This is a genomic window from Cnuibacter physcomitrellae (assembly GCF_014640535.1).
In the GTDB taxonomy this organism is placed as follows: Bacteria; Actinomycetota; Actinomycetes; order Actinomycetales; family Microbacteriaceae; genus Cnuibacter; species Cnuibacter physcomitrellae.
Map to the genome: position 1 here is coordinate 393912 of NZ_BMHD01000002.1, position 55916 is coordinate 449827.

The following is a 55916-nucleotide window of genomic DNA, read 5'->3' on the forward strand; positions in this document are numbered from 1 at the left end:
GAGAGACACTCTCCGACGACCTCGTCCTGTCGGCCAACGACGAGGGCCTCGGCCGCTGGGGCGTCTACCAGGACGACGAGGGCTTCCACCCCGTCCCCGTCGTGATCGAGAGCGTCCTCTACGGTCCCCTGAAGCGGCGCCCCGAGCCCCTGGCGGAGGCGCCGGCCGATGCCCCCGTCGTGTGCCGGGTCGAGACGGCGGCGACCGAGGGGCCGGGCACCTACCGCTCCCCCGGATGCGCCGTCGCGGAGCCCGGCTGGTACACCTGGACGGCAGCGATCGACCCTGCGCGGACACCACCCGAGCACGGAGGAGACAGGCTCGGCGGCTGGTCGTCCTCCTGGGGCGAGGCGGCCGAGACCACGCTCGTGCTCGGTGCTCCGACCATCTCCACGGTCGCGAGCCGAGCCTCCCTCGATCAGCCGGCGTGCGTCCACGACACGCTGTCCGTGTCGGGGCTGCCCGTCGGCGCGCCGGCGTTCACCGTGACGGCCACCCTGATCGGGCCCGACGAGGCCGCCCCGACCCCCGGGTCGGTCCACGAGGAATGGCGTCAGCTGCAGAGCCCCGGCGCCGGGGAGGTCACGATCACGGGTGACGGCGAGTACAGCACCGACTGCGTCGAGGTGAGCGAGCCCGGGTACTACCACTTCGTGATCTCCTCGCCGGGCTCGACCGTGGACGGCGCCTCCATCCCCGCCTTCGAGGATGCCGCGGTCCACGCCTCGGAGTCGTTCGTCCTGCAGTCCCCGCCGCCCTCGAGCGTCCCGAGCAGTCCGGCCGCACGACTGGCGAGCACCGGTCAGGAGGCCGGTCCCGGCCTGCTGGCGGGCGTCGTGATCACCGCGCTGGGCGCGGGTGCATGGGCAGCGCTGCGCCTCAGCCGACCTTCTCGATCGGCGCGATCTTGATGAGGAGCTTCTTGCGGCCGGCCGACTCGAACGTCACATGAGCGACACGCTTCGCCCCCTCACCCGTGACCTGATCGACCCGGCCCTCGCCGAAGTCGGTGTGGCGGATGCGGTCGCCGGGCACCAGCTCGAGGTCGCCGTTGTCGCGCACCTGGCCGGTGACCCGGTTCGCCCACTCGGTCTTCGGCTTGGGCGGGAGGTAGACGGGACCGTCGTTCCAGCGCGACGATCCGGGCCGCGCGGCGTTCAGGGCCCGCGGCTGGGTGCCGCCGCGCGAGGTGGCGCCGCCCGGCGACTGGACCCAGTCGACCAGGTCGCCCGGGATCTCCTGCAGGTAGCGGCTCGGCATCGCCACCGAGGTCTCGCCGAACTGGGCCCTGGTCATCGCCAGCGTCAGGAAGAGCCGCTTGCGGGCACGCGTGATGCCCACATAGAACAGTCGCCGCTCCTCCGCCGGCCCTCCCGGCTCGTTCGCCGACATGCGGTGCGGGATGAGGTCCTCCTCGACGCCCGTGATGAACACGGCGTCGAACTCGAGGCCCTTGGCCGTGTGGAGCGTCATCATCGACACCGTTCCGCTGGCGTCGTCGAGCTCGTCGACGGCCGCGACCAGCGACACCTCGGTGAGGAAGTCGACCAGCGTGCCGCCCGGGTTGTTCACCGCGAACTCCTTGGTCACCGCCAGGAGCTCCTCGACGTTCTCCGCCCGCGCCTCGTCCTGCGGGTCGCGACTGGCGCGCAGCGTGGTCACGTACCCGCTGCGCTCGATGAGCAGCGTCAGCACCTCGCTCACCCGCCCCGGGCCGCCGGGGCGATCGGGATCGGCCAGCTCCGCGGCCTCGTCGAGCAGCGTGGCGAGGTCGACGATGGCCTTGGTGACCTTCGGACCCAGGCCGAGCTCCGGCGCCCGGCGCATGGCCTCGCGGTACGAGATCTGCTCGCGCTCGGCGAAGCCGGCGAGCTGGGTCTCAGTGGCGGGCCCGATGCCGCGCTTGGGCGTGTTGAGGATGCGCCGCAGCGCGAGGGCGTCGAAGGGGTTGGCCACGCTCGTGAGATAGGCCATCGCATCCTTGATCTCGGCCCGCTCGTAGAACTTGGTGCCCCCGAGCACCCGGTACGGCACGGCCGAGCGGATGAAGATCTCCTCCAGCGCTCGGGTCTGCGAGTTCGTGCGGTAGAACACCGCCATCTCGTTGTACGCGATGCCCTCGTCGTGCAGCTTCGCGATCTCGTCGGCGACGAACTGCGCCTCGTCGTGGCCCGAGTACCCGGTGTAGCCGACGATCTTCGCGCCGTCGCCCACCGCGGTCCAGAGGTTCTTGTCCTTGCGGTCGAAGTTGTTCGAGATCACCGCGTTGGCCGCCGACAGGATGTTCTGGGTCGACCGGTAGTTCTGCTCGAGGAGGACGACCTCCGCTCCCGGGAAGTCGCGCTCGAACTCGACGATGTTGCGGATGTCGGCGCCGCGGAACGCGTAGATCGACTGGTCGGAGTCACCCACGACGGTGAGCGAGGCGCCACCGTTGCCCGGAGACGACACCCCCTCCAGCTCGTTCGAGCGCGGCGGACGTGTCAGCTCGCGGATCAGCGAGTACTGGGCGTGGTTCGTGTCCTGGTACTCGTCGACGAGGATGTGCCGGAACCGTGTGCGGTAGCGGTCGGCGACCTCCGGGAACGCCCGGAAGAGGTAGACCGTCTGACTGATCAGGTCGTCGAAGTCGAAGGCGTTCGCCGCCTGAAGGGCATGCGCGTACTCCTGGTAGAGCTGCGAGAACACGGCGTCCTGCGGATCGGAGTAGTTCGCCTGACGGGCGTAGGTCTCGGCGTCGGTCAGCTCGTTCTTGAGCTTGGAGATGCGGGCGGCGACCTGGGGCACGGTGTAGCCGTAGGTGTCGGCCTGGAGGTCCTTGATCAGCCGCTTGATGAGCGCGCGGCTGTCGGCCGAGTCGTAGATGGTGAACGCGCGGGTGAAGCCGAAGCTTTCGGCCTCACGGCGGAGGATGCGGACGCACGCGGAGTGGAACGTCGAGATCCACATGCCCTCCGCGATGCCGCCGAGCAGGTGCGACACGCGCTCGCGCATCTCGGCGGCCGCCTTGTTCGTGAACGTGATCGCGAGGATCTGGCTCGGCCACGCCTCCCGGTTGCGGATGAGGCTCGCGATGCGGTGCGTGAGCACCCTGGTCTTGCCACTGCCGGCACCCGCCACGATGAGCAGGGCGTCGCCCCGGTACTCGACCGCGGCCCGCTGCGGGGGGTTCAGCCCGTCGAGGAGCGGATCGGGAGCGCCCTCCGCGGCCCGCGGGCCCGCGGCGGGGTCGACGATGACCGGCACGATGCTCGGCCCGGTCGCCGAGTCGGCTGCGTCGGTTCGGATGCGGTCGGAGGGGGGTGTCATGTCGGCGACAAGCCTAAGCGCTGGTGCCGACACTCAGGCCAGGGCGGACCGCCTCGCGGCGAGCGCCAGATCGGGGTGGTCGGCGAACACGCCGTCCACGCCCGTCGCGAAGACGTCGGCGAACTCCGCCTGCCAGTCCCCGAGCCCGCCCGCCCGCCCGGTCCGGTGGCGTTCCTCCAGGAAGGCGTTCTCGGGCCGCAGCGTCCAGGTGTAGACCAGGAGCCCGCGGTCATGTGCCGCGCCGACGAGATCGGCACCGCGAGCGCCGTCGCCCACGAGCAGCTCCTTGTCAACGCTGATGCCCGCGAACTCCGAGGAGAGCCGGTCGAGCCCGGCATCGGTGAGCAGCTCGGCGGTGTCCGACGGGATCGGACCACGCCCCGCGGCATGGGCCGAGGCCAGGTCGAAGGGCACGCCGCTGCTCTCCAGGAGCAGCACCCGGCGCGTCTGCGGCATCCGCTCGGCCACCCGACGGAGTGCGGTCGGCTCGAACGACTCGATCACCAGCCGATCTCCCCCCTCGGCCCACCCCGCCTCCGCGAGCTCGTCCGTGATCGCGGCGACGACGTCGAGCCCGAGCCCCTCGAAGTGCGCCGCGTGCTTGATCTCGACCACGGCTCCCGGCCGACTCCCGTCGGGCCTCGCGCGGTCGCAGACCCCGAGGACGTCGCGCAGCCGTAGGACGGTCCCCTCGCCGTCGTGCGCGGCGCTGTCCGGCCGCAGGGCGGGGTGCGGCTCCCTCGTCCGGAGCGTCGAGAGCTCCTCCCAGGTGAAGTCCTCGGTGAACCAGCCTGTGAGCATCCGCCCGTCCACCGAGCGCGAGCGCCGTCGGTCGGCGAACTCCGGCCGGCTCGCGACGTCCGTCGTCGCGGAGATCTCGTTCTCGTGCCGCACGACGGGCACGCCGTCCTTCGAGAGCACGACGTCGGGCTCGACCGCATCCGCGCCCTGCTCCGCGGCGAGCAGGTACGCGGCGAGCGAGTGCTCGGGACGATGGCCCGAGGCGCCCCGATGGGCGATCACGGCAGCGGACACGAGCGACACACTAATCGACACTGGTTGCCGGGCATTAACTTCCAGTGGATGCCAATGAACCGCCCGGTAGATTTGTGGGGTCACCGTTCGTTCCCAGCAGATTGAGACTGAGATGGCACTCGACAACCCCGCGTTCTCGCGGAACCCCGTCTTCAACGGCAAGGGGAAGCCGGCGCAGGCGCCGACGATCTCCGCCGACGGGCTCCAGGAGATGTACGACCGCCCGGCGGCGACGACCGCCGAGACCGGCCGCATGAGCTACGAGGACACGATCGTGAAGACGGTCCTGTGCTTCGTGCTGCTCCTGGCGGGTGCTGTCGTCACCTTCGCTGCGATCTCCTTCGGCGCGGTGGGCCTGGGCCTCGGCCTCACCATCGTCGGCGCGCTCGGCGCGTTCGCCCTGGGCCTCGTCAACTCGTTCAAGCGCGAGCCGTCCGCCGCGCTGATCCTGCTCTACTCGGCCCTCGAGGGTCTCGCGATCGGCGGCATCTCCGGTCTGTTCGAGCTCCGCTGGTCGGGCATCGTCGTGCAGGCGGTGCTGGGCACCCTCGCCGTCTTCGGTGTCGTGCTCGCCCTGTTCGCGAGCGGCAAGGTCCGGGCGTCCAAGCGGGCGACGAAGGTGTTCCTCGTGGCCCTGATCGGCTACGCGGTCTTCTCGCTGGTCAACCTCGTCCTGATGTGGACCAATGTCGTCCCCGACGCCTTCGGCCTCCGCAGCGTCGACGTCTTCGGCATCCCGCTCGGCCTCATCATCGGCGTCTTCGCCGTCGTGCTGTGCGCCTACTCGCTGGTCCTCGACTTCGACTTCATCAAGCGCGGCGTCGAGTCGGGCGCCCCGCGCAAGTTCGGCTGGACCGGCGCGTTCGGCCTGGTGATGACGCTGGTGTGGCTGTACCTCGAGATCCTGCGCATCATCGCGATCTTCAGGAACTGACCCGATCAGCTCTCCTCGAGACCACGTCGACGGGGCCATCCGACAGGGTGGCCCCGTCTCGTCGTCTGCGCCCAGGAGACGTCGGCTCCTCGGCCTCGACGTCGCACGCGGCCTGGCGCTGTTCGGCATGGTCTACGCCCACGTCGTCCCCGACAACGGGGTCGAGTCGATCTTCGACGGTCGTTCGGCCATGCTCTTCGCCACCGTGTCCGGCGTCTCCCTCGGCCTCCTGTCCGGCGGCGCCCGCCGCCCGCCGCGCTCGGCTTTACCCCGGCTCGCGCGGAGGATCGCCGTCCGAGGCGGTGTGCTCATCGCGCTCGGACTGTGGTTCGCGTCGCTCGCCACGCCGATCGCGACGATCTTCGACGTCTACGGACTGCTCTTCCTCCTCGCCATCCCGCTGCTCACGCTCTCGCGCCGGCACCTGGCGCTGCTCGTCGTCGTGGCCGCCCTGAGCGGGCCCGCCCTCACGGGCTGGTTCGCTGAGACCGCCGCCGAGCCGGCGAGCCTCCTCCACGCCATGACGAGCGGGGAATGGGGCGGTCACCTCGGCCGCTGGCTCACCGGGCACTTCCCCGTCGCGACATGGTCGGCTCTCGTCATCGCCGGGCTGCTCCTGGCCCGGTGCGATCTGAGCGCCCGCAGCACGCAGGCCGCCGCGATCGTGCTGGGTGGCGGTTCCTCCCTGCTGGCCTACTCGGTGACGGCATCGACCGCCGAGACGTCGGCCGCGCACTCCAACTCGACCTGGGAGGTGCTCGGCTCGGGCGGGCTCGCGATCGCGATCATCGGAGCCCTGTGCCTCGCCCTCGACCTCGCCGAGGAGAACGGATGGACCGCGGTCGCCCGCCTGTCGTCTCCGCTCGCCGCCATCGGCTCGATGCCGCTCACCCTCTACTGCGCCCACTTCGCGGTCATCGCGGTCATCACCGCTCCGCTGCCTCTCGGCAGCGATCCCGAGCAGTGGCAGAGCGTGTCCCTCCTGATCGCGATGACCGCGCTCGGCGTGGCGTTCGCCCTGCTCTGGCGTCGCTGGTTCCGCCAGGGTCCGCTGGAATGGGCGATGAGCGCCCTCGCCTCTCCCCGATCCTCCCTCCGGGCCCGCAGGATGGACGCATGACCACCACGCGGGCCCTCGCCGCTCTGGACCGCCGCATCCGCGGTCTGGACGCGGCGCGCGGTCTCGCGCTCGTCGGCATGCTGTACGCGCACGCGATGCCCGACGGGCGGACCGAGACGGTGTTCGACGGACGGTCGTCCATCCTCTTCGCCACCATCGCGGGCGTCTCCCTCGGGCTGATGTCCGGCGGGGAGCGTCGCCTACCGCCGGGCCGCCGCGGTCGCGTCGCGGTGTCGATCACGATCCGCGCCCTGCTCCTGATCGCCCTCGGCGTGGGGCTGGCCCTGCTCGACACCCCGCTCGCGATCATCCTCGACACGTACGGCTTCCTGTTCCTGGTGATGCTCCCGCTGCTGTTCCTGCCTTGGTCGGTAGCCGCCCTCGTCGGCGTGCTCGCCGTGATCCTCGGCCCGCTCGCCGTGGACGCGCTGATGCGGCTCCACGACGACCCCTCGTCGACCTTCGGGGCCGCCACGAGGGACTGGGCGTACTTCCCCTACGAGTGGCTGGCCGGGCACTACCCCGCGCTCGTCTGGATCGCCTACCTGGTGATCGGGCTCCTCATCGCCCGAGCAGGGGTGCGCCGCACCCGGACGCAGATCGTGCTCGTGGCCGCCGGCGGCGCCACCGCGATCCTGGTCTACGCCGGCGCCGCCGTCCTCGGCGACCCGGTGCGCGAGCACACGAACACCACGGCCGAGGCGCTGGCGGGCGGAGCGCTCGCGGCTGCCGTGATCGGGCTGCTCGTCTGGCTGCTCGACTCCGCCCCGGCCGGGATGCGCACGGTGCTCGGCTGGGTCACGTACCCGCTGCGCGCGGCCGGGTCGATGCCGGTCACCCTCTACACCGCGCAGGTCGTGGCGATCGCGCTCGTCATCGCGAGCGGCATCGCTCCTGCCGGCTTCCTCGCCTGGCAGAGCGTGCCCCTGTTCGTCACCCTGCTGCTGGCCTCGCTGGCGTTCGCGTCGCTCTGGCACATCCTGTTCGAGCAGGGGCCGCTCGAGTGGATCATCGCGCGGCTGTCGCGTCAGCGCCCCTGGCGACGCGAGCGCCCGACGCCCACCCCGGCCGAGCCGGAGTGAGCGTCACTCCCACTCGATGGTGCCCGGGGGCTTGGAGGTCACGTCGAGCACGACGCGGTTGACGTCGGCGACCTCGTTCGTGATCCGGTTCGAGATGCGTGCCAGCAGGTCGTAGGGAAGCCTGGTCCAGTCGGCCGTCATGGCGTCCTCGCTGGAGACCGGTCGGAGCACGATCGGGTGCCCGTAGGTCCGGCCGTCGCCCTGCACGCCCACCGAGCGCACATCGGCGAGGAGCACGACCGGGCACTGCCAGATGTCCTGGTCGAGCCCCGCGCCGGTGAGCTCCTGGCGCACGATGAGGTCGGCCTGGCGCAGGATGGCGAGTCGTTCCGCCGTGACGGCGCCCACGATCCGGATGCCGAGACCGGGACCCGGGAACGGCTGACGCGAGACGATCACCTCGGGGACTCCCAGCTCACGCCCGATGGCGCGGACCTCATCCTTGAACAGGGTGCGCAGCGGCTCGACCAGCTCGAACTCGACGTCGTCGGGCAGACCGCCGACGTTGTGGTGGCTCTTGATGTTGGCCGTCCCTGCTCCCCCGCCCGACTCCACGACGTCGGGGTACAGGGTGCCCTGCACGAGGAACCGGATCGGGTCGCCCTCGGCAGCGGCCTCGGCGACCAGCTCCGCCTGCGCGCGCTCGAAGGTGCGGATGAACTCCCGCCCGATGATCTTGCGCTTCTGCTCGGGGTCGGTCACGCCGTCGAGAGCCGAGAGGAACTGCTCGCGGGCGTCGACGGTGATGAGCCGCACGCCGATCGAGTCGACGTAGTCGTTCTCGACCTGCTCGCGCTCGCCCTCGCGGAGCAGCCCGTGGTCGACGAGCACGCAGACGAGCTGATCGCCGACCGCCTTGTGCACGAGCGCCGCGGCGACGGCCGAGTCGACGCCGCCTGAGAGGGCGCAGAGCACCCGGCCCGTGCCGACCTGCGCGCGGATGGCGGCGACCTGGTCGGCGATGACGTTGCCCGGGTTCCAGTCGGCGGGGATGCCCGCCGCCCGGTGGAGGAAGTTCTCGATGACGCCCTGACCGTAGGTGGTGTGCTTGACCTCGGGGTGCCACTGCACGCCGTAGAGGCCCCGCGTCGGTGACGCGAAGGCCGCGACCGGGGTGGACGCCGTGGAGGCGAGGACGTCGAAGCCCTCGGGGGCCGCCGTCACGGAGTCGCCGTGGCTCATCCACACGGTCTGCGCGTCGGGCTGGTCGCCGAGGAGCTCGCCCCCGCCCTCCCCGTCGACGCTCATGTCGGTGGCGCCGTACTCGCGGGCGCCGGTCTTCTCCACGGTGCCACCCAGCGCCTGCGCCATCACCTGGAACCCGTAGCAGATGCCCATCACGGGCACGCCCAGCTCGAGGATGCCCGAGTCGAGCGCCGGAGCACCCTCTTCGTACACGCTCGACGGACCGCCGGAGAGCACGATGCCCACCGGGTTCTTCGCGGCGACCTCGGCGGCGGAGATGTCGTGCGGCACGATCTCGGAGTACACGTTCGCCTCGCGCACGCGACGCGCGATGAGCTGGGCGTACTGCGCGCCGAAGTCGACGACGAGGACGGGACGGGTGAGCTGGTCGTGTGCGAGCTCGGCGTCGCCCGACGGGGTGTTCTCGCTAATGAGCGGCCTCCACTGACTGCTGATCGGCTGCGGCCTGGGCCTCGCGTTCGGCGAGGTAGGCGGTGACCTCGCGGGCGATGCGCGCCTCGAGGAAGAAGGACAGGAACGGGATGACGCCACCGAGGGCGATCAGCACGAACCGTGTGAACGGCCAGCGCATCAGGCTCCAGAGGTGGATGTCGCTGGCGAGGTAGACCACGTAGAACCAGCCGTGCACGATCAGCACGCCCGTCGAGAGGTTCACCGCGGTGACCGTGCCGACGGGTACCAGGGCGAGGAAGCCCTGCGCGCCGCCCAGCTCGAGCTCGAGCCCGATGGGGGTGTACTTGAGGATCATCTCGGTGCACAGCAGGAGCAGCAGGACACCGGTGATGATCGACGCGACCCGGTAGAACGTGACAGCCCGGCGGATGCGCGGGAAGTCCTTGAGCTTGGGTTGGACCGCCATGCCCCTAGCCTACCGTCGCGTCGCTGGGGTTCTCCTCGGCCTCCTCGAGCTCCCGCTGCCAGGCGTCGCGGACCAGCCGGTACCAGAGGAAGACGGCGAACCCGGCGAAGACGACCCACTCCGCCGCGTAGAAGATGTTCAGCCAGTTGAGCTGGACCGAGCGGTCCGGCGGAGGGGACGAGATGACCTGGAGCCCGTCGGGAGCGGCCTCCGACACGATGTAGCCGCCGTAGGCCTTGGCGGTCGCGTCGAACTGCGGCCACGCGTTGATGAGCGCGGCGACGGACATCGTCCGCTCGAACGGCCGGGAGCCATCGGAGGTGCGCTCCGAGTCGGCGGTCGGATCCTCCGGCTGCATGTAGCGCCCCTCGACGCCGATCGTCGACGCGGGGACCGCCGCCAGCTCCTCCGCCACCTGCTCGGCGACGGCCTGGTCGTCGGTCCAGCCGAGGGCGACGGCGACGTACGTGTCGGCCGGGTAGTCGACCGCGAACTGCCCGACCACCCAGTAGCCCTTCCGACCGTCGTCGACACGATCGGCGAGCACGCTGTACCCGTCGTCGACGAACCGGCCGGTGGTCGACACGATCTGCCCCACCTGCTCACCCGTCAGCGGCTCCTGCGGCTGTGCCAGGTCGAGGAGCGGCCTGGCCGTCTCGGTGGCGCGCTGATCGTCGACCTCGCCGTTCGACACCGCTCGTGCGAGCTGCCACTGGCTGAGCCCGCCGAAGATGGCCGCCACGGCCAGGGCGAGCAGCAGCACGCCGATCCAGCGCGGTCTGCGCATCACGCTGAAGAGTGTCAATACTCGCTGTCCCTCGCGGGTCGGGTGTCGGTCTCGGCGGAAGCCTCTGGCTCGGCGTCGAAGGGACGGTCGGGTCCGGAGGGCACGGTCGCCGCGGTCGGGCGCGTGGTGGTGTCGACCTCGTCGGCGTCTCCCGCCGTCGCTGCCTCCATGAGCGCGATCGCCTCGTCGGCCATCGGGTCGCGCTTGGGCTGCGGCTTCGGGCGGGTCCGGAGGATCGCCCGACCGATCCGCTCCGAGTTCACGGCGAGGATCGGACCCATGACCGCCATGATAAGCACGTACAACCCGGCGAACGGCTGGATGCGCTCGTCGAGGCCCGCGGCCAGCGCGAGCGTCGCCAGGATCAGCCCGAACTCACCGCGGTTCTGGAGGATGACGGTGGTGTTGATGCCGGCCTGCGGACCCAGCCCGTTGAGCCAGGCCACGAACTGGCCGGCGCCGATGTTGAGCACCACGGTCATCAGCACCGCCAGCAGGACCGGTCCGAGGACGCTCGGGAACTGAGCGGGGTCGAGCCCGAGACCGAAGTTCAGGAAGAAGAACGCCCCGAACACGTCCCGGAGCGGGATGGCGATCTGCTCGATCCGGTTGCGGAACCGGGTCGCGCCCAGGACGAGGCCGATCATGAAGGCGCCGATCGCATCCGTCACCCCCAGGATGTCGCCGAGACCGCCGAAGAACACGGCGAGCCCGAAGAAGAGGATGGTGAACAGCTCCACGTCGCGCGTGCGCATGACACGCGAGACGAGCCTGCCGCCCCACCGGGCGACGGCGAACATCGCGGCGAGGAACAGGAAGGCGATCGCGAGCTTGCCGATGACCGGCCAGATCTCGGTCTCACCGCTCAGGATGACCGAGACGATCGCGAGGTAGATCGCGATGAAGAGGTCCTCGATGACGGTCACGCCCAGGATCATCGGCGTCTCGCGGTTGGCCAGTCGGTTGAGCTCGATGAGCAGCTTGGTGACGATGGCGCTGGAACTGGTGGCGGTGATGCCCGCGATGACCAGCGCCTCGCGCGTGCCCCAGCCGACCAGGAAGCCGAACCCGATGCCCGCCGCCATGTTGATGGCGACGTAGGTGCCGCCGGAGAGCAGCAGCTTCCCGGCGTTGCCGAAGAACTCGTCCTGATCGAACTCCAGCCCGAGGTTGAACAGGAGCATGATCAGCCCGAAGACGGCCACCAGCTCGATGTACTCGCCGTGACCGAAGCTCAACGGGAACCAGGTCGTGTACGGGCTCGCGAGGAGCCCGACCACCATGTAGATGGGGATGGCGGGGAGCCCGATCAGCTTCCCCAGGCGACCGAGGACGTAGGCGATGACGAAGAGGGCGCCGAGGACGAGAAGATCAGGGCCTAGGTGCATTCGCGGCCCCGCCTAGCTGCCGGGTGGGCCGTCGAGGGCGCCGGCCTTGACCTTGGCCTCGCCGGTGCGGAAGAAGGAGAAGGCCTTCGCGACCTTCTCGGGCGACCCGGCGACGACCAGGGTGTCGCCCGGGAACACCCGGAAGTCCGGCGCCGGCGCCGGGTTGGTGGAGTCGCCGCGGACCACCGCGACCACGGTGAGACCGGCGATGCCGCGCTCAGCGGGGCTGCCTAGCGGCTGTCCGGCGATGTAGTCCTCGTAGTCGACCGTGAACCAGTCGATCGAGAGGCCGGGGATCTGGTCGAGAGCGGTGAGCGACTCGGTGATCTGCGTGCCGCCCAGCAGTTCGGCGAGGGTGTGCGCCTCGTCCTCGCTGAGGCGCAGCGACACCTTGTTGTTGTCGGGGCCGTCCTCCTCGTCGGAGAACGTGATCAGATCGCTGTGCCCGGAGCGGTGGGCGATGACCCCCACCTTGCCCCCATCCGAGGTGATGAAGGTGTGCAGCACACCCACCCCGGGAAGCTTGACCCGCCGAACATCGACCACAGCAGCACACTCCTCACGCGCTCACCCTCGATTCTACCGGCGCAGCGGGAGGCCCCCGCCGCCTCCGGTGCCGGTTCGCGCTGAGCGCACCGCGCGCGCACCGTCCGCCGACGGTCAGTCGGTGGTGACGATGTCGGGCGCCTCGAGCCGCACCCGGTCGGCGGAGGCGTCGTCCGGCTGCTCCTGGCTCGCACGCTCGGCCGCGACGCGCTCGAGGTACGTCGTGACCTCGCGGTCGACGCGCGCCTCGTCCCAGCCCAGGGCCTCGGCCATCAGGCGCGCCGCCACCGGAGCGGCCGAGACGCCGCGGTCCCACGACTCGATCGAGATGCGCGTGCGGCGGGCCAGCAGGTCGTCGAGGTGCAGGGCGCCCTCGTGGGTGGCGGCGTAGAGCGCCTCCACCTGCAGGTAGTCGTCGGCGCCGGGGAGGGGCTCCGCCAGCTCGAGACGCGTCGAGAGCAGGTCGAGCACCTCGTCGGTGAGCGAGCCGTACCGGTTCAGGAGGTGCTCGACCTGTCCGATCTCGAGACCGGACTCCTGGGCCATGCGAGCGCGGCGGTTCCAGGCCGCCCGATAGCCCTCCCCGCCCACCAGGGCGACGTCCTGCGTGACGCTCGGCGAGATGCGCCCATCCATGGCCTGCACGGCCTCGTCGACCGCATCCTTCGCCATCACGCGGTACGTCGTCCACTTCCCGCCCGCGATCACGACGAGCCCCGGCAGAGCGTGCGCGACGAGGTGCTCGCGCGAGAGCTTCGACGTCTGGTCGGACTCCCCCGCGAGGAGCGGACGGAGTCCCGCGTAGACGCCCTCGACGTCCTCCCGGGTGAGCGGCACCGACAGCACGCTGTTGACGTGCTCGAGCAGGTAGTCGATGTCTGCCGCGGTGGCCGCGGGATGCGCCTTGTCGAGGTTCCAGTCGGTGTCCGTGGTGCCGATCAGCCAGTGCCTGCCCCACGGGATGACGAAGAGCACGCTCTTCTCGGTGCGGAGGATCATGCCGGACTTGCCGTGGAACCGGTCGCGCGGCACCACGAGGTGGATGCCCTTCGAGGCGCGGACGTGGAACTTCCCCCGCGTCCCGGCGAGGGACTGCGTGTCGTCCGTCCAGACGCCGGTGGCGTTCACGACCTGCTTGGCGTGGATGTCGAAGCGCTCGTCGGTCTCCAGGTCGTGCACCGTGACGCCCACCACCCGCTCGCCCTGACGCAGGAACTCCACGACGTTCAGCCGGCTCGCGACGTGGGCGCCGTAGGCCGCGGCCGTCCGGACGAGGGTGGCGACGTACTTCGCGTCGTCGACCTGCGCGTCGTAGTAGGTGAGGCCGCCGATCAGCGCATCCGGTGCCAGGCTCGGCATGAGCTCGCGCACCTGCTTCTTCGACAGGTGCCGGTGGTGCGGGACCCCGGGAGGCCGGCCGCCCGAGTAGGAGAAGATGTCGTAGAGCATCATCCCGGCGCCGATGTAGAAGCGCTCGATGACCCTCTTCTTCAGCGGGTACAGGAAGCGCACCGGCTTGACCAGGTGCGGGGCGATCCGCTGCAGCAGGAGTCCGCGCTCGATCAGCGCCTCCCGGACGAGACGGAAGTCGAGCTGCTCCAGGTAGCGGATTCCGCCGTGGACCAGCTTCGATGATCGGCTCGAGGTGCCGCTCGCCCAGTCGCGGGCCTCGACCATGCCCGTGGTGAGCCCGCGCGTGACCGAGTCGAGGGCGGCTCCCGCCCCCACGATCCCGCCACCGACGACGAGGATGTCGAGCTCGGTGGACTTCAGCGCCTCGATCGCCGCCCTGCGCTCGTCCGGTCCCAGCTTCGCGGTCGGAGTCCCTGTGGCGGCCATCGTCGTCTCCCTCGCGGTCGAGCGGTCGGTACGCTCGCTAACCTAATCGACTCGGTAGGGAGCGACAACGACCTCGATGCGCTGGAACTCCTTGAGGTCGGAGTACCCGGTCGTCGCCATCGAACGCCGCAGGGCGCCCATGAGGTTCGCGGTGCCGTCGGCCACGGGCGAGGGCCCGTAGAGGATCTGCTCGAGCGAGGCGACCTGTCCCACCTCCACCCGGCTCCCGCGCGGGAGCTGCGAGTGGTGCGCCTCGGCGCCCCAGTGGTAGCCGCCACCCGGCGCGTCGGATGCCCGGGCCAGCGTGGTGCCGAGCATCACGGCGTCGGCGCCCATGGCGATCGCCTTGACGATGTCGCCCGAGGTGCCGAGGCCGCCGTCTGCGATGACGTGGACGTAACGGCCGCCCGACTCGTCGAGGTAGTCGCGGCGTGCGCCCGCCACGTCGGCGACGGCGGTCGCCATCGGGGCGTGGATGCCGAGGGTGGCGCGGGTGGTCGAGGCGGCCCCGCCGCCGAAGCCGACGAGCACGCCCGCCGCGCCCGTGCGCATGAGGTGGAGCGCCGCGGTGTAGGTCGCGGCGCCGCCCACGATGACGGGCACGTCGAGCTCGTAGATGAACTTCTTCAGGTTGAGCGGCTCGACCGACTTCGAGACGTGCTCAGCGGAGACCGTCGTGCCGCGGATCACGAAGAGGTCGACGCCGGCGGCGACCACCGTCTCGTAGAGCTCCTGGGTGCGCTGCGGCGACAGCGCGCCCGCGACCGTGACGCCCGAGGCGCGGATCTCGGCCAGTCGTGCGGCGACCAGCTCGCGCTTGATGGGCTCGGAGTAGATCTCCTGCATCCGGTTCGTCGCCCGGTCGGCCGGGAGCGCACGGATCTCGGCGAGGTAGGGCTCTGGATCCTCGTAGCGGGTCCACAGACCCTCGAGGTCGAGCACGCCGACTCCGCCGAGCTGGCCGATCATGATCGCCGTCTGGGGTGAGACGACCGAGTCCATCGGCGCGGCGAGCACCGGGATGTCGAAGTGGAACGCGTCGATCGACCAGCCGATAGAGACGTCCTCGGGGTCGCGGGTGCGGCGCGAGGGCACGACCGCGATGTCGTCGAAGGCGTACACGCGGCGACCGCGCTTGGCGCGACCGATCTCGATTTCCATCACGCTTCATCCTATCCATCTGTCCTCGCGCGGCCCGGGGCACTAGCCTCGCGGCATGAGCGAGTTCGCCGTCAAGGACGACCTGCTGGACGCGCAGACCCTTCGGGCGGCGTCCGCCGCGATCTTCGGGGGCGCCGACATCGTCGAGTGCGTGCAGATCGCGCAGAGGGTGACAGGCACCGACCTCGACAGCTGGCACGACGAATGGCATCGGGCCGGAGAGACCGCGTACTCGATCGGCGTCACGGCCGAGGCCGCCGGGCAGACCGAGACGGCGCGGCTCGCCTTCCTCCGTGCCTGCACCTACTTCCGGACGTCGGGACTCGTGCTGCTCGAGGCTCCCGTCGACCCACGCTTGGTCGACAGCGTCGCGCGCCAGCGCGACGCCTTCCGCCGGGCGATCGCGCACTTCCGCACCCCGGTCGAGCCGATCGAGATCCCGTTCGAGGGGATCACGCTTCCCGGATACCACTTCCGCGCCGCGGCCGACGGGGCACGGCGCGCGACCGTGATCCTCGTGAACGGCTACGACGGCACGGTCGAGGAGAGCTACTTCTTCAACGCGCAAGCGGCGCTCGATCGCGGCTACGACGTGGTCGCCTTCGACGGGCCGGGGCAGGGCTCGGTGCTCGTCGAGCAGGGTGTGCACCTTCGACCGGACTGGGAGAACGTGATCGCGCCTGTCATGGACTGGGTGCTCGAGCAGCCCACGACTGACCCGGACCGGGTGGCGATCATCGGCCTGAGCCTCGGCGGATACCTGGCCCCGCGCGCCGCGAGCGGTGAGCACCGGCTCGCCGCCTGCATCGCCGACTCGGGCTTCTACGACATGTTCGACTCCGCCGTCGCGCGCATCCCCGCCCCGCTCCGCAGCAGGGCGACCGAGGACAGCGGCGCGCTCGCCGGCATCCTCGGGGGCCTGTTCGAGTCGAGGCTGAGGAAGCCCACCGAGGGGTGGGCCATGCGGAGAGGGCTCTACGTCAACGGCGTCGACTCGATGACCGGGTTCCTCACCGACGCCCGGCGCTACACGCTCAAGGGCGTCGCCGAGCGGATCACGTGCCCCACGCTCGTCTGCCACGCCGAGAACGACGACATCGCCGCCTCCGCCCCCGACCTGTTCGCCGCGCTCACGGTGGAGCGGAAGCAGCTCATCACGTTCACGGTCGCCGAGGGGGCGGGGCAGCACTGCGAGCTGGGCGCTCGCCAGCTCTACCTGGCGCGGTCGTTCGGGTGGCTCGACTCGATCCTCGACCCGCGGCGACCGGGCTGATCGCGCGGACGGAGGGGACCGAGTCGACCGAGGGCGCTCAGCGCTTGTAGTTCGGCGCTTCGACGACCATCTGCACGTCGTGCGGGTGCGACTCCTTGAGCCCCGCCGCGGTGATGCGGACGAACTTGCCCTTGGCCTTCAGCTCGGGGATGGTGCGCGCGCCGACGTAGAACATCGACTGACGCAGGCCCCCCGCGAGCTGGTACGCCACGCTCGACAGCGGACCGCGGTAGGGGACCTGGCCCTCGATGCCCTCGGCGATCAGCTTGTCGTCGCTGGGCACATCCGACTGGAAGTAGCGGTCCTTCGAGTACGACGTGCGCTCGCCGCGCGTCTGGAGCGCGCCGAGCGACCCCATCCCGCGGTAGGTCTTGAACTGCTTGCCGTTCTGGAACACCAGGTCTCCAGGGCTCTCGTCGCACCCGGCGAGGAGCGAACCCAGCATGACCGTGTCGGCCCCGGCGACGAGGGCCTTCGCGATGTCGCCGGAGTACTGGAGCCCGCCGTCGGCGATGACCGGGACGTCCTTCTCGCGCGCCGCCTGGTACGCCTCCCACACCGCGGTCACCTGGGGCACGCCGACACCCGCGACGACGCGCGTGGTGCAGATCGAGCCGGGTCCCACGCCGACCTTGATGGCGTCGGCGCCCGCATCGACGAGCGCCTGGGCGCCGGAGCGGGTGGCGACGTTGCCGCCGATGACGTCGACGCCCGCGAACGCGGAGTCGGCCTTGAGGCGACGGATGATGTCGAGCACGCCGGCGCTGTCGCCGTTCGCCGTGTCGACGACGATGACGTCGACGCCGGCGTCGAGCAGCTGGCCGGCTCGCTGCCAGGCGTCTCCGAAGAAGCCGATGGCGGCGCCGACCCGGAGCCGGCCGGCCTCGTCCTTCGTGGCGTTCGGGTACTTCTCGCTCTTGTCGAAGTCCTTGACGGTGATGAGTCCGCTGAGGCGGCCGTCGTCGTCGACGATGGGGAGCTTCTCGATCTTGTGCTGCGCGAAGATCGCGACGGCGTCATCGGGATCGACCCCGACCCGGGCCGTGATGAGCGGCATGGGCGTCATCACGTCGCGCACGAGGGTCGTCGCCTTCTCGAACTGCGAGACGAAGCGCATGTCGCGGTTCGTGACGATGCCGACGAGCACGCCCGAGCCGTCGACCACGGGGAGGCCGCTCACCCGGTAACGGCCGCAGAGCTCGTCGACCTCCGCCACGGTGGCGTCGGCGGTGGTGGTCACCGGGTCGGTGACCATGCCCGACTCCGAGCGCTTCACGCGGTCGACCTGCTCGGCCTGATCGGCGATCGAGAGGTTCCGGTGCAGGATGCCGAGGCCGCCCTGGCGGGCCATCGCCACGGCCATCCGCGACTCCGTGACGGTGTCCATCGCCGCGGAGAGCAGCGGGACGGCGACCTGGATGCGGCGAGTGAGCCTCGACGAGGTGTCGGCCTCGCTCGGGATCACGTCGGTATGACCCGGCAGCAGCATCACGTCGTCGTAGGTGAGTCCGAGAGTGCCGAACGGGTCGTTTTCCATGTGCTCCTCTTCCGCGCGCGGGGGTCCATCCCGCCCGCTCACGCGCGCGAGGGCCTGTCGACGATTGTAACGGCCCCCTGGGGTCAGCTATTCCTCGGCGGCGGACGTTGTAGACGCGTGACAACATCGATGAAGCACCGAAACACGGTCGACACAATTCGGGGATAACGTAACCTGTCATCCACTACCGGAAAGGCGCATCGAAGACGCTGCGCACAGTCCTGAAGGGCAGAACTTGACGACACTCACCGTGCCGCACAGAAACCGACGGCCGAGGCTCTCCCGACATCTGGTCGCCGGAGTCCTCCTCGCCGTCGTCGCGCTCCTCGGAGTCCTGATGTTCACATCGGGCCCCGCGTCGGCGTCGACCACCACCGACACCTCGTGCACCCCGGATGCGACGACCGGCTGCATCCAGGGGACCATCAAGCAGTCGACGGGCGACCCCGCGGTCGGCGTCGAGCTGCAGGTCACCGGAGGCACGCTCGACGAGACCGTCACGACCGACGACAGCGGTCGCTGGTCCATCGCGATCACCGAGGCGGGCTCGTACACGGTCGAGCTCGACGTCGACACGCTGCCCGATGGTCAGTCGCTCGACCCGAGCTCGACGAACCCCGCCACCGTGGAGGCCGCGCTCAACAAGAACACCGGGCGCATCTTCAAGCTGGCCGGCGCCGCGGGAGACGCAGGGGCGGGGACGACCCAGCAGCCGAACCCCGCCACCGCGACGACCGGGGTGTCCTGGGAGCGCTTCCTGCAGCAGGCCGCGTCGGGTCTCCGCCTCGGCCTCCTGCTCGCGCTGGCGTCGGTGGGCCTCTCGCTCATCTACGGAACGACCGGGCTGTCGAACTTCGCGCACGGCGAGCAGGTGACGCTCGGCGGCATCCTCGCGTACGTGTTCGCGAACCTGCTGGGCTGGAACCTGATCCTCGCGGCGGTGGTCACGGTGATCATCTGCGCGGCGACCGGATACATCCAGGACTGGTTGATCTGGTCGCGCCTGAGAAAGCGCGGCATGTCGAACATGCAGATGATGATCGTCACCATCGGTCTGTCGCTGGCGCTGCAGTACACGTTCCAGTTCTTCATCGGAGCGGGCACCGTGCGCATCGACCGGTCGAACCCGGAGACGGTGCAGCTCGGCCCGATCGTGCTGACGCAGCAGTCGCTGTGGGCGATGCTGATCGCGGTGCTGGTGATCGCGCTCGTCGGCTTCTTCCTGCTGCGCACCCGCATCGGCCGCGCGACGCGCGCCGTGTCCGACAACCCGGCGCTGTCCGCCGCATCCGGCATCAACGTCGACGGCATCATCCGGCTGGTCTGGACGGCCGCGGCGGGCCTCGCGGGTCTGGCCGGCATCATGCTCGGCCTGGTGCTCAACGGCATCAGCTGGCAGACGGGTCTGCAGCTCCTGCTCCTGATGTTCGCCGCGGTGACCCTCGGCGGCCTCGGCACGGCGTTCGGCGCCCTCGCCGGTGCGCTCATCATCGGCATGGTGGTGGAGCTGACCAACCTCGTGCTCCCTGGCGACTTCAAGTACGCCACGGCGCTCCTCATCCTGATCCTGGTCCTGCTGTTCCGGCCTCAGGGCATCTTCGGCCGCCGCGAGCGGATCGGCTAGGAAGGGCAGATCATGAACGAATTCATGGGAACGATCAACGCGATCCTGCAGTCGGCGATCTCGCCCGGCACGGCCGCCTTGGCCATCGCGGCCATCGGCCTGAACATCCACTTCGGATACACGGGCCTGCTCAACATGGGCCAGGCCGGCTTCATGCTCGTCGGCGCATACGCCTTCGCGATCTCGATCATCAGCGGGCTGCCGCTGTGGCTGGCGGTCATCATCGCGATCGCCGCGGCCACCCTGTTCGCCCTCATCCTGGGCGTGCCCACGCTCAAGCTGCGCGGCGACTACCTCGCGATCGTGACGATCTCGGCCGCGGAGATCATCCGCATGGTCGGCCGCTCGTCGCTGCTCACCGACATCACCGGCGGCTCGAACGGCCTGGTCGGCAACAGCTACCGCGACCCGTTCACCGCACTGTCCCCGCTCGGCGACGGGCAGAGCGGCTTCGGTCCGTGGAACTACGACAACACGGGATCCGACGGCTGGTGGATCCGCATCGTCGCCTGGGCGCTCGTCGCGCTGTTCAGCGTGCTGGTGTGGCTGCTCATGCGGAGCCCCTGGGGCCGCGTCCTCCGCGGCATCCGCGAGGACGAGGATGCGGTGCGCGCCCTCGGCAAGAACGTCTACTCGTACAAGATGCAGGCGCTCATCCTCGGTGGCGTGCTCGGCGCGATCGCCGGTGTCGTCTACATCCTCCCCGCCTCGCTGCAGGCGGACAGCATGGGCCGCTCGATGACGTTCTTCATCTGGACGGCGCTGCTGCTGGGTGGCGCGGCCACGATCTTCGGGCCCATCCTCGGTTCGATCATCTTCTTCGCGCTGCGACTGCTGGTGCAGGGCCTGGCCGGACAGTTCGTGCCGGCGAGCGTCATGACGTCGCAGCAGACGGAGCAGTTCTCCTGGATCCTGATCGGCATCACGCTGATGCTGGTCGTGATCTTCCGCCCACAGGGCATCCTGGGTAACAAGAAGGAGCTGAGCTTCAATGCCCGATGAGACCCTCTCCCCCGCTCCCGCGGCCTCGGTCGCCGAAGCCGCCAGGGCGTCGCTCGCCGACGTCGACGGCGTCCCCGGCGCGGCCAAGCACGACCCGATCCTCGTGGTCGACAACGTGGTGCGCCGCTTCGGCGGCATGACCGCGGTCGACGTCGACCACCTCGAGGTGCAGCGAGGCGTGATCACCGCCCTGATCGGGCCGAACGGTGCCGGCAAGACGACGTTCTTCAACCTGATCACGGGCTTCGACAAGCCCAGCTCCGCTCCGCGCCTCATCGGCGGCCCTTCCTCGGACAAGGCGGCGAAGTGGCGGTTCGACGGCCGTTCGCTCGGCTCCACGGGCGCCGCGAAGGTGGCCAAGCAGGGCATGGTGCGCACCTTCCAGCTCACCAAGGCGCTCAGCCGCATGACCGTGATGGACAACATGCTCCTCGGCGCCCGCGACCAGCCGGGCGAGAACATCTTCGCCTCCGTGGTGAAGCCGCTCTGGTCCGGGCGCGAGCGGGAGATCACCGCCAAGGCCGAGGAGCTGCTGCGGCGCTTCAAGCTCTACGAGAAGAAGGACGACCTCGCGGGGAGCCTCTCCGGCGGCCAGAAGAAGCTGCTCGAGATGGCGCGCGCGCTGATGAGCGACCCCAAGATGATCATGCTCGACGAGCCCATGGCGGGTGTGAACCCGGCGCTGACGCAGTCGCTGCTCGGACACATCCAGTCGCTGCGCGACGAGGGCATGACCGTGCTCTTCGTCGAGCACGACATGCACATGGTCCGTCACATCTCCGACTGGGTCGTCGTCATGGCCGAGGGCCGTGTCGTGGCCGAGGGCCCGCCCGGCACCGTGATGCAGGACCAGGCCGTCATCGACGCCTACCTCGGTGCGCACCACAACACCGACCTCGGTGACGACTCGCTGCTGAGCGACGAGGTCGCCGAGACCCTCGCGGCCGAGATCGCCGAAGAGGACAAGAAGCTCGAGGAAGAGGAGAAGCGATGAGCATGGCCGCTGCGGCGCCTGCCGCCGAGCCGGTGATGAAGGCTACCGACCTGGTCGCCGGCTACGTCCCCGGCGTCAACATCCTCAACGGCTGCGACCTCGAGGTGTACCCCGGGGAGCTGATCGGCATCATCGGGCCCAACGGCGCGGGCAAGTCGACGCTGCTGAAGGCGCTGTTCGGCCTCGTGACCATCCGGTCCGGATCCGTCACCCTCGACGGGCGTGACATCACCGGTCTCAAGGCGAACAAGCTGGTGCAGGCGGGCGTGGGCTTCGTCCCGCAGACGAACAACGTCTTCCCCTCGCTCACCATCGAGGAGAACCTGCAGATGGGTCTCTTCCTGCGCCCGAAGCGGCTCAAGGAGCGCCTGGAGTACATCTACGACCTCTTCCCCGTGCTCGGCGAGCGCCGAGGACAGCGGGCCGGGTCGCTGTCGGGTGGTGAGCGCCAGTCGGTGGCGATGGCCCGGGCGCTGATGATGGACCCGTCCGTCCTCCTCCTCGACGAGCCCTCCGCGGGTCTGTCGCCGGTGCGCCAGGACGAGACCTTCATCCGCACCCGCAGGATCAACAAGACCGGCGTGACGATCATCATGGTCGAGCAGAACGCTCGCCGCTGCCTGCAGATCTGCGACCGCGGCTACGTGCTCGACCAGGGCCGCAACGCCTACACCGGCACCGGACGCGAGCTGGCCGACGACCCGAAGGTCATCGAGCTCTACCTCGGTACCCTCGCCGCCGACGTGGAGGCCGCCGAGGCCGACACGACGGGCCCGAACGCCCCCGGCGCCATCTAGCCCGTCCGTCCCCTCCGGCGCTGTCGCGCCCCCGCAGAAGGCCCCCGCTCCGCGGGGGCCTTCTCGCGTCCCCGCCCCACCCGCTCGTTCCTCCCGTCCGCGCTGGCGCCGGCACACGTGCTCCCTCGCGCCTGCCCGGGCCAACTCCGGAGATTCGGGCGCTGACGAGCCAACTCCGGACTTCCGGCGGCGTGTCCCGGCGAATCTCCGGAGTTGGCCCAGCGAGCGATGGCTCGTCCGGCCGAGGAGCGCCCCGCGCCCGCGCGCACGCGCGGGGCGGGGACGGGACGCAGAAGGGCGGGGCGGCCGAAGCCGCCCCGCCCGGGGGTGCTGATCAGGCGATCAGGTCAGTACGAGGTCTGTCCCTCGATGGCCTGCTGCCAGACCGGCTTGTTGTTCTCGTCGAACTTGTAGATGCCGATGAAGGCGCTCGACGGCTCGTTCTTCTCGTTGAACGGGCCGATGCCGGACGGTCCCTTGTAGTGGATGTCCTTGCCGTCGGCGATCAGCTTCGCGCAGTCGGCGAAGTTGTCGCACTCCTCGCCGCCGTTCGCACCGGAGACCGCTGCGAGGTTGGCCTGCACGTCGGCGGAGACGTTCGACTTCGCCTTCACCGCGGCCAGGGCCGCGAGGGTGGTGGCGTCGTAGGACTCAGCGGCGTACGAGTAGTCCTCGAGGTCGCCGTTCTGGACCGACTTGTACCAGTCGACCAGGCGACCCTTGAACTCGTCGTTCGGGTTCGCGCCGGGGATGGTCCCCTGGGCGTTCTCGAGCGTGCCCGGGTCGAAGTCCTTGCCGTAGTCCGACGTGTTGCCGTCGACGAAGTACGTCTTCGACATGTCGTAGCCCTGGGCGACGAGCTCGGGGATGATCGCCTTGGTCTCATCGAAGGCCAGGATGACGATCGCGTCGGGGTTCGACGCCAGCGCCGCGGTCACCTCGGAGGAGAAGGTGGTCTGACCGGGAGGGAACTCCTGGCCGGCGCCCTTGGCTCCGTAGACGACCTTTCCGCCGGCAGCCTCGATCTCGCTCTGCGTGAAGTCGCGGAGGCCGGTGCCGTACGCGTCGTTGAAGACGAGGAACGCCACGTTCGAGTTGCCGTCACCGGTGATGAGCTGGCCCAGCGCCGAGCCCTGCACCGAGTCCGGCGGAGCGGTCCGCCAGTAGAAGGGGCTGTAGCCCGAGAGCGCGGCCGCGGTGTTCGCGGGCGAGATCTCGGTGATCTTCGCCGACGTGAACTTGTCGACGATGTTCAGGGACACGCTGGAGGACGCGGCGCCGATGGCGACCGACACACCCGCGTCGATCAGCTGCTGCGCACCGGCGGTCGAGACCGAGAGGTCGGTCGAGTCGCCCGAGTCGGCCTCGATGATGCACGCATCCTTGCCGTTCACTCCGCCGGCGGCGTTGATGTCGGCGACGGCGAGACCGACACCCGACTGCTCCGGCGGGTTGAGGAACGCGAGGTTTCCGGTCTGCGGCAGGATCGTGCCGACGAGGAGCTGGTCGGCGTTGCTCGCGCCGCTCTCGCAGGTCGCCGAGGTGTAGCTGGCAGAGCCCGTCGACGACGCGGTCGAGTCGGTGCTGCCACCTCCCGACGCACATCCGGCGAGGGTGAGGGCGATGATGCCCGCTCCCGCCAGGAACGTGGTCCGGAGGGCGTTGGTGGTGTGGACCATCCTGTGAACCCTTTCTGGTGGCTGCGCTCGTCGACCCCCCAGGCGGAAGCCAGCGCAGCGATTGGGTCAAAACTAGGCCGAGATTGTTACAGCCGTGTTTTCTGGATGTCTCAGGTCGCGATCGTTAGCGATTCGTGACTCACGGGTCGCCTGGAGCGGAGGAGGTCGACGGTGAACACGACGAGGGCGAGCCAGACGATCCCGAACCCCAGCCACCGCTCCAGCGGCATCGGCTCGTGGAGGACCCACACCCCGATCACGAACTGCAGGACGGGGACGATGTACTGCACGACGGCCAGGACCGTGAGCGGGAGCCGCCGGGCCGCGGAGGCGAAGAGCAGCAGGGGCACCGCGGTGACCACGCCCGCCAGCATCAGGAGCACGGTGTTGACCCAGCCCGCCGTCCCGAAGACCAGGCCGCTCGTCACCGACACCACCACGAGCTGCACGACGGCCACCGGCGCCAGCCACAGCGTCTCCAGCGCCAGTCCGCTGGGCGCGTCGACGTCGTCGCGGACGCGCCGCTTGACGAGGCCGTACGCGCCGAAGCTCAGCGCCAGCACGATCGCGATCCAGGGCACCTCGCCGTAGCCGAGCGCGATCACGAGCACGGCCGCGCCTCCGAGCGCGAGGGCGACCCACTGCATCCGTCGCAGCCGTTCGTGCAGCACCAGCACGCCGAGGAGCGCGGTGACCAGCGGCATCGTGAAGTAGCCGAGCGCGGTCTCGACCACGCGGCCGGCGAGCGTGCCCAGCACGTACGTCTGCCAGTTGACGTAGATGAGCGCGCCGGCCAGGCCCATCGTGAGCACGACCCGCCGTCGGCGCAGGAGCGCGCCGAAGCTGCGCCAGGACCGGGTGACCGTGAGCGCGAGCGCGCAGAACGCGAGGGAGAACAGCACCCGCCAGGCCACGATCTCGAAGGCGCCCGCGGGGGCCAGCAGGAGGAAGTAGAGCGGGAAGACGCCCCAGAGCACGTTGGCCGCCGCCCCGTAGACGAGGCCGGAGCCGATGCGGTCGACGGCGCGTTCGTTCACGATCCCAAACTATCGGTAGTCGTTGCAGGGCTGTCAGGAGATGCATCAGGGCCCGGATGGCTGACCATCCGGGCCCTGAGGGAAGAGCGCGTCGAGCGACTCAGCGCACGACGACCGCGAGCACGTCGCGGGCGGAGAGCACGAGGAACTCCTCGCCGGCGTACTTGACCTCGGTGCCGCCGTACTTGGAGTAGATCACCTTGTCGCCGACGGCGACGTCGAGCGGGACACGGTTGCCGTTGTCGTCGATGCGGCCGGGGCCCACGGCGACGACCTCGCCCTCCTGGGGCTTCTCCTTGGCGGTGTCGGGGATGACCAGACCGGAAGCGGTGGTCTGCTCTGCCTCGACCTGCTTGATGACGATGCGATCTTCGAGCGGCTTGATGGAGACCGACACGGTTGACCTCTTCTTTCCTAGGTTCGGAACGTCTGTTAGCACACTGCTCACGAGAGTGCTAAACCGAGTCTAGAGGCAGTTCTGGCACTCGCGCAACGCGAGTGCCAGACTTTCCCGGGCGCGCCGTCGGCCGTCGGCTAGGGTGACGGGATGGACTCCGCCGAGCTCGCACGACTGCTCACGCCGGAGGCTCTCCGACTCCTCGACGAGGTCGACGGATCCCGGCCCGTCGACGAGGTGAACCGGCTCCGCCGGGCCGGTCACAGCCCCGATCTCGTGGCGGCCGTCGTCTCGCAGGCCGCGCTCCGCGTGCGGGCCAGGGCGAAGTTCGGCCCCTTCGCCGACCGCATGCTGTTCACCCCCGCCGGCCTGGAGCAGGCCACCAGGCTGCGGGTCGCCGCACTCCACGCCGGGCGGTTCCGCGATGCGGGGCTCGGCAGGGTCGCCGACCTCGGCTGCGGCATCGGCTCGGATGCGCTGGCCCTGTCCGCGATCGACGTCGCCGTACGAGCGGTCGACCGCGATGAGGTCACGGCCGCGGTCGCGGCCTACAACCTCTCCGACTTCCCGGACACGACGGTGGAGGTCGGGACGGCCGAGACCACTCCTCTCGACGGCGTCGACGGGGTGTACCTCGATCCGGCCAGGCGGACGGGCGGTCAGGCGGCGTCGCGGCGGCTGCACGATCCCGCCGACTGGTCCCCGTCGCTCGACTTCGCGTTCGCCCTGGCCGAGCGGATGCCGGTGGGCGTCAAGCTCGGACCGGGCCTCGACCGCGACCTCATCCCCGACTCCGCCGAGGCGCAGTGGGTCTCGGTCGACGGCCAGCTGGTCGAGATGGGGCTGTGGTTCGGCCCCCTCGCCCGGGAGGGCGTCCGGCGATCCGCGCTCGTGCTCACCGGCACGGGAGCCGCGGAGCTGACCGGGCCCGCCGACAGCCCGGACGTCGGGGACCGTCCGCTCGGAGGGTTCCTCTACGAACCGGATGGCGCGGTGATCCGCGCCCGGCTCATCGGCGCACTGGCCGAGCGGCTCGAGGCCGGGATGGTCTCCCCCTCGATCGCCTACCTGACGTCGGACCAGCTGATCGAGACGCCCTTCGCGAGCGCGTTCCGCATCCTCGAGCGCCTCCCCGCCTCGGAGCAGGCGCTCAAGAAGGCGCTGCGCGAGCGGGGCGTCGGGACGCTCGAGATCAAGAAACGCGGGATCGACGTGGATCCGGCAACGCTGCGCAAGCGGCTCGGGCTGCGAGGTGAGCGGTCGGCGACCGTGGTGCTCACCCGCGTCGCCGGTCGGCACGAGGCCCTCCTGGTGGAGCGCCCCGCGCCGGCCTGAACGGATGGGCGAACGGCGACGAACGCTAGTAGGAGGAGTACGTCGCCGTGCCCAAACCCACCGTCGCGAAGAAGATGACGAAGATCAGGACGTACGCGATGATGCCGAGCACTGCGATGCCGGTGAACACGTAGCTCACGATCAGACCGGCCTTCGCCAGGCCCTGACCGCCCTCGTGCGTGCGCTTGATCTGGCTGAGGGCGATGTGCCCGGTCACGATGCCGACCGGCGAGAAGACGAACGCGGCGATGATCGTGATGATCGCCAGCACGTTGGTCTGCGCGGACGGCGGCGCCGGGTATCCCCCGTAGTAGCCGGGCGGGGGCACCGCTCCCGGGGGCAGCGACCCCGGGGGGACCGATCCCGGCGGCTGCGTCGGGACGCCCTGTCCGTAGCCCGGAGCGCCGCTCGGCCCGCCGTACGGCGACTGGCCGTACGCCGGTGCGGCGTTCGGGTTCGGTGCGCCGTATCCTCCGGATGCCGGCGGTGGGGGCGCCTGGTACGACGGCTGAGCCACGGGCGCGGCCGGAGCCGCAGGCGGGGGTGCCTGGTACGAGGAGGACGGCGGAGGCGTCGGAGACTGCCCCGACGACGGGTACGACGCCGCCGGGGGCGGGGGCGCCTGATACCCCTGACCCGCGGACGGCGGGGCGGACGGGTATCCCTGGCCGGGAGGCGGAGGCGCCTGGTAGCCGGACGGCGGCGGGGCCTGATAGCCCGACGACGCGTCAGCGCCCGGCGCCGGGGGCGCCGAGTATCCCGACGGCGGCGGGGCCGAGTACCCCGAGGGCGCGGGGTCTCCCGACGGCGGCGTGAACCGCGGTGCGGGAGGCGCGAACGGCTCCTGTCCGGAGGCGGCGGGAGCGGTGGATCCGGTCGCGTCCGATCCGTCGCTCGGGGTCGTGGTCTCGGGCCGTTCGTCGGCGCCGCTGGTGTCGGTCATGCGCTCTCCCTCGTGGTGCCTCGCATTCGGGGCACGACCATCATGGCAGCACGACCCCCGCGGAGGGGAGGGCGACGTGCTCCGCACCCGATGACAGCCGGTCGACGGCGCCTGTGCAGGACCGGCGGTCAGTGCACCAGGACGTCGGTCACCGGCAGGGTGGAGTCGGCGCCGAAGTCCAGGGAGGACGGCTCACGCCCGGCCATGACGAGCTGGGCGCCCAGCGCGGCGATCATCGCCCCGTTGTCGGTGCACAGCGACAACGGCGGGATGCGCAGCGTGACGCCGGCGATCGCGGCCCGGCGCGCCGCCTCCTCGCGCACCCGGGCGTTGGCCACCACTCCGCCGCCGAGCAGCAGGCGGGGGATGCCGAGGTCGGCGCAGGCGGCGAAGGCCTTCGTGAGCAGCACGTCGACCACGGCCTCCCGGAAGCTCGCGGCGACGTCGGCGACGGGCACCTCTCGTCCCGCATCCGTCTCCGCCTCGACCCAGCGGGCGACCGCCGTCTTCAACCCGGAGAACGAGAAGTCGTAGCGGTGCTTCGCCATGTCCTTCGGCAGGCTCAGACCGCGGGGGAAGCGGATGGCCTTGGGGTCTCCGCCGACCGCCGCCCTGTCGATCTGCGGCCCTCCCGGGTAGGGCAGGCCGAGGACCCGGGCGACCTTGTCGAAGGCCTCCCCCGCGGCATCGTCGATCGTCTCGCCGAGCAGCTCCACGTCGCCCACCAGGTCGCGGACCACGAGGAGCGAGGTGTGACCGCCGGAGACGAGCAGCGCGATCGTCGGGTACTCCAACGGCTCCTCCGACACCACGTCGGCGCCGACGTGCCCGACCAGGTGGTTCACCGCGTAGATCGGCTTCTCGAGCGCCACCGCGAGCGCCTTGGCCGCGCCCACCCCGACCATGAGCGCCCCCGAGAGCCCGGGCCCGGTGGTGACGGCGATGGCATCGACGTCGTCGAGCCGGATCCCCGCCTCCGCGACCGCCGCCGCGAGCGTGGGCTCGATGGCCTCCAGGTGCGCGCGTGCCGCCACCTCCGGGACCACACCGCCGTATCGGGCGTGCTCGTCCATCGACGAGGCGATGACGTTCGCGAGCAGCCGGTCGCCCCGCACGATCCCCACGCCGGTCTCATCGCAGGAGGTCTCGATGCCCAGCACCAGGGGTTCGAGTCGGTTCATCGGGTGTCCTCCTCGGTGAGCCCGCCGGCGCCGACACCGCTGCGGGAGGGGCGAAGCGACGCACGCATGACCAGCGCGTCGACCCCATCCGGCTGGTAGTAGCGCGGCCGCACCGCGATCTGCTCGAACCCGAGCGACAGGTACAGCGCCTGCGCCACGGGGTTGTCGGCCCGGACCTCGAGGAAGACCTCGCGGGCCCCGCGGTCGACGGCCTCGGCCAGGAGACGCTCCATGAGGCGGCGTCCGAGGCCGGTACCGCGCCTCTCCGGCGCGACGGCGATGGTCTGGATGTCGGCGTCCTTCGACCCGGCCGGCACGAGGACTCCCCCGTACCCGGCGAAGGCGCCGTCGTCGTCGACGGCGACCACGTAACGGCAGTGCGCGCTCGCGAGCTCCGCGGCCATCGACTCCCGCGACCAGGCGTCGGTCGTGAAGGTGGAGGTCTCGAGGGCCATGACGTCGTCGAGGTCGTCGAGCGTCGCCGCTCTCAGCTCGACGCTCACGCGGTGACCCGCTTGCGGCCGGCGGAGAGGGTCACGTCGGGCGATCGGAGGTACAGCGCCTCGTCGGGCTCGGGAGCTGCGCCCGCGCGCGCCCGCTCCACCGCCACGCGACCGAGCGCGCCCGCGGAGACCACGGCGGCGTCGATGCGCGCGGCGTCCGGATGCGGCAGGTCGTCGGGCCGCGACAGTCCGGGCCCGTCCACGCGGTGGGCACCCGACTCGTCGAGCACGTAGGCCGACCAGTAGACCTCCCGGCGGCGCGCATCCGTCACCACGAGCTGAGGCCCGCGAGCCCCGGAGTGCCACGCCTCGAAGGCGACGGCGTCGTGGCTCACGACCGGGAGGATGCTCCGGCCGATCCCGAAGGCGAACGCCTTGGCCGCGGCGATGCCGACGCGGAGCCCGGTGAACGGGCCGGGGCCCATGCCGGCGACGACGTCCTCGATGTCGCGCGGCGTCGCACCGGCGTCGTCGAGCACGCCCGCGATGAGTGCGCCCACCACCTCGGCATGGCGCATGGTGTCGGCGACGGAGCGCTCGGCGACGACGTCAGCGCCGTCGAGCACCGCGGCCGACGATCCGGCCGAGGTATCGAGGGAGAGCAGCACCCCTCGAGCCTAACGCCGCGTCCCGCAGAGGGGTCACAGCCAGCGCGGCCCCACTCGGCGGACGGTGACCGAGCGCGGCTCGATGGGCTCCTCCCCCTCGGAGGCCGACGATCCGAGGACCGGAGCCGCGCCGTGCGGCCGGTCGATGCGCACGGCGAGATACGACTCGGCGAGGGCCTCGATGAGCCCCTCGCCCCACTCCACCACCACGACCGACCGCGCGAAGTCGATGTCGAGGTCGTCGAGCTCGAGCGCGCTGTCGAGACGGTAGGCGTCGACGTGCACGAGCGCGGGACCGTCCCCGAGGTTCGGATGCGTCCTGGCCAGCACGAACGTCGGGCTCGTCACAGGCCCGCGGACGCCGAGCGCCTCCCCGAGACCGCGTGTGAACGTGGTCTTCCCGGCGCCCAGGTCTCCCGAGAGCACCAGGACGTCGCCGGCCCGCAGCATCCGGGCGACAGAGCCACCGAGCGCCTCCATCGCCTCCGGAGTCGCGACCTCGATGACCTCGGCATCGCCCATCCCCGCGCCGGATGACGTCGACCGACTCACGGACGCTCCAGGCGGATCGCCTCGGGCATGCCCTCCGGTCGTGCACCCACGTAGAGCCTGTCGACGCGGGGACCGACCCGGGCGACGATCTCGTCGCCGATGGTCTGTGCGTAGCCGGCCCAGTCCTCCGCGGTGGGCTCGCCGCGGTCACCCTCGCCGAACACCACCACCTCGTCACCGACCGCGACCTCGGCGTCGCCGACGTCGACCACGAACTGGTCCATCGCGATGCGGCCCGCGATCGGGTAGCGGCGTCCGCGGATCCAGACGGTGCCGTGGCCCGTCGCGATGCGCGGGATGCCGTCGGCGTACCCGAGCGGGACGAGCGCGAGCGTGGAGTCGCTGTCGGTCCGGTAGGTCAAGCCGTACGAGACGCCGTGCCCGGCCTCGACGCGCTTGACCGCGGCCACCGGGGCCTTGAGTGTCATCACCGGGCGCAGTCCCAGACCCCGCCCGTCGACGTCGTCGAACGGCGAGATGCCGTAGGCGGCGATGCCGAAGCGCACCAGGTCGAGCCTGGCCTCCGGTTCGCGGATGCCTGCCGAGCTCGCCGCGAGGTGCAGGCGCTCGAAGCGCGCGCCGAGTCCCTCCGCCACCTCGACGGCCGCGCGGAGCCGCTGGAGCGACTCGGCGTCGTCGGCGGGAGACGCGTCGGCGAGGTGCGACCACGCCGCGTGCAGACGGACGACACCCTGGGCGTCGTAGTCGAGCGCGGCGCGGACGAGCCCGGGCCAGTCCTCGGTCGTGGCGCCGTTGCGGCTCAGTCCGGTGTCGATCTTGAGGTGGACGCGAGGCGCCCGCGAGGCGCCCGCCGCGGCGAGGGCGTCGAGCTGCCAGACGCCGGAGATGCCGAGGTCGATGTCGGCCTCCGCCGCCGCCCCGAAGTCGGAGCCCACGTCGTGCATCCAGGCGAAGATCGGCGCGGTGATGCCCGCCTCGCGGAGCGCGAGGGCCGCGGGGATGTCGAGCACGGCGAGCGACCCTGCGCCGGCCTCGAGGGCGGCGTACGCCAGGGGCACCATCCCGTGCCCGTAGGCGTTCGCCTTGACGGCGAGCATGGTCTCGGAGGGCGCCGCGAGCGCCGCGAGCGTCCGTACGTTGTGCCGGAAGGCGTCGAGGTCGATGACAGCGGCGCGACGCGGTGTCGCCCGGTCGTGCCCGGTCATGCGTACTCCCTCACCACACGGCCGCCGAGCCGGGTCACGATCTCGTAGTTGATCGTCGAGGCCGCCTGCGCCCAGTCGAACGCGCTCGGGGCTCCGGTCGCCGGATCGCCGAAGAGGGTCACGAGATCCCCCACCGAGGCCCTGTGGTCGCCGAGGTCGACGACGAACTGGTCCATGGCGATCCTGCCGACGATCCGCCGCTGTCGGCCCCCGACCTCGACCGAGCCGGTGTTCGACAGGTGGCGCGGGATGCCGTCGGCGTAGCCGAGGGGCACGAGGCCCAGCGTGGTGGGCTGCTCGGCGCGGTAGGTGTAGCCGTAGGAGACGCCGGTCCCCGCCTTCACGCGCTTGACCGAGATGAGCCTCGACTCGAGCCTGAGGGCCGGCCGGAGGCCGAGCCGGCGAGGGCTCTCGTCGTCGAACGGCGACAACCCGTACAGCCCGATCCCGATGCGGACGAGGTCGAGTCGCGTCTGCGGCAGCCGCAGCGCCGCCGCCGTCGCGGCGATGTGACGCAGCTGCGGCTCGAGGCCGGCGGCCTGCGCCAGCCCCTCGGCCTCGCGGAAGGCGTCGAGTTGGAGACCGTCCTCGACGGGGTCGGCGTTGGAGAGGTGGCTGAACAGGCCGTCGACGCTCACCCGCCCCTCCAGCTCGAGCTCGCGCGCCCGGTCGAACACGCTCTCCCACTCCCGGCGCGGGATGCCGTTGCGGCCGAGGCCCGTGTCGACCTTGAGGTGCACGGAGGCGGGCCGCGCCCGGGTCGCGGACGCCGCCGCCGCGGCGCGCTCGAGATGGAGCGCGGAGCTGGCTCCGATCGCGATGCCGCGCTCCACCGCCTCGTCGAAGCGCGGATCGGCATCGTGCAGCCAGGCGAGGATCGGCGCGTCGGCGATCTGCGCCCGCACCGCGAGCGCCTCACCGACGTCCGCCGTGCCGAGCCAGGTCGCTCCCGCCTCGAGAGCGGTGCGGGCGACCGGGACGGCGCCGTGCCCGTATCCGTCGGCCTTCACCACGGCCATGATCTGGGCGCCGTCGACGATGCGCGAGATCCGCTCGACGTTCGAGGCCACCGCGCTCAGGTCGACGACCGCGCGTCGGAGCGCGGGGTGTCCGGGGACGGGTCGACCCGCCGTCGTCTCGCTCACGGTGTCGTCTCCGCGACCACGAACGCGCAGGCGGAGCCGCCGTCGTGGCTCATGCTCAGGTGCACCCGCGTGGCGCCCAGCGCCGCGAGCGCCTCGGCCACGCCGCCCGTGAGCTCGAAGCCCGGGTTGCCCTCCGCGTCGGAGACCACCCTCATGTCGTGCCACCGGAAGCCGGTCGAGTGGCCGACGGCCTTGATGAGGGCCTCCTTCGCCGCGAAGCGTCCGGCGAGCGACCGCACGGGACGTCCGCGTTCGCCCTCGGCGAACAGCCGCTCCTCGAGGCGCGGCGTCCGGTCGAGTGACCGCCCGAACCGCGCCACGTCGACGATGTCGACACCCACTCCGACGATCACGGCGTCACTCGACGGTGACCGACTTGGCGAGGTTGCGGGGCTGGTCGACGTCGAGGCCCTTGGCCGTCGCGAGCGACATCGCGAACAGCTGCAGCGGGACGACCGTCAGCAGGGGCTCGAACAGCGGGGCGGCAAGCGGGATGCGGATGACCTCGTCGGCGAACGGCAGCACCGCGACGTCGCCCTCCTCGGCCACCGCGAGCACCCGGGCTCCACGAGCGCGGATCTCCTGGATGTTCGAGACCACCTTCGAGTGCAGCGAACCGGGATCGCGCGGCGAGGGCACCACCACGAAGACCGGCTGTCCGGGCTCGATGAGGGCGATGGGGCCGTGCTTGAGCTCTCCCGCGGCGAAGCCCTCGGCGTGGATGTACGCGAGCTCCTTGAGCTTGAGCGCGCCCTCGAGCGCGATCGGGTAGCCCACGTGCCGGCCGAGGAACAGCACGGCGCGGCTGTCGGACATCCACCGGGCGAGCTGATCGATCTCGTCGGCGGACTCCAGCACCTTCGCGATCTTGTCGGGGACGGCCCGGAGCTCGGCCACGAGCTCGGCGGCTCGGCCCTGCTCGACGGTGCCGCGCAGGCGCGCGAGGTGGAGGCCGAACAGGTACAGCGCGGTGATCTGCGCGACGAACGCCTTCGTCGAGGCGACGGCGACCTCGGGGCCGGCGTGCGTGTAGACGACCGCATCCGACTCGCGGGCGATGGTGGCGCCCTGCGTGTTGCAGATGGAGAGGGTGCGCGCGCCGTTGGCGATCGCGTACTTCACGGCCATCAGCGTGTCCATCGTCTCGCCCGACTGGCTGATCGAGACCACCAGGGTGCGCTCGCTGAGGACGGGGTCGCGGTAGCGGAACTCGTGGGAGAGCTCGACCTCGACGGGGACGCGGGCCCACTTCTCGATCGCGTACTTCCCGACCAGGCCCGAGTAGCTCGCGGTCCCGCAGGCGATGATGATGATGCGGTCGATGTCGGTCAGCACCTCGTCGAGGCCCTCGAGCTCGGGCAGCACGACCTGCTCGTCGACCACGCGGCCGCGGATCGTGTTCGCGACGGCCTCGGGCTGCTCGCTGATCTCCTTGGCCATGAAGCTCGACCATCCGCCCTTCTCGGCGGCGGAGGCGTCCCAGGAGACCTCGAACTCGTGGACCTCGACCGGTCCGCCCTCGAAGTCGGTGACCGTGACCGAGTCGGGGGTGATGACCACGATCTGGTCCTGCCCGATCGCCACCGCGCGGCGGGTGTGCTCCACGAACGCGGCGACGTCGGACCCGAGGAAGTTCTCGCCCTCGCCGAGCCCGATCACGAGCGGGGAGTTGCGGCGCGCGCCCACGACGACACCCGGCTCGTCCTGGTGCACCGCGAGCAGCGTGAAGGCGCCCTCGAGACGCGCGACGACGCGGGCGAGCGCGGCCGCGATGCCGTCGCCCTGCTCGTACTCGCGTCCGAGCAGCTTCGCGGCGACCTCGGTGTCGGTCTCGCTATCGAACGTGCAGCCGGCGTCGACCAGCTCCTGCTTGAGCGAGGCGAAGTTCTCGATGATGCCGTTGTGGATCAGCGCGATCCGTCCGTCGGCGGACAGGTGCGGATGCGCGTTGACGTCGGTCGGGCCGCCGTGGGTCGCCCACCGGGTGTGTCCGATGCCGGTCGTGCCCTCGGGCAGCGGCACCGCGGCGAGGTCGGACTCGAGGACCGCGAGCTTGCCGGCGCGCTTCCTCGTCACCAGCTGCCCGTCGTCGGCGATGACGGCGACGCCCGCCGAGTCGTACCCGCGATATTCGAGGCGACGGAGGCCCCCCAGCAGCACCTCGAGGCTGCTCTTCGGTCCGACGTAACCCACGATGCCACACATGCGGTCGAGCCTATAGCGGCCTCCCCGAGCATCCGCCGGGCGCGCGATCGGGCAGAATGGAGAGCCTATGGGCGAGTCCGTGAACCAGGCCGGCCAGGGGCTCAGTCCGTTCGTGGAGATCGGCAGAGCCCACTGGGCATCCCTGGCTCCGTCGACGCCGCTCCCGCTCCAGGAGACCGAGATCGTCCAGCTGCGCGGACTCGGGAACCCCCTCGACATGCGCGAGGTCTCGGAGGTCTACCTCCCGTTGACGCGCCTGATCAACCTCTACGCCTCCAACGCCCGGGCCCTCTACGACTCGACTCGCGGCTACCTCGGCGAGCACTCGAGCCGCACGCCCTTCGTCATCGGGGTGGCCGGGTCGGTCGCCGTGGGGAAGTCGACCATCGCCCGGCTCCTCCGCGAGCTGCTCGCCCGCTGGTCGGACACACCTCGCGTGGAGCTGATCACGACCGACGGCTTCCTCTATCCCAATGCTGAGCTGCAGCGCCGCGGCATCATGAACCGGAAGGGCTTCCCGGAGTCCTACGACCGGCGGAGCCTGCTGCGCTTCGTCAGCGCCGTGAAGAGCGGCGTCGCCGAGGTGCGCGCGCCGTTCTACTCGCACCTGAGCTACGACATCGTGCCCGAGGCCCAGATCGTCGTGCGCCAGCCCGACATCCTCATCGTCGAGGGGCTCAACGTGCTCCAGCCGCCCCTGCGGGGCAACCTCGCGGTGAGCGACCTGTTCGACTTCTCGATCTACGTGGATGCGCGCACCAGCGACCTCGAGCGCTGGTACGTCAACCGGTTCCTCGACCTCCAGCGCGGCGCGTTCGCGAACCCGTCGTCGTACTTCCACCGGTACGCCAGCCTGAGCGAGGCCGAGGCGAGGGCCACGGCCCGCTCCATCTGGGAGTCGATCAACCTGCCGAACCTGATGGCCAACATCCGGCCCACCCGGTCGCGCGCCACCCTCGTCCTCCGCAAGGAGTCGGACCACACCGTCAAGCACGTCCTGCTTCGCAAGGTGTGACGCCCGACCCGATCCGCCGGGGCGGACGGTGCTTGCCCGCGCCCCGAGGAGCGGACACGCGCCTCAGGAGCGCTCGACGCCCGTCGAGAGCCGCTGACGCACCACCTCGGCCAGCTCGCCGGCGACGCGGTCGGCGGTCGACTGGTCGCCCGCCTCCACCATCACGCGGACGAGCGGCTCGGTCCCGGAAGGGCGCAGCAGCACGCGGCCGGTGTCGCCGAGGTCGGCGGTGGCCTCGGCGACCGCCCGCGCGAGCACGGCATCGGTCGCCACGCCGTCGCGGTCGACCCCGCGCACGTTCACCAGCGTCTGCGGGTACACCTTCATCACCGACGCGAGCTCCGCGAGCGACGACCCCGTCTGAGCCATGCGGCTCACCAGCTGCAGACCGGTGAGGATCCCGTCGCCGGTCGTGGCGTGATCGGCGAAGATGATGTGCCCCGACTGCTCGCCGCCGAGGCTGTAGGCGCCCTCGTTGATGGCCTCGAGCACGTAGCGATCGCCCACCTTGGTCTCGAGCATCGAGATCCCGTGCTCGGCCATGGCGCGCTTCAGCCCGAGGTTGCTCATCACCGTCGCCACCAGGGTGCGCTCCCGGAGGAGACCGCGCTGATCGAGCGCCACGGCGAGGATCGCCATGATCTGGTCGCCGTCGACGACGGCGCCCGTGGCGTCGACCGCGAGGCAGCGATCGGCGTCGCCGTCGTGCGCGATGCCGACGTCGGCTCCCGCGGCGACCACGGCGGCCGCGAGCTCCTCGAGGTGCGTCGATCCCACCCCGTCGTTGATGTTCATCCCGTCGGGGTCGTTCCCGATCACGGTGACCGTCGCACCGGCGACGGCGAACGCCTCGGGAGACACCCCCGCGGCCGCTCCGTGGGCGCAGTCGAGCACGACGTGGATGCCGTCGAGCCGGTGCGGCAGCGTCCCTAGGAGGTGGACCACGTAGCGGTCCTCGGCGTCGGCGAAGCGGCGGATGCGCCCCACCTCGCCACCCAGCGGGGCGAGGGGCGGAAGCTCGAGCGCGGCCTCGATCTGCTCCTCGACCTCGTCCGGGAGCTTCTTCCCTCCAGAGGCGAAGAACTTGATGCCGTTGTCGGGCGCGGGGTTGTGCGACGCCGAGACGACGACGCCGAAGTCCGCATCGATGTCGGCGATCAGATACGCCGCCGCGGGCGTGGGGAGCACGCCCGCGTCGAGCACGTCGACGCCGGAAGCGGCGAAGCCCGCCGCGACGGCGGCGGCGATGAAGTCACCCGACTGGCGTGGATCACGTGCGACGACCGCGACAGGACGACGGCCGATCTCGCGGGCTGGGGAACCCAGCACGCGTGCACCCGCTTGGGCGACGCGCAGTGCGAGATCGGCCGTGACGTCCTGGTTCGCGAGTCCACGGACACCGTCGGTGCCGAAGAGGCGAGCCATAGGCTACAGCGTAGACCGAGCGCGGATCAGCGCTTGGAGAACTGCGAGGCCTTGCGCGCCTTCTTGAGACCGGCCTTCTTGCGCTCGATGACGCGGGCGTCGCGCGTGAGGAAGCCCGCCTTCTTCAGGGTGGGGCGGTTGTTCTCGCGGTCGATCTCGTTCAGCGCACGGGCGATGGCGAGACGCAGCGCGCCGGCCTGACCCGAGGGGCCGCCACCGGAGATGCTGGCGGTCACGTCGTACGAGCCGATGAGGTCGAGCACCTTGAACGGGTCGGTGATCAGCTGCTGGTGCAGCTTGTTCGGGAAGTAGTCCTCGAACGCGCGGCCGTTGATGGTGAGGGTGCCCGAGCCGGGGACGAGGCGCACGCGAGCGATGGCCTCCTTGCGGCGGCCGACGGCCGCGCCCGACACGTTCAGGACGGCGCGGGGGGCGCGGGGCGCCTCCTCGGCCGGGGTCTCGGTGCTGTAGCTCTCAGGAGCCACGTCGATCTGGTCTGCGATCTTCGCCACGGTGATTCAGTCCTTAAGTCTTGTGTCTAGGGGCCTGGCGCTACTGGGCGACCTGGTCGAGGGTGTAGGGCGTGGGCTGCTGAGCAGCGTGCGGGTGCTCCGGGCCGGTGTAGACCTTGAGCTTGCGGAACTGGTCGCGACCGAGGGACGTCTTCGGCAGCATGCCGCGGATGGCCTTCTCGACGGCGCGGGCCGGGTTCTTCTCGAGCAGCTCGGTGTAGGAGACCGCCTTGAGGCCGCCCGGGTAGCCCGAGTGACGGTAGGCGAGCTTCTTCTCCGCCTTGGAGCCGGTCAGGACGACCTTGTCGGCGTTGACGATGATGACGAAGTCGCCGGTGTCGACGTGAGGCGTGAAGGTCGCCTTGTTCTTCCCGCGGAGGATGGCGGCCGCGTGGCTCGCCAGACGGCCGAGGACGACGTCGGTGGCGTCGATCACGACCCAGCCGCGCGTGATCTCGCCGGCCTTGGGGGTGTAGGTGCGCGTCACAGTAGTGCTGCTTTCTGTTCGAGTGAGGGGTTCGTGAATCCCGCTCCGGTGGAGATTGCCCTCGGATCGAGGGGAACCGTCCGGTGGAGGGCTCAACTACGGATGCGCGCCGGGCGCACACCAAAGATCAAGAGTACGCGATCGGTGGGATCCGGTCAAACGGCGGGCGACCGGCACCGCGACCCGATCAGTCGAGCTCGCGCCGCGCTCGCGTCTGCTCGGCGCGGCGGGCCAGCTCGTCCGCTGCCGGGTATCCGACCTCCGTGAGCGTGAGCCCCTTCGCGGGCATCACGAGGAACGCACTGGTGCGCATCCGGTCGTCGCGGAGCTCGACGAGCCGCTCCCCCGTCAGCGAGCCGTCGCCGACGGCCACCGCCGCCCCGACGAGCGCCCGCACCATGCTGTGGCAGAACGCGTCGGCCTGGAGGCGGGCGATCAGCACACCCCGGTCGTCGCGAAGCCAGCCGTACTCCTGGAGCGTGCGGATGGTCGTGGCCCCCTCGCGCGGCTTGCAGAACGTGGCGTAGTCGTGGAGCCCGAGGAGGGCCCGCGCGGCGCTGTCCATCGCGTCCACGTCGAGGCGCGTGGGATGCCGCACCGTGCGGCGCCGCTCCAGCGGGTCGCGAGGGGTGTCCGCATCCGCCACCCGGAACTCGTAGCGGCGCCAGACCGCGGAGAACCGCGCGTCGAACCCCGCCGGGGCCATGGTGCTCCCGAGGACGACGACGTCGGAGTCGGCTCCGAGCACGCCGTTCATCCGCGCGGCGAGCTTCGACGCCAGTGCGTCCGGGCTCGCGTCGACGTCGTGGCGTCGACGGAGGCTGCCGAGCTGGTCGGCGGTGAGATCCACATGGGCCACCTGCCCGCTCGCGTGCACACCCGCATCCGTCCGCCCCGCCACCGTGAGCAGCGGGGCCGGCTCGTGCCGCCGGAACAGCGTGGCGAGCACCGACTCGAGCACACCCTGCACGGTACGGAGCGTGGGCTGCCTGGCCCACCCGCTGAAGTCGGTCCCCTCGTACGCGATGTCGAGCCTCACGCGCATCGAGTCCATCCCGTCAGTCTAGGAAACGACGAACGCCCCGCATCCACGTCCGGATGCGGGGCGTTCGTGAGCGAGCGAGACTACTTGGTCTCGTCGGCCTTCTCGTCGGCGGCCTCGGCCGGAGCCTCGGTCTCGTCGGCGGTGGTCTCCTCGGCGGCAGGCGCCTCGGCGGCCTCGGTCTCCTCCGCCTCGGGGGCGGTGGTGTCCTCGGCGGCGGTCTCCTCGGCGGGGGCCTCCTCGACCGGGGCGGCCGAAGCCGCTGCGGCCTTCGAGCGCGCCGGCTTCGACGCGTTCTTCTTCACGACCGGCTCGAGCACGAGCTCGATCTGCGCCATGGGGGCGTTGTCGCCCTTGCGGAAGCCGAGCTTGGTGATGCGGGTGTAGCCGCCCTCACGCTCGGCGACCAGCGGAGCGATCTCGGTGAAGAGCTCGTGGACGACGTTCTTGTCGCCGATCACGGCGAGGACACGACGACGGGCGTGCAGATCGCCACGCTTGGCGAAGGTGATGAGGCGCTCGGCCAGCGGACGCAGGCGCTTGGCCTTCGTCTCGGTGGTCTTGATGCTCTTGTGCGTGAACAGCGCGGCAGCGAGGTTCGCGAGGAGCAGGCGCTCGTGCGCCGGTCCGCCTCCGAGGCGGGGTCCCTTGGTCGGCTTGGGCATTGATCTCTCTCCAGGTTTTACGTCAGTGAAAAGCTCGGTCGAACGTCAGATCAGACGTTCTCGTCGTCGTATCCGCCGTAGAAGTGCGCGCCGTCGAAGCCGGGCACGCTGTCCTTCAGCGACAGGCCGAGCTCGACGAGCTTGTCCTTCACCTCGTCGACCGACTTCTGACCGAAGTTGCGGATGTTCATCAGCTGCGTCTCGGAGAGGGCGACCAGCTCGGAGACCGTGTTGATGCCCTCGCGCTTGAGGCAGTTGTAGGAGCGGACCGAGAGGTCGAGGTCCTCGATCGGCACCGACAGCTCGCTGGAGAGCACGGCGTCGACCGGCGCGGGGCCGATCTCGATGCCCTCGGCCGCGGTGTTGAGCTCGCGGGCGAGACCGAACAGCTCGACGAGCGTGCGACCCGCCGAGGCGATCGCGTCGCGCGGCGTGATGGCCGGCTTGGTCTCGACGTCGACCACGAGGCGGTCGAAGTCGGTGCGCTCACCGGCACGGGTCGCCTCGACGCGGTAGGTCACCTTGAGGACGGGCGAGTAGATCGAGTCGATCGGGATCTGGCCCGCCTCGGAGAACTCGCTGCGGTTCTGGGTGGCCGACACGTAGCCGCGGCCGCGCTCGATGATGAGCTCGAGCTCGAACTTGGCCTTGTCGTTGAGGGTCGCGATCACGAGGTCGGGGTTGTGGATCTCCACGCCCGCCGGAGCCGAGATGTCGGCCGCGGTGACCTCACCCGACGCGTGCTTGCGCAGGTAGGCGGTGATGGGCTCGTCGTGCTCGCTCGAGACCACCAGCTGCTTGATGTTCAGGATGATCTCGGTGACGTCCTCCTTGACACCGGGGATCGTCGAGAACTCGTGGAGCACGCCGTCGATGCGGATGCTCGTCACGGCGGCGCCGGGGATCGACGACAGGAGGGTGCGACGGAGCGAGTTGCCGAGGGTGTAGCCGAAGCCGGGCTCGAGCGGCTCGATGACGAAGCGCGAGCGGAACTCCGAGATGTTCTCCTCGGTGAGGGTGGGGCGCTGTGCGATGAGCACTGTGTATTCCTTTCGGCCAAGCGTCCGCTATATGACGCTTTGCGATACAACCGGGTGGCTGGCCCGATCGAAGTATGGAGTTGTCGGGGAGAGGCGGAGGTTCTCGCGAGACGCGAGCGGCCCGCCGGATGCGCAGGGCACCCGGCGGGCTGGACGACAACTCAGACGCGGCGGCGCTTCGGCGGACGGCAGCCGTTGTGGGCCTGCGGCGTCACGTCGTTGATCGAGCCCACCTCGAGGCCGGCGGCCTGGAGCGAGCGGATCGCGGTCTCGCGGCCCGAACCCGGGCCCTTGACGAACACGTCGACCTTCTTCATGCCGTGCTCCTGCGCCTGGCGCGCGGCCGACTCGGCAGCGAGCTGAGCAGCAAACGGGGTCGACTTGCGGGAGCCCTTGAAGCCCACGCCGCCGGACGACGCCCAGCTGATGACCGCACCGGTGGTGTCGGTGATCGAGACGATCGTGTTGTTGAACGTCGACTTGATGTGGGCCTGGCCCACGGCGACGTTCTTCTTCTCCTTCTTGCGCGGCTTGCGGACAGCCGACTTGGGGGTAGCCATGTAGTGGTCTCCTCAGATCCTGTGGTGTCGGCGGCTCAGCGGCCGGCCTTCTTCTTGCCGGCGACGGTGCGCTTCGGGCCCTTGCGGGTGCGAGCGTTGGTCTTGGTGCGCTGACCGCGGACCGGGAGGCCCTTGCGATGGCGGATGCCCTCGTACGATCCGATCTCGACCTTGCGGCGGATGTCGGCGGCGACCTCGCGGCGAAGGTCACCCTCCACCTTGAAGTTGCCCTCGATGTGGTCGCGGAGGGCGACGAGCTGGTCGTCGGTGAGGTCCTTCACGCGGATGTCTCCGCTGATGCCGGTCTCCTCGAGAGTCTTCAGCGCGCGGGTGCGGCCGACTCCGTAGATGTAGGTGAGTGCGACTTCCACGCGCTTCTCGCGGGGGATGTCGACGCCTGCCAGACGTGCCATGACGGCATTCTCCTCATGATGAGTGGGAGGTGTGGAGCAGTCCCTGTGCCCCGGCCTCCCACCGGAGGAGTCGGTCCGCGCTGGCGCGGACCTCTCGGGACTGCTGGTTCGTGTTCAGTTGTGGATGCTGCGGTAGGGGCTCAGCCCTGGCGCTGCTTGTGACGCGGGTTGCTCTTGCAGATCACCATGACGCGTCCGTTGCGACGGATCACGCGGCAGTGCTCGCACATGGGCTTGACGCTGGGGTTGACCTTCATGATTCTTCTTCTCTCGCTGTCCTCGTACTCCGCGCGGGCGGAGCCGTTACTTTCCGGCCCCAGGCCTACTTGTAGCGGTAGACGATCCGGCCACGGGTCAGGTCGTACGGGCTCAGCTCCACGATCACACGGTCCTCGGGGAGGATGCGGATGTAGTGCTGCCGCATCTTGCCGGAGATGTGTGCGAGGACCTTGTGTCCGTTGGTGAGCTCCACCCGGAACATCGCGTTCGGGAGAGCCTCGAGGACTGAGCCCTCGATCTCGATGACGCCGTCTTTCTTGGCCATAGCCTCACTGTCGCTGTTGTAGTCTGTGCTGGTCTTGCGAGTGTCCGGACGCGATTCGCGCAGGCGCGAACGCCCGAAAACACCAAACATCGAGCTTACGTTAAACGCCTTCGCGGCGCAAGGAGCGCTTTACTCCATCACGCCGCGAAGTGCAATGCCGCTCAGTGGCCGACGGTGAACCTCCGGCCGGTGTGCTTCGGCTCCACGATCTCGTCGACGAACGCGAGGGCGAAGTCGGTGCCGGAGATCTCCGACGAGCCGTCCTCCTTCGTGACGAGCACGTCGCCGTTCGTGCGGTACTCGCCGGTGGTCTCGCCCGGGGCGAACGAGCCGTAGAGCGCGGCGGGGCTGACGTAGAACCACTCCAGATCGCCGCCGTTCGCCTGCAGCCACTGGAGCACCTCGGCGTGGCTGGACGCCTCGGGCTTCCACGCGTCGAGGAACTCCGCGGTGTCGAGGAGGCGCGGTCCGCCCTCCGCGACGAACGAGCTGCCGGCGCCGCCGACGACGCCGAGGCGCGCTCCGCCCTGCTTCGCCGCACCGGCGATCGCGGGCGTGAGGGGCAGGAGCACGGGCGCGTTGTCGCCGTCGACGGCGTGGATGGCGATCACGACGACGTCGTGGTCGGCGGCGACCCGCTCGAGCAGAGCCTGGTCGGCGATGTCGCCCGTCAGGTACTGGACCCCCTCGATCGGCTCTGCGGGCTCGTGCCGCGACACCGAGGTCACCTCGATCCCCCGGCTCAGCGCCTCGCGCGCGATGTTGCTCCCGGTGTAGCCGGTGCCTCCGATGATGGCGATGCTCGTCACGGTCGTCCTTCTCTCTCTAGCTTGACCGCATCCGATTCTTCTCCCCGGGAAGAGGATCCGCGCGGTCGCGGTTGGACAGGACATGGTGGATTCGGGACACTCCCTCATCGAGCGCATCGCCTACTCGCCGCGCTCCGGCCGCGAGTACGAGGTGGAGGCGAGCCCGATCTCCGCGATGCGGGCCGCGCTCGACCCGACTCGGTTCCGGGCGCCTCAGCGCGTGGAGTTCCACCTCCTCCTCGTGGTCGCCTCCGGGGCGTCGACGCACATGCTCGACTTCACCGAGCACGAGCTGGGCCCGCGCACCGTCCTCTGGGCCCGGCCCGGTCAGGTGCAGCGCTGGGGCGACCTCAGCGACCTCGATGCCACCGCCGTGATCTTCCCCGCCGGCGTGGTCGACCCGGCGACGGATGCGCTGGCGTCGGTCGAGCAGCCCTCCGGCCCCCGCTTCTGGCGGCTCGACGACGCGGCCTGGGCAGACGTCTCGGCCCTGGTGAGCGTGCTGCGCACCTCGCACGAGGCGGTCGGCGGCTGCATCCGCAGCGAGGCCAGGCGCGCCGCCTCCCGCCACGCGCTCGAGGCGCTCCTGCTTCGCCTGGCCGGCACCACCACGACTCAACCGGTGTCGGCCGGGTCCGAGGCCTACCTCGCGTTCCGCGACGCCGTCGAGCGCGACTTCGCGGTGGAGCACAACGTGGCCGGCTACGCCTCGCGCCTGGGCTACTCGGTGCGCACGCTCTCCCGGGCGACCCGCACGGCCACCGGCGCGAGCCCGAAGGAGGTGGTCGACCAACGCATCCTCCTGGAGGCCAAGCGCCTCCTCGCCCACACGGAGCTGCCCGTCGCCCGCGTCGGCGCCTCCCTCGGGTTCAGCGACCCGTCGAACTTCACCGCCTGGTTCACCACCCGCGAGCGCCTCTCCCCCGCCGCCTTCCGCGCCTCCCTCTGACCGCCGCCCAGGCCGCGGCCGAGGTCAGCGGGCGGACTGGACGGCGGCGACGGTGGAGACGACGTGGGGGAAGAGGGGGTGGGACTCCTCGAGGCCCGTGACCTGCGCCGTGAACTCCTCGGCCGAGAGCGTCCCGAGCAGGGTCGCGAGCTCGGCGCTCTGCGGGTCGGACGCCGGGTCGAAGCGGAGGGCGTCGGCGACCGCCGTGAGCAGCGCCGTGAACGGCAGGCCGCGTTCCGCCAGCTCGGCCGCGGGGCCGATGAACCGCTCGTGGCGGCTGAGCTTCCGGAGCGGCTGCCGGCCGACGCGCTCGGGGGTGTCGGTCAGGTAGGGGTTGGCGAAGCGGATGAGGTTCTTCTCGAGGTACGCCTCCTGCGTCGCGGGGTCGAACTCGTGCTTGGCCACGAGCAGAGCCTTCGTCTCCTGCAGCACGCCCTTCACCGCCGCGAACACCGACGGCACCGCCAGCGCCTCCGAGAGGGTGGACGCCCCTTCGACCCAGGCCGCGTAGGCCAGCGTGGCGTGGCCCGTGTTCACGGTGAAGAGCTTCCGCTCGATGTAGGGCGCGAGGTCGGGCACGAAGTGGGCGTCGGGGATGTCGGGCACCGCCGCATCGAACGGCCCCGACTCGATCGCCCACTCGAAGAAGTCCTCCACCGTGACGTCGAGTCCGGCATCCGGCGCCTGGTTCGGCACGATGCGATCGACCGCCGTGTTGGCGAACACCGCGCGCGAGAGGGCGGACACGTCGGGCACCAGGGCCGACGTGATCTCCGCCTTCAGCGCATCCGTGGCGTTGATGGCGTTCTCGCACGCCATCACCGTCACGGGCGGGAGCGCGGACGATCGCGCGGCGAGACCCCGCGCGATCACCGGGGCGATGAAGCGGAGCACCGTCGGACCCACGGCGCACGTCACGACGTCGGCGGTCGCGATCTCGGCGACCACCGCCTCCTCGTGGGTGGCGCTGTTGATCGCACGGAAGCCGGTGACGGTCTCGGTGGATCCCTGCTCGCCCACCTCGTGCACGACGTAGCTGTCGGCCGCCGCGAGGGCGTCGATGAGCGACGCGTTCACGTCGGCGAACACCACCTCGTATCCCGCCCGGTGGAGGATCAGCCCGACGAATCCGCGGCCGATGTTGCCGGCGCCGAAGTGCACCGCTTTCATGCGTTCTCCTAGTCGTTGATGTCACCGAGGAGGTCGAGGACCTCCTCGGGGGTCGAGGCGGCGACGAGCTTGGCCACGTCGTCCTCCTCGCTGAACACGATCGCGATCTTGGTGAGGATCTCGAGGTGCCCGTTCTCCTTGCCGGCGATGCCGACGACGAAGCGCACCTCCTCGCCGCCCCAGTCGATCGGCTCGTCGTACCGCACGAACGAGAGCGCGGACTCCAGGATCGTGTCCTTGCCCTCGTTCGTGCCGTGCGGGATGGCGAGGAGGTTCCCCATGTAGGTCGACACGGTGTTCTCGCGCTGGAGCATGTAGTCCAGGTACTCCGGGGTGACGGCTCCGGCCTCCGTGAGGATGGCCGCCGCCTCGGCGATGGCGCCGTCGCGGTCGGTGGCCGTGCCACCGAGCCGGATCTGCGAGAGCTCGAGTACGTTCGCCATGGGGATCTCCTTCTCCTTCGTACGCGCTAGGCCTGCGCGTTCTGCTCTCTCAGTTTGTCGACCACTTCGTCATAACGGGGAGAGTTCATGAAGTTGTCGACGGAGACGTGCTCGGCGCTCGGCGTCCTCTCCTGCGCGCGCGGGGTGAGCTCACGCTGCGTGATGACCAGGTCGACGTCGTCGTCGAGGTTCGCGATCGCCTTGTTGACGACCGTGACCCCCTCGATGCCCGCCTTCTTGATCTTGTTCCGCAGCACCGACGCGCCCATGGCGCTCGAGCCCATGCCGGCGTCGCAGGCGAACACGATGTTGCGGATGGGACGGGTGTCGGTGAGCAGCGAGGTCTCCTCGGCCACGGCCTCGGCGTCGCCCGCGGGGACGCCCTCGGCGCGCAGGTTGCCGAGCACGCTCGACTCCTTGCCCTTGTTCGCCTCGGTCTGCGCGATCGCCGCGGACAGGTCGCCCGCGTTCTCGTTGAGCAGGTCGCGCTTGCGGCTCGCCCGCAGGATGACCGCGGTGACGAGGAACGACACGGCGGCGGCGCAGATCACCGAGAGGATGACGCCGATGTAGCTGTCGGGCGCGGTCTGCAGCAGCACCGCGAAGATGCTGCCCGGCGAGGCCGGGGCGCGCAGGCCCGAGTTGAACAGCACGTTGACGGCCACGCCGGTCGCGCCACCGGCGATCGCCGCCAGGATCGTGATCGGCTTCGACAGCACGTACGGGAAGTAGATCTCGTGGATGCCGCCGAAGAACTGGATGATGATCGCGCCGGGCGCGCTGGCCTTGGCCAGGCCGATCCCGAAGATCGAGAACGCGAGCAGGATGCCCAGGCCCGGACCGGGGTTGGCCTCGATGAGGAACAGGATCGACTTGCCCTGCTCCGCCACCTGCTGCACGCCGAGCGGGGTGAAGACACCGTGGTTGATCGCGTTGTTGAGGAAGAGGACCTTGCCGGGCTCGACCAGGATCGACGCCAGCGGCAGCAGGCCGATGCTGATCAGCCAGTTCACGCCGGCCTCGAGAGCCTTCGAGAGGAACTCGACCACCGGGGCGATGCCGAAGAACCCGGCAAGGGCCAGCAGGAAGCCGAGGATGCCCGCCGAGAAGTTGTCGACCAGCATCTCGAAGCCGGGACGGATCTTGCCGGCCCAGATCTTGTCGATCTGCTTGATCAGCCAGGCGCCGAGCGGACCCATGATCATCGCGCCGATGAACATCGGGATGCTCGCGCCGACGATGACGCCCATGGTCGCGATGGTCCCGACCACACCGCCTCGCGCGCCGTAGACCATGCGGCCACCGGTGTTCGCGATGAGGAGGGGCAGGAGGTAGGTGATCATCGGGCTGACGAGTCCGACGTACTGCGGGAACGTGGTCCCGTCGTCGGCCTGCGCGAGCGCCGTCGCCGCACCCTGCCAGCCGATCAGGTCGGCGTTGCCGAAGCCGCCGAGGATGCCGTTGGGCAGCCATCCGGTCGCGATGAAGAACGAGGTGATGAGACCCCACGCGATGAACGCGGGGATGTTCGGCATGACCATGCCGGAGAGGAACGTGCCGAATCGCTGGACGCGCACGCGCGCGCCGCCGCCCTTCTGGGCGCCTGCCTGGGGTGGTGACGTCGTTGTCATGACGAGTGCTCCGTTTCTGGTGTGTGGTGTGGTGCGATCACAGGTGGGAAGGGTGGATCAGGTTCCGGCGGCAGCCGAGGTGACGGCCGCTCGCGCTTCCACCGCGCTCGACTCGGAGAGCGCGAGAGCGGCGAAGCGGCGGGCTTCGTCGAGGGTGTGACGGGCGAGCTCGCTGCGCACGTCGGCCAGGGCCGCCGGCGACATCGAGAGGGTGGTCGCGCCGAGTCCGACGAGGACCACGGCGAGCAGCGGATCCGCGGCCGCCTCACCGCAGATGCCGACGGGCTTGCCGAGCTCGGCTCCCGCTCGGCCGACCTCGCCGACGAGCTTCAGCACCGCCGGGTGCCAGGGGTCCTGGAACGAGGCGACGGAGCCGAGGAGCCGATCTGCGGCGAGGGTGTACTGGGTGAGGTCGTTGGTGCCGATCGAGGCGAAGTCCGCCACCGCGAGGATGCGGTCCGCCAGCAGCGCAGAGGACGGCACCTCGACCATCACGCCGGCCGTCTTCAGACCCAGCTCGCGCGCGAGCTGCGTGAAGTAGCGGGTCTCCTCGACCGTGGAGACCATGGGGGCCATGACCCACAGGTCGGCCTCCGTCGCCGCATCCGCGGCCGCGAGCGCGGTCAGCTGATCACGCAGCACGGACTCGTTGGCACGGAGGGCGCGCAGACCGCGGAGTCCGAGCGCCGGGTTCTCCTCGGCGGAGTCGTTGAGGAAGCTCAGCGGCTTGTCCGCGCCGGCGTCGAGCGCGCGGACCACGACCTTCCGGCCGGGGAACGCCTCGAGGAGGGCGGTGTACTGCGCGGTCTGGTCGGCGACGCTCGGAGCGGTCTCGGCGTCGAGGAAGAGGAACTCGGTGCGGAACAGGCCCACACCCTCGGCTCCCTTCGCCACCGCGTCGGCGGCGCCCTTCGACGATCCGAGGTTCGCCAGCAGGGGGACGGCGGTGCCGTCGGCGAGCGCGCCGGGACCGACCGGCGCCGATGCGGCAGCACGATCCGCGGCCGCGCGGTCGACGGCCGACGCACGCTCGTCGTCCGACGGGGAGAGGGTCACACGACCGGTCGCCGCGTCGACGATCACCTCGGTGCCGTCGGCGAGCGAGAGGGCGCCCGCCACTCCCACGACGGCGATGATCGCCTTCTCGCGGGCCAGGATCGCGGTGTGCGACGTCGGCCCTCCCTCGCTCGTGACGAGCGCCAGGACCTTCTCCAGGTCGAGCAGCGCGGTGTCGGCCGGCGCCAGATCGCGCGCGACGAGGACGAACGGCGTGTCCGACTCGGGGACCCCGGGGGCGGGGACGCCGCGGAGGTGTGCGACCACCCGCTGCGACACGTCGTCGAGATCCGTCGCCCGTTCCCCCATGTACCCGCCCATGCTCACGAGCAGGTCACGGAACGCGGCGAAGGCGTCGAAGACGGCACGCTCGGCGGTCGAGCCTCCGTCGATGCGGGCGGCGACGTCGTCGGCGAGCGTCGGATCCTCGGCCATGAAGGCCTGCGCCTCGAGCACGTCCTTCGCCGATCCGCCGGCGCGCTCGCCCCGGTGGCGGATGACGGCCGCGGTCGCGGCGAGCGACGCGCGCGCCCGCTCCTTCTCCGCATCCGGGCCGAGGGTCGACGGCGTCGCCTCGGGCTCGGGGAGCGGGTCGGGCATGCGCAGCACGGTCCCGACGGCGATGCCGCGTCCGATCCCGGTGCCCGTCAGCGTCGACGTCACCTCGTCGCCCGACATCACTCCGCGTCCATGTCCGTCTCGAGCAGCGCCGCGAGCTCGTCGAGCACCGCGTCCGCGTCCGCGGCGTCGGAGGTGAGGGTCAGGGTGTCGCCGTGCTCGACGCCGAGCGAGATCACGCCCAGGATGCTGGCCGCGTTCACCGACTTCTCCCCCTTGGAGAGCTGGACGGGGATGCCGGACTTCGCCACGGTCTGGGTGAAGATCGTCGCCGGGCGAGCGTGAAGTCCGTGGGTCGAGGCGATCTCGACGGTGCGTTCTGCCATGGGGGTCTCCTTCAGTGGTGCTCGGCTTCGAGCGGGTGGTGTCGGCGGCCGGCGAGCAGCTCGCCGAGCAGGTCGGTGGCGGCTGCGGCTCCGTCGGGGCCGAACGCATCGGCGGGCAGCAGCCCGGCGGGGGTGTCCGCCTCGGCGGCCCGCTGCTCGAGCTCGCTGAACCGGTCCGCCAGGTGCGGACCCACGAGCAGCGCGTCCGTCGCGGGCAGTCGTTCGTCGAGGTCCTGCACCGTGCCCGCCTCAACGACGAGATCGAGTCCGCGCTCACGAGCGACGGCCCGGATGCGCAGGGCGAGGAACGTGCTCGACGCTCCTGCACCGCAGACGATCAGGACCCGTTCCACGCACACCTCCTCGAGTGCATCCGACGATCCATCCTGCGTCCGCGTCCACCTCCGCTTCCAGCAGCGTTGCTTCCGCCCCCTAGGAAGGCGGAGCTCCCCCCATGGAGGGGCAGTGGTCCGCGGATGCGGGGTACGCTGGCACAGCAAGACGGCCCTGACCCGTCACCAGCGACATGAGCGAGCGATACGAACGTCTACTCGACTACCTCGCGGGCGCCGACGACTGGGTGACCGCGGGGGAGCTCGCCGACCGCCTGGGCGTCACGACCCGCAGCGTCCGCAGCTACGTGACGAGCGTCAAGCAGGCCGCGATGCCGCTCGAGGTGATCGCCTCCTCGACGAGCGGGTACCGGCTCAACCGGGATGCCTACGCGGAGTTCCTGAGCGCCGTCCGCTCCTCCTCGAAGGCGCCGGGCAGTCCTCGCGACCGCGTGCACGCCATCATCCGAGATCTGGGCGAGTCGATCGACGGCGTCGACGTGTTTGACCTCGCCTCCGCCATGTACGTCAGCGAGTCGACCGTGGAGGCCGATCTCCGGAAGGTCAAGATGCTCGCCGAGGACGCCGGTCTCGAGCTCGCCCGGCGCGGCAGCCGCGTGCGGCTCGAGGGGAGCGAGCTCGGCAGGAGACGCCTCCTCAGCCGCATCTTCCGCGACCAGAGCGCGCAGGGCTTCCTCGATCTCGACTACATCCAGCGCGAGTTCGGCTTCCCCGCGCTGGGCCGCTTCAAGGACGACCTGGTGGAGCGGCTCGGCGCCACCGGCTACTTCGTCAACGAGTACTCGATCAACAACGTGCTCCTGCACGTCGCGATCGCCGTCGATCGGGTCTCGAAGGACCGGTCGATCGAGTCGGCGGACCCCTCCCCCGCCCCCGGTGGACCGCCCGAGGTGGAACGACTCCTCGAGCAGCTGGTCGCCGAGCACTTCAGCGTGCGTCTGGGCGTCCGGGAGCTCGGGTACCTGGCGATCCTGCTGACCACGAGGGTGCTGACCCCCGGGCACGACGAGCCGACCGAGGACGTGGCCGCGGCCTACCTCCGCGACGACGATCTCGCGGCCCTGCGCTCGATCGTCGCCCTGGCCAGCGACGAGTACCTCGTCGACCTCCGCGACGAGGACTTCCTCGTCCGCCTGGGGCTGCACGTCCGCAACCTGGTGGCGCGCGGGCACGAGAGCGCCCACACCCGCAACCCCATGACGAGGTCGATCAAGAGCTCGTACCCGATGATCTACGAGCTCGCCGTGTTCATCGCCAGCCAGATCCAGCGGCGCGAGGGCATCCCGATCAACGACGACGAGATCGCCTACATCGCGCTGCACGTGGGGTCGCACCTGGAGCGGCAGAGCCGGCGCGAGGAGCGGATCACGTGCGCCATCGTGAGCCCGACCTACTACGACCTCCACGAGCGGCTGCGTGAACGCGTCGAGGCGGTGTTCGGCGACGACCTCCAGGTCGACATCACCATCACCCGCACCGATGTCGACTGGTCGGCGCTGTCGTCCGACATCGTGATCACGACGCTCCCGGTCCAGGGCGCCCGCGACACCGTCGTCACCGTGCAGCCGTTCCTCACCGACGGCGACGTCGAGGCCATCCGGCGAGCCATCGCCGCGGTCCGCCGCCATCGGCGACGGATGCAGCTGAAGGACGAGCTGCTCCAGTACTTCGACGAGCGCCTGTTCTTCCGGGATCTCCAGGCACCGGACGAGCCCACGATGATCCGGCGCCTCGGATCCGCGATGGTCGAGCTCGGCATCATCGACGACGAGTACGTCGAGCAGGCGATCGAGCGCGAGGCGATGTCCTCCACCGCGTTCACCGACACCATCGCCGTCCCGCACGCGATGACGATGAGCGCCTCCCACACCGCGCTCGCCATCGTCGTGAACGAGACGCCCATGCAGTGGGGCGGCAACCGGGTCACCGTGATCGCCCTCATCGCGTTCAGCGCGGAGGGTCGCCGAGCCTTCCAGGTGGTCTTCGACCAGCTCGTCGAGGTGTTCTCCGACCGGGACGTCGTGCAGCGCATCATCCGACGCGGCACCACGTTCCCCGCGTTCATCGACGAGCTCGTCCGGGTCATGGACGAGTGACGAGCCGCTAGGAGATCGGAACCGGCGTCACGCCGAGCGGCGCGAGGGCTGACGCTCCCCCGTCGGCCGCGGTGAGCACCCAGATGCCGTCGGCGTGCACCGCCACCGAGTGCTCCCAGTGCGACGACATGCTGCCGTCGGAGGTGGCCACCGTCCACTCGTCGTCGCGGACGAACGTCTCCTCCGAGCCGGCGGTGATCATGGGCTCGATCGCGACCACGAGACCCGGCTTCACCTCCGGGCCGCGCTGGCGCACCCGGTAGTTGAACACCGGTGGCTCCTCGTGCATGCTCCGGCCGATCCCGTGTCCGATGTAGTCGGTGAGGATGCCGTACTGCGCTCCCTCGGCCACCGACGGATGCGACGTGACGTAGTCCTCGATGGCCTCGCCGACCTCGTTGAGGTGCCTCGCGCGGGCCAGCCGCGCGATCCCGTGCCACAGGGACTGCTCGGTCACATCGGAGAGCAGCTGCCGGGCCGCGACCGTCTCGGGGTGCGCCGGATCGTCGAGCACGATCGTGATCGCGGAGTCGCCGTTCCAGCCGTTCACGTCGGCCCCGCTGTCGATGGAGACGATGTCGCCCGGCTGCAGCACCCGGGGGCCGGGGATGCCGTGGACGACGTCGTCGTTCACGCTCGTGCAGACGGTGTGCGAGTAGCCGGGGACCATCTGGAAGTTCGACACCCCGCCGCGTGAGCGGATGACCTCGTCGGCGATGCGGTCGAGCTCGAGCGTGGTGATGCCCGGCCGGATCGCGGCGCGCACGGCGTCGAGCGACGCCGCGGTCACCAAGCCAGGCTCGACCATCGCACGCAGCTCGGCGGGCGACTTGTAGATCCCCTTGCCGCGACGACCGATCATCGGTGGGCGAGCGCGGTGATGATGCGGCCGGTGACCTCGTCGATCTCGCCGAGCCCGTCGACCTCGACCACGAGTCCCCGGTTGCGGTACACGTCGACGATCGGGGCGGTCTGCTCCGCGTACACGTCGAGACGCGTGCGGATGACCTCCTCCGTGTCGTCGCTGCGTCCCTGCTCGAGGGCCCGCTGGCGAAGGCGGCGGACCACCTCGTCGGTGTCGGCCGTCAGCAGGACCACCGCATCCAGCGACGCGTCGGCGTCGCCCAGCATCCGATCGAGCTCGTCGACCTGCTGGAGCGTGCGCGGGTAGCCGTCGAGGAGGAAGCCCGCCTGGGCATCCGGCTGCGAGAGCCTGTCGCGCACGAGGTCGTTGGTCAGGGAGTCGGGCACGTAGAGGCCCTTGTCCATGAACTCCCTGGCCTGCACGCCCAGCGGTGTCTCGTTGCGGACGTTCTCACGGAAGATGTCTCCCGTCGAGATCGCGGGGATGCCGTACGCCTCGGAGAGCTTGGCCGCCTGGGTGCCCTTGCCGGCACCGGGAGGGCCGATGAGGAGCAGTCGGAGCGCCTCACCGCTGCTCATCGGAGCAGACCCTCGTAGTGACGCTGCTGGAGCTGGGAGTCGATCTGCTTCACCGTCTCGAGACCGACGCCGACGATGATCAGGATCGACGCGCCACCGAACGGGAAGTTCTGGTTGGCGCCCACCGCAGCCAGCGCGATGAGGGGCAGCAGGGCGATCAGACCCAGGTAGATCGAGCCCGGCAGCGTGATGCGGGTGAGCACGTAGTCGAGGTACTCCGCCGTGGGCCGTCCCGCTCGGATGCCGGGGATGAAGCCACCGAACTTCTTCATGTTGTCGGCGACCTCTTCGGGGTTGAAGGTGATCGCGACGTAGAAGTAGGTGAAGCCCACGATGAGCAGGAAGTACAGCAGCATGTACAGCGGGTGATCGCCGCGCACGAGGTAGTTGTTGATCCAGGTCACCCAGCCGGCCGGCTCCTGACCGGGCTGCGGCTGGTTGAACTGCGCGATCAGCGCAGGCAGGTAGAGCAGCGACGACGCGAAGATCACGGGCACCACACCGGCCATGTTGACCTTGATGGGGATGTACGTGTTGTTGCCGCCGTACGTGCGTCTGCCGACCACGCGTTTGGCGTACTGCACCGGGATGCGCCGTTGCGACAGCTCGACGAAGACGACGGCCACCATGACCGCCAGCCCGACGACGATGACGAGCAGGAAGGTCTCGAAGCTGCGCGACTGCGCGATCTGCCAGAGCGACTCGGGGAAGCGGGCGGCGATGGAGGTGAAGATCAGCAGGGACATGCCGTTGCCGATGCCGCGCTCGGTGATGAGCTCGCCCATCCACATGATCACGCCGGTACCCGCCGTCATGGTGATGACCATGAGGAGGATGGCGTACCAGGCGTCGTTGGTGATGAGCTGGCCGCACTCCGCGACGGTGGAGGTGCCGAACAGGGCGCCGCTGCGGGCCACCGTGATGAGCGTGGTCGACTGCAGCACGCCCAGCGCGATGGTGAGGTAGCGCGTGTACTGCGTCAGGCGGCTCTGACCGGCCTGGCCCTCCTTGTAGAGGGTCTCGAAGTGAGGGATGACCACTCGGAGCAGCTGCACGATGATCGACGCCGTGATGTAGGGCATGATGCCCAGCGCGAAGATCGAGAGCTGGAGGAGCGCGCCACCCGAGAAGAGGTTGACGAGCTCATAGAGGCCCGAGGTGTTCTGGTTCGCGGCAAGACACGTCTGCACGTTGCCGAAGTCGACGAACGGGGCGGGGATGAACGAGCCGAGTCGGAACAGCGCGACGATGCCGAGCGTGAACCCGATCTTCCGGCGCAGGTCTGGCGTGCGGAAGATTCTCGCGACGGCTTGGAACAAAGGGGCCTCCTGCTGGATTCTCTCGGCGCATTAAGCCGAGATGGCTGGAGATCGGACACACGATCTCACACAGCCGACACCGTAGGTTATCGGATCTGCATGGAATCGGTGAGTCCGACCTCCAGCCAGGGGGTTACTTGACCGAGCCGCCGGCCGCGACGATCTTCTGCTCGGCCGAGCCGGAGACCTTGTCGACGGTGACGTTGAGCTTCACCGCGATGTCGCCGGCGCCGAGCACCTTGACCTTCTCGTTCTTGCGGACGGCACCCTTGGCGACCAGGTCGCCCACGGTGACGTCGCCACCGTTCGGGTACAGCTCGGCGAGCTTCTCCAGGTTCACGACCTGGTACTCGACGCGGAACGGGTTCTTGAACCCGCGCAGCTTCGGGGTGCGCATGTGCAGCGGCATCTGGCCACCCTCGAAGCCGACCTTGACCTGGTACCGGGCCTTCGTGCCCTTGGTGCCGCGGCCTGCGGTCTTTCCCTTCGAGCCCTCACCGCGGCCGACGCGGGTCCGTGCCTTCTTGGCACCCGCGGCGGGACGGAGGTGGTGGACCTTGAGGACCTGCGGACGGGCCGCGGGGGCCTCGGCCTTGTCGGCCTTGGTCTCCTTGGCGTCTGCGGTCTTCGCAGCCGACTTGCGCGCCGGAGCCTTCTTCGGGGCCGCCTTGGCGGTCTCGACGGTCTCTTCTTCAGCCATTAGTCAATCTCCTCGACCTTCACGAGGTGAGCGACCGTGCGGACGTAGCCGCGGTT

General features: G+C 70.2%; 57 protein-coding genes (2 of these 57 cut by a window edge). 13 read left to right on the forward strand and 44 right to left on the reverse strand.

From position 1 onward, the window contains the following. On the forward strand, positions 1-911 hold the 3' portion of the coding sequence (locus IEX69_RS18765; protein ID WP_085018802.1) for a hypothetical protein. Its footprint begins 892 nt before the window's first position; the window shows 911 of its 1803 coding nt (coding positions 893-1803); its start codon lies off the left edge, out of view; it ends in the stop codon at positions 909-911. Here the strand turns inward: IEX69_RS18765 and IEX69_RS18770 are convergent. Further along, positions 880-3309, reverse strand: coding sequence for an ATP-dependent helicase (locus IEX69_RS18770; protein WP_085018801.1), 2430 nt, complete (start codon positions 3307-3309; stop codon positions 880-882). The genes IEX69_RS18765 and IEX69_RS18770 overlap by 32 nt on opposite strands. Positions 3310-3342: 33 nt before the next feature. After that, positions 3343-4344 carry a glycerophosphodiester phosphodiesterase family protein gene (locus tag IEX69_RS18775; protein ID WP_229756462.1) on the reverse strand — a complete coding sequence of 334 codons (1002 nt, stop codon included), beginning with the start codon at positions 4342-4344 and terminating at the stop codon, positions 3343-3345. Between the two features lie 112 nt (positions 4345-4456). On the opposite strand from IEX69_RS18775, the gene IEX69_RS18780 reads away from it, so the two are divergent. From IEX69_RS18780 to IEX69_RS18790, 3 genes are read left to right on the forward strand one after another with little or no spacing between them, the layout of a single operon-like run. Further along, positions 4457-5278 (forward strand): Bax inhibitor-1/YccA family protein, encoded by an 822-nt coding sequence (locus IEX69_RS18780; RefSeq protein WP_085018799.1) that lies wholly within the window; start codon positions 4457-4459, stop codon positions 5276-5278. Between the two features lie 37 nt (positions 5279-5315). After that, entirely contained in the window at positions 5316-6398 is a 1083-nt protein-coding gene (locus IEX69_RS18785) for a DUF418 domain-containing protein (protein WP_268235442.1), read from the forward strand. After that, entirely contained in the window at positions 6395-7480 is a 1086-nt protein-coding gene (locus IEX69_RS18790) for a DUF418 domain-containing protein (RefSeq protein WP_157127100.1), read from the forward strand. The genes IEX69_RS18785 and IEX69_RS18790 overlap by 4 nt, the downstream gene beginning before the upstream one ends. 3 nt (positions 7481-7483) lie before the next feature. On the opposite strand, the gene guaA is transcribed toward IEX69_RS18790, so the two are convergent. From guaA to IEX69_RS18825, 7 genes are all read right to left on the reverse strand, one after another. Continuing rightward, a complete protein-coding gene (guaA, locus tag IEX69_RS18795; RefSeq protein ID WP_085021348.1) occupies positions 7484-9097 on the reverse strand; it encodes a glutamine-hydrolyzing GMP synthase in 1614 nt (537 codons plus the stop codon). Beyond that, positions 9093-9545, reverse strand: a complete 453-nt coding sequence (locus tag IEX69_RS18800; RefSeq protein WP_085018796.1) for a DUF3817 domain-containing protein — start codon at positions 9543-9545, stop codon at positions 9093-9095. Before IEX69_RS18800 ends, guaA begins: the two co-directional genes overlap by 5 nt. Before the next feature lie 4 nt (positions 9546-9549). Next, complete coding sequence (locus IEX69_RS18805) at positions 9550-10332, reverse strand: SURF1 family protein (protein WP_085018795.1); 783 nt, start codon at positions 10330-10332, stop codon at positions 9550-9552. 14 nt (positions 10333-10346) lie between these two features. After that, positions 10347-11720 (reverse strand): cation:proton antiporter, encoded by a 1374-nt coding sequence (locus IEX69_RS18810; protein WP_085018794.1) that lies wholly within the window; start codon positions 11718-11720, stop codon positions 10347-10349. Positions 11721-11732: 12 nt separating this feature from the next. Next, positions 11733-12266, reverse strand: a complete 534-nt coding sequence (locus tag IEX69_RS18815; protein ID WP_085018793.1) for a cation:proton antiporter regulatory subunit — start codon at positions 12264-12266, stop codon at positions 11733-11735. Positions 12267-12380: 114 nt separating this feature from the next. Continuing rightward, positions 12381-14105, reverse strand: a complete 1725-nt coding sequence (locus IEX69_RS18820; RefSeq protein WP_085018792.1) for a glycerol-3-phosphate dehydrogenase/oxidase — start codon at positions 14103-14105, stop codon at positions 12381-12383. Between the two features lie 42 nt (positions 14106-14147). Beyond that, on the reverse strand, positions 14148-15266 hold the full coding sequence (locus IEX69_RS18825) for a GuaB3 family IMP dehydrogenase-related protein (RefSeq protein WP_085018791.1): 1119 nt from the start codon (positions 15264-15266) through the stop codon (positions 14148-14150). Between the two features lie 55 nt (positions 15267-15321). Between IEX69_RS18825 and IEX69_RS18830 the strand changes: the two genes are divergently transcribed. Next, positions 15322-16539: an alpha/beta hydrolase family protein gene (locus IEX69_RS18830; protein ID WP_085018790.1), complete on the forward strand. Its 1218-nt coding sequence runs from the start codon at positions 15322-15324 to the stop codon at positions 16537-16539. A 37-nt stretch (positions 16540-16576) separates the two neighbouring features. On the opposite strand, the gene guaB is transcribed toward IEX69_RS18830, so the two are convergent. Next, positions 16577-18076, reverse strand: coding sequence for an IMP dehydrogenase (gene guaB / locus IEX69_RS18835; protein ID WP_085018789.1), 1500 nt, complete (start codon positions 18074-18076; stop codon positions 16577-16579). 337 nt (positions 18077-18413) lie between these two features. On the opposite strand from guaB, the gene IEX69_RS18840 reads away from it, so the two are divergent. From IEX69_RS18840 to IEX69_RS18855, 4 genes are read left to right on the forward strand one after another with little or no spacing between them, the layout of a single operon-like run. Beyond that, positions 18414-19700, forward strand: coding sequence for a branched-chain amino acid ABC transporter permease (locus IEX69_RS18840; protein ID WP_085021347.1), 1287 nt, complete (start codon positions 18414-18416; stop codon positions 19698-19700). 12 nt (positions 19701-19712) lie between these two features. Continuing rightward, entirely contained in the window at positions 19713-20702 is a 990-nt protein-coding gene (locus IEX69_RS18845; protein ID WP_085018788.1) for a branched-chain amino acid ABC transporter permease, read from the forward strand. Continuing rightward, complete coding sequence (locus IEX69_RS18850; RefSeq protein WP_085018787.1) at positions 20692-21696, forward strand: ABC transporter ATP-binding protein; 1005 nt, start codon at positions 20692-20694, stop codon at positions 21694-21696. Before IEX69_RS18845 ends, IEX69_RS18850 begins: the two co-directional genes overlap by 11 nt. After that, positions 21693-22493: an ABC transporter ATP-binding protein gene (locus tag IEX69_RS18855; RefSeq protein ID WP_085018786.1), complete on the forward strand. Its 801-nt coding sequence runs from the start codon at positions 21693-21695 to the stop codon at positions 22491-22493. The genes IEX69_RS18850 and IEX69_RS18855 overlap by 4 nt, the downstream gene beginning before the upstream one ends. Before the next feature lie 347 nt (positions 22494-22840). On the opposite strand, the gene IEX69_RS18860 is transcribed toward IEX69_RS18855, so the two are convergent. The 3 genes from IEX69_RS18860 to groES all read right to left on the reverse strand — a co-directional run bounded on the left by IEX69_RS18860 (position 22841) and on the right by groES (position 25606). Continuing rightward, positions 22841-24172, reverse strand: a complete 1332-nt coding sequence (locus IEX69_RS18860; protein ID WP_085018785.1) for an ABC transporter substrate-binding protein — start codon at positions 24170-24172, stop codon at positions 22841-22843. 110 nt (positions 24173-24282) lie between these two features. Next, positions 24283-25209 (reverse strand): EamA family transporter RarD, encoded by a 927-nt coding sequence (gene rarD / locus IEX69_RS18865; protein ID WP_229756464.1) that lies wholly within the window; start codon positions 25207-25209, stop codon positions 24283-24285. Between the two features lie 100 nt (positions 25210-25309). Then, on the reverse strand, positions 25310-25606 hold the full coding sequence (gene groES / locus IEX69_RS18870; RefSeq protein WP_085018783.1) for a co-chaperone GroES: 297 nt from the start codon (positions 25604-25606) through the stop codon (positions 25310-25312). 150 nt (positions 25607-25756) lie between these two features. On the opposite strand from groES, the gene IEX69_RS18875 reads away from it, so the two are divergent. Next, positions 25757-26941: a THUMP-like domain-containing protein gene (locus IEX69_RS18875; RefSeq protein ID WP_085018782.1), complete on the forward strand. Its 1185-nt coding sequence runs from the start codon at positions 25757-25759 to the stop codon at positions 26939-26941. A gap of 25 nt (positions 26942-26966) precedes the next feature. On the opposite strand, the gene IEX69_RS18880 is transcribed toward IEX69_RS18875, so the two are convergent. The 9 genes from IEX69_RS18880 to glmS form a co-directional block, all read right to left on the reverse strand. Beyond that, positions 26967-27884: a DUF4190 domain-containing protein gene (locus tag IEX69_RS18880; protein ID WP_085018781.1), complete on the reverse strand. Its 918-nt coding sequence runs from the start codon at positions 27882-27884 to the stop codon at positions 26967-26969. Positions 27885-28012: 128 nt separating this feature from the next. Next, positions 28013-29065 (reverse strand): tRNA (adenosine(37)-N6)-threonylcarbamoyltransferase complex transferase subunit TsaD, encoded by a 1053-nt coding sequence (tsaD, locus tag IEX69_RS18885; protein WP_085018780.1) that lies wholly within the window; start codon positions 29063-29065, stop codon positions 28013-28015. Then, positions 29062-29568, reverse strand: a complete 507-nt coding sequence (gene rimI / locus IEX69_RS18890) for a ribosomal protein S18-alanine N-acetyltransferase (protein ID WP_085018779.1) — start codon at positions 29566-29568, stop codon at positions 29062-29064. The genes tsaD and rimI overlap by 4 nt, the downstream gene beginning before the upstream one ends. After that, positions 29565-30176 (reverse strand): tRNA (adenosine(37)-N6)-threonylcarbamoyltransferase complex dimerization subunit type 1 TsaB, encoded by a 612-nt coding sequence (gene tsaB, locus IEX69_RS18895; RefSeq protein ID WP_085018778.1) that lies wholly within the window; start codon positions 30174-30176, stop codon positions 29565-29567. Before tsaB ends, rimI begins: the two co-directional genes overlap by 4 nt. A gap of 33 nt (positions 30177-30209) precedes the next feature. Continuing rightward, a complete protein-coding gene (gene tsaE, locus IEX69_RS18900; RefSeq protein WP_308420517.1) occupies positions 30210-30728 on the reverse strand; it encodes a tRNA (adenosine(37)-N6)-threonylcarbamoyltransferase complex ATPase subunit type 1 TsaE in 519 nt (172 codons plus the stop codon). Beyond that, positions 30725-31894 carry an alanine racemase gene (alr, locus tag IEX69_RS18905; protein ID WP_085018776.1) on the reverse strand — a complete coding sequence of 390 codons (1170 nt, stop codon included), beginning with the start codon at positions 31892-31894 and terminating at the stop codon, positions 30725-30727. The genes tsaE and alr (IEX69_RS18905) overlap by 4 nt, the downstream gene beginning before the upstream one ends. Beyond that, positions 31891-33039, reverse strand: coding sequence for an alanine racemase (gene alr, locus IEX69_RS18910; RefSeq protein ID WP_085018775.1), 1149 nt, complete (start codon positions 33037-33039; stop codon positions 31891-31893). Before alr (IEX69_RS18910) ends, alr (IEX69_RS18905) begins: the two co-directional genes overlap by 4 nt. Then, positions 33036-33392, reverse strand: coding sequence for a holo-ACP synthase (locus IEX69_RS18915; protein ID WP_085018774.1), 357 nt, complete (start codon positions 33390-33392; stop codon positions 33036-33038). The genes alr (IEX69_RS18910) and IEX69_RS18915 overlap by 4 nt, the downstream gene beginning before the upstream one ends. A 4-nt stretch (positions 33393-33396) precedes the next feature. Continuing rightward, a complete protein-coding gene (gene glmS, locus IEX69_RS18920; protein ID WP_085018773.1) occupies positions 33397-35244 on the reverse strand; it encodes a glutamine--fructose-6-phosphate transaminase (isomerizing) in 1848 nt (615 codons plus the stop codon). A 67-nt stretch (positions 35245-35311) separates the two neighbouring features. Between glmS and coaA the strand changes: the two genes are divergently transcribed. Beyond that, positions 35312-36259, forward strand: a complete 948-nt coding sequence (gene coaA, locus IEX69_RS18925) for a type I pantothenate kinase (RefSeq protein ID WP_085018772.1) — start codon at positions 35312-35314, stop codon at positions 36257-36259. 63 nt (positions 36260-36322) lie between these two features. Here coaA and glmM read toward each other — a convergent pair whose 3' ends face one another. From glmM to IEX69_RS18980, 11 genes are all read right to left on the reverse strand, one after another. Next, positions 36323-37684: a phosphoglucosamine mutase gene (gene glmM, locus IEX69_RS18930; RefSeq protein WP_085018771.1), complete on the reverse strand. Its 1362-nt coding sequence runs from the start codon at positions 37682-37684 to the stop codon at positions 36323-36325. 26 nt (positions 37685-37710) lie between these two features. Beyond that, positions 37711-38196, reverse strand: coding sequence for a 30S ribosomal protein S9 (rpsI, locus tag IEX69_RS18935; RefSeq protein WP_085018770.1), 486 nt, complete (start codon positions 38194-38196; stop codon positions 37711-37713). A 40-nt stretch (positions 38197-38236) separates the two neighbouring features. Further along, positions 38237-38683 (reverse strand): 50S ribosomal protein L13, encoded by a 447-nt coding sequence (gene rplM / locus IEX69_RS18940; protein ID WP_085018769.1) that lies wholly within the window; start codon positions 38681-38683, stop codon positions 38237-38239. A gap of 187 nt (positions 38684-38870) precedes the next feature. Next, entirely contained in the window at positions 38871-39728 is an 858-nt protein-coding gene (locus IEX69_RS18945) for a tRNA pseudouridine synthase A (protein WP_085021346.1), read from the reverse strand. Between the two features lie 80 nt (positions 39729-39808). Beyond that, a complete protein-coding gene (gene rplQ, locus IEX69_RS18950) occupies positions 39809-40390 on the reverse strand; it encodes a 50S ribosomal protein L17 (RefSeq protein ID WP_085018768.1) in 582 nt (193 codons plus the stop codon). Between the two features lie 50 nt (positions 40391-40440). Next, a complete protein-coding gene (locus tag IEX69_RS18955) occupies positions 40441-41430 on the reverse strand; it encodes a DNA-directed RNA polymerase subunit alpha (protein WP_085018767.1) in 990 nt (329 codons plus the stop codon). Positions 41431-41591: 161 nt separating this feature from the next. Next, positions 41592-41990 (reverse strand): 30S ribosomal protein S11, encoded by a 399-nt coding sequence (gene rpsK, locus IEX69_RS18960; protein ID WP_022896808.1) that lies wholly within the window; start codon positions 41988-41990, stop codon positions 41592-41594. Between the two features lie 35 nt (positions 41991-42025). Then, positions 42026-42403 carry a 30S ribosomal protein S13 gene (rpsM, locus tag IEX69_RS18965; RefSeq protein ID WP_085018766.1) on the reverse strand — a complete coding sequence of 126 codons (378 nt, stop codon included), beginning with the start codon at positions 42401-42403 and terminating at the stop codon, positions 42026-42028. A 140-nt stretch (positions 42404-42543) separates the two neighbouring features. After that, complete coding sequence (gene rpmJ / locus IEX69_RS18970) at positions 42544-42660, reverse strand: 50S ribosomal protein L36 (protein WP_085018765.1); 117 nt, start codon at positions 42658-42660, stop codon at positions 42544-42546. Positions 42661-42725: 65 nt separating this feature from the next. Next, positions 42726-42947 (reverse strand): translation initiation factor IF-1, encoded by a 222-nt coding sequence (gene infA / locus IEX69_RS18975; RefSeq protein ID WP_017885509.1) that lies wholly within the window; start codon positions 42945-42947, stop codon positions 42726-42728. Positions 42948-43108: 161 nt separating this feature from the next. Continuing rightward, positions 43109-43756: an NAD(P)-dependent oxidoreductase gene (locus tag IEX69_RS18980; protein ID WP_217348671.1), complete on the reverse strand. Its 648-nt coding sequence runs from the start codon at positions 43754-43756 to the stop codon at positions 43109-43111. Between the two features lie 82 nt (positions 43757-43838). On the opposite strand from IEX69_RS18980, the gene IEX69_RS18985 reads away from it, so the two are divergent. Next, positions 43839-44705: a helix-turn-helix domain-containing protein gene (locus tag IEX69_RS18985; RefSeq protein ID WP_085018763.1), complete on the forward strand. Its 867-nt coding sequence runs from the start codon at positions 43839-43841 to the stop codon at positions 44703-44705. Positions 44706-44729: 24 nt separating this feature from the next. On the opposite strand, the gene IEX69_RS18990 is transcribed toward IEX69_RS18985, so the two are convergent. Genes IEX69_RS18990 through IEX69_RS19015 form a run of 6 tightly spaced genes read right to left on the reverse strand, consistent with a single transcriptional unit; the run spans position 44730 to position 50302 of the window. Beyond that, positions 44730-45875, reverse strand: a complete 1146-nt coding sequence (locus IEX69_RS18990) for a mannitol-1-phosphate 5-dehydrogenase (RefSeq protein ID WP_085018762.1) — start codon at positions 45873-45875, stop codon at positions 44730-44732. 8 nt (positions 45876-45883) lie between these two features. Further along, positions 45884-46318 carry a PTS mannitol transporter subunit IIA gene (locus tag IEX69_RS18995; protein WP_085018761.1) on the reverse strand — a complete coding sequence of 145 codons (435 nt, stop codon included), beginning with the start codon at positions 46316-46318 and terminating at the stop codon, positions 45884-45886. A gap of 26 nt (positions 46319-46344) precedes the next feature. Then, positions 46345-47949, reverse strand: a complete 1605-nt coding sequence (locus IEX69_RS19000) for a PTS mannitol transporter subunit IIBC (protein ID WP_085018760.1) — start codon at positions 47947-47949, stop codon at positions 46345-46347. Positions 47950-48006: 57 nt separating this feature from the next. Continuing rightward, on the reverse strand, positions 48007-49683 hold the full coding sequence (gene ptsP, locus IEX69_RS19005; protein ID WP_085018759.1) for a phosphoenolpyruvate--protein phosphotransferase: 1677 nt from the start codon (positions 49681-49683) through the stop codon (positions 48007-48009). Further along, positions 49683-49949: an HPr family phosphocarrier protein gene (locus tag IEX69_RS19010; RefSeq protein ID WP_085018758.1), complete on the reverse strand. Its 267-nt coding sequence runs from the start codon at positions 49947-49949 to the stop codon at positions 49683-49685. The genes ptsP and IEX69_RS19010 overlap by 1 nt, the downstream gene beginning before the upstream one ends. An 11-nt stretch (positions 49950-49960) precedes the next feature. After that, entirely contained in the window at positions 49961-50302 is a 342-nt protein-coding gene (locus IEX69_RS19015; RefSeq protein WP_174604403.1) for a PTS sugar transporter subunit IIB, read from the reverse strand. Between the two features lie 173 nt (positions 50303-50475). On the opposite strand from IEX69_RS19015, the gene IEX69_RS19020 reads away from it, so the two are divergent. After that, positions 50476-52398, forward strand: coding sequence for a BglG family transcription antiterminator (locus IEX69_RS19020; RefSeq protein WP_085018756.1), 1923 nt, complete (start codon positions 50476-50478; stop codon positions 52396-52398). Between the two features lie 7 nt (positions 52399-52405). Here IEX69_RS19020 and map read toward each other — a convergent pair whose 3' ends face one another. The 5 genes from map to rpmD all read right to left on the reverse strand — a co-directional run. Further along, on the reverse strand, positions 52406-53260 hold the full coding sequence (map, locus tag IEX69_RS19025; RefSeq protein WP_174604402.1) for a type I methionyl aminopeptidase: 855 nt from the start codon (positions 53258-53260) through the stop codon (positions 52406-52408). Then, positions 53257-53841, reverse strand: coding sequence for an adenylate kinase (locus tag IEX69_RS19030; protein ID WP_085018755.1), 585 nt, complete (start codon positions 53839-53841; stop codon positions 53257-53259). Before IEX69_RS19030 ends, map begins: the two co-directional genes overlap by 4 nt. Then, positions 53838-55160 (reverse strand): preprotein translocase subunit SecY, encoded by a 1323-nt coding sequence (gene secY, locus IEX69_RS19035; protein ID WP_085018754.1) that lies wholly within the window; start codon positions 55158-55160, stop codon positions 53838-53840. Before secY ends, IEX69_RS19030 begins: the two co-directional genes overlap by 4 nt. A gap of 133 nt (positions 55161-55293) precedes the next feature. Next, positions 55294-55860 carry a 50S ribosomal protein L15 gene (gene rplO, locus IEX69_RS19040; protein ID WP_085018753.1) on the reverse strand — a complete coding sequence of 189 codons (567 nt, stop codon included), beginning with the start codon at positions 55858-55860 and terminating at the stop codon, positions 55294-55296. After that, a protein-coding gene (gene rpmD, locus IEX69_RS19045; RefSeq protein WP_085018752.1) for a 50S ribosomal protein L30 crosses the window boundary here: on the reverse strand, positions 55860-55916 show its 3' end. 129 nt of this gene lie beyond the right edge of the window; the window shows 57 of its 186 coding nt (coding positions 130-186); its start codon lies off the right edge, out of view; it ends in the stop codon at positions 55860-55862. Before rpmD ends, rplO begins: the two co-directional genes overlap by 1 nt.

Coding starts and splice junctions, on each gene's coding strand:
- IEX69_RS18770 (WP_085018801.1), bottom strand. CDS start 3,309: ATGACACCCCCCTCCGACCGCATCCGAACCGACGCAGCCGACTCGGCG.
- IEX69_RS18780 (WP_085018799.1), top strand. CDS start 4,457: ATGGCACTCGACAACCCCGCGTTCTCGCGGAACCCCGTCTTCAACGGC.
- IEX69_RS18790 (WP_157127100.1), top strand. CDS start 6,395: ATGACCACCACGCGGGCCCTCGCCGCTCTGGACCGCCGCATCCGCGGT.
- IEX69_RS18800 (WP_085018796.1), bottom strand. CDS start 9,545: ATGGCGGTCCAACCCAAGCTCAAGGACTTCCCGCGCATCCGCCGGGCT.
- IEX69_RS18805 (WP_085018795.1), bottom strand. CDS start 10,332: ATGCGCAGACCGCGCTGGATCGGCGTGCTGCTGCTCGCCCTGGCCGTG.
- IEX69_RS18810 (WP_085018794.1), bottom strand. CDS start 11,720: ATGCACCTAGGCCCTGATCTTCTCGTCCTCGGCGCCCTCTTCGTCATC.
- IEX69_RS18820 (WP_085018792.1), bottom strand. CDS start 14,105: ATGGCCGCCACAGGGACTCCGACCGCGAAGCTGGGACCGGACGAGCGC.
- IEX69_RS18825 (WP_085018791.1), bottom strand. CDS start 15,266: ATGGAAATCGAGATCGGTCGCGCCAAGCGCGGTCGCCGCGTGTACGCC.
- IEX69_RS18830 (WP_085018790.1), top strand. CDS start 15,322: ATGAGCGAGTTCGCCGTCAAGGACGACCTGCTGGACGCGCAGACCCTT.
- guaB (WP_085018789.1), bottom strand. CDS start 18,076: ATGGAAAACGACCCGTTCGGCACTCTCGGACTCACCTACGACGACGTG.
- IEX69_RS18840 (WP_085021347.1), top strand. CDS start 18,414: ATGTTCACATCGGGCCCCGCGTCGGCGTCGACCACCACCGACACCTCG.
- IEX69_RS18845 (WP_085018788.1), top strand. CDS start 19,713: ATGAACGAATTCATGGGAACGATCAACGCGATCCTGCAGTCGGCGATC.
- IEX69_RS18850 (WP_085018787.1), top strand. CDS start 20,692: ATGCCCGATGAGACCCTCTCCCCCGCTCCCGCGGCCTCGGTCGCCGAA.
- IEX69_RS18855 (WP_085018786.1), top strand. CDS start 21,693: ATGAGCATGGCCGCTGCGGCGCCTGCCGCCGAGCCGGTGATGAAGGCT.
- IEX69_RS18860 (WP_085018785.1), bottom strand. CDS start 24,172: ATGGTCCACACCACCAACGCCCTCCGGACCACGTTCCTGGCGGGAGCG.
- IEX69_RS18875 (WP_085018782.1), top strand. CDS start 25,757: ATGGACTCCGCCGAGCTCGCACGACTGCTCACGCCGGAGGCTCTCCGA.
- IEX69_RS18880 (WP_085018781.1), bottom strand. CDS start 27,884: ATGACCGACACCAGCGGCGCCGACGAACGGCCCGAGACCACGACCCCG.
- tsaD (WP_085018780.1), bottom strand. CDS start 29,065: ATGAACCGACTCGAACCCCTGGTGCTGGGCATCGAGACCTCCTGCGAT.
- alr (WP_085018776.1), bottom strand. CDS start 31,894: ATGACCGGGCACGACCGGGCGACACCGCGTCGCGCCGCTGTCATCGAC.
- glmS (WP_085018773.1), bottom strand. CDS start 35,244: ATGTGTGGCATCGTGGGTTACGTCGGACCGAAGAGCAGCCTCGAGGTG.
- coaA (WP_085018772.1), top strand. CDS start 35,312: ATGGGCGAGTCCGTGAACCAGGCCGGCCAGGGGCTCAGTCCGTTCGTG.
- glmM (WP_085018771.1), bottom strand. CDS start 37,684: ATGGCTCGCCTCTTCGGCACCGACGGTGTCCGTGGACTCGCGAACCAG.
- IEX69_RS18945 (WP_085021346.1), bottom strand. CDS start 39,728: ATGCGCGTGAGGCTCGACATCGCGTACGAGGGGACCGACTTCAGCGGG.
- rplQ (WP_085018768.1), bottom strand. CDS start 40,390: ATGCCCAAGCCGACCAAGGGACCCCGCCTCGGAGGCGGACCGGCGCAC.
- rpsK (WP_022896808.1), bottom strand. CDS start 41,990: ATGGCTACCCCCAAGTCGGCTGTCCGCAAGCCGCGCAAGAAGGAGAAG.
- rpsM (WP_085018766.1), bottom strand. CDS start 42,403: ATGGCACGTCTGGCAGGCGTCGACATCCCCCGCGAGAAGCGCGTGGAA.
- rpmJ (WP_085018765.1), bottom strand. CDS start 42,660: ATGAAGGTCAACCCCAGCGTCAAGCCCATGTGCGAGCACTGCCGCGTG.
- infA (WP_017885509.1), bottom strand. CDS start 42,947: ATGGCCAAGAAAGACGGCGTCATCGAGATCGAGGGCTCAGTCCTCGAG.
- IEX69_RS18985 (WP_085018763.1), top strand. CDS start 43,839: ATGGTGGATTCGGGACACTCCCTCATCGAGCGCATCGCCTACTCGCCG.
- IEX69_RS18990 (WP_085018762.1), bottom strand. CDS start 45,875: ATGAAAGCGGTGCACTTCGGCGCCGGCAACATCGGCCGCGGATTCGTC.
- IEX69_RS18995 (WP_085018761.1), bottom strand. CDS start 46,318: ATGGCGAACGTACTCGAGCTCTCGCAGATCCGGCTCGGTGGCACGGCC.
- IEX69_RS19000 (WP_085018760.1), bottom strand. CDS start 47,949: ATGACAACGACGTCACCACCCCAGGCAGGCGCCCAGAAGGGCGGCGGC.
- ptsP (WP_085018759.1), bottom strand. CDS start 49,683: ATGTCGGGCGACGAGGTGACGTCGACGCTGACGGGCACCGGGATCGGA.
- IEX69_RS19010 (WP_085018758.1), bottom strand. CDS start 49,949: ATGGCAGAACGCACCGTCGAGATCGCCTCGACCCACGGACTTCACGCT.
- IEX69_RS19020 (WP_085018756.1), top strand. CDS start 50,476: ATGAGCGAGCGATACGAACGTCTACTCGACTACCTCGCGGGCGCCGAC.
- map (WP_174604402.1), bottom strand. CDS start 53,260: ATGATCGGTCGTCGCGGCAAGGGGATCTACAAGTCGCCCGCCGAGCTG.
- IEX69_RS19030 (WP_085018755.1), bottom strand. CDS start 53,841: ATGAGCAGCGGTGAGGCGCTCCGACTGCTCCTCATCGGCCCTCCCGGT.
- rplO (WP_085018753.1), bottom strand. CDS start 55,860: ATGGCTGAAGAAGAGACCGTCGAGACCGCCAAGGCGGCCCCGAAGAAG.